The 57,671-nt window shown below is 51.5% G+C and carries 51 protein-coding genes and 4 tRNA genes (2 of these 55 only partly in view); 28 read left to right on the forward strand and 27 right to left on the reverse strand.

The window, feature by feature from the left end; all coding sequences use genetic code 11:
• Positions 1–1,205, reverse strand: partial view of a bifunctional acetate--CoA ligase family protein/GNAT family N-acetyltransferase gene (locus WKR14_RS10215; protein WP_339087699.1) — the 5' portion only. It extends 1,498 nt beyond the left edge of the window; 1,205 of the gene's 2,703 nt are visible here — the first part of the coding sequence; the start codon lies at positions 1,203–1,205; its stop codon lies off the left edge, out of view.
• Positions 1,206–1,273: 68 nt separating this feature from the next.
• Here WKR14_RS10215 and WKR14_RS10220 point away from each other — a divergent pair, with 68 nt between their 5' ends.
• The gene (locus WKR14_RS10220) at positions 1,274–1,420 is read left to right on the forward strand and encodes a hypothetical protein (RefSeq protein WP_335908547.1); all 147 of its coding nucleotides are present in this window, start codon (positions 1,274–1,276) and stop codon (positions 1,418–1,420) included.
• 11 nt (positions 1,421–1,431) lie between these two features.
• On the opposite strand, the gene WKR14_RS10225 is transcribed toward WKR14_RS10220, so the two are convergent.
• The 3 genes from WKR14_RS10225 to WKR14_RS10235 all read right to left on the reverse strand — a co-directional run bounded on the left by WKR14_RS10225 (position 1,432) and on the right by WKR14_RS10235 (position 3,138).
• Positions 1,432–1,508, reverse strand: a tRNA-Val gene (locus WKR14_RS10225).
• A 38-nt stretch (positions 1,509–1,546) separates the two neighbouring features.
• Positions 1,547–1,623: transfer RNA gene (locus tag WKR14_RS10230), tRNA-Val, on the reverse strand.
• 138 nt (positions 1,624–1,761) lie between these two features.
• Positions 1,762–3,138, reverse strand: a complete 1,377-nt coding sequence (locus WKR14_RS10235; RefSeq protein ID WP_101096438.1) for an MATE family efflux transporter — start codon at positions 3,136–3,138, stop codon at positions 1,762–1,764.
• Positions 3,139–3,171: 33 nt separating this feature from the next.
• Between WKR14_RS10235 and WKR14_RS10240 the strand changes: the two genes are divergently transcribed.
• Positions 3,172–3,789, forward strand: coding sequence for a riboflavin synthase subunit alpha (locus tag WKR14_RS10240; protein ID WP_224866292.1), 618 nt, complete (start codon positions 3,172–3,174; stop codon positions 3,787–3,789).
• Positions 3,790–3,868: 79 nt separating this feature from the next.
• Here WKR14_RS10240 and efp read toward each other — a convergent pair whose 3' ends face one another.
• From efp to WKR14_RS10270, 6 genes are all read right to left on the reverse strand, one after another.
• On the reverse strand, positions 3,869–4,432 hold the full coding sequence (gene efp / locus WKR14_RS10245) for an elongation factor P (RefSeq protein ID WP_025010405.1): 564 nt from the start codon (positions 4,430–4,432) through the stop codon (positions 3,869–3,871).
• A gap of 45 nt (positions 4,433–4,477) precedes the next feature.
• Positions 4,478–5,674, reverse strand: coding sequence for an elongation factor P maturation arginine rhamnosyltransferase EarP (gene earP / locus WKR14_RS10250; protein WP_339087700.1), 1,197 nt, complete (start codon positions 5,672–5,674; stop codon positions 4,478–4,480).
• A gap of 77 nt (positions 5,675–5,751) precedes the next feature.
• Positions 5,752–6,279, reverse strand: coding sequence for a flavodoxin FldA (gene fldA / locus WKR14_RS10255; protein ID WP_039033015.1), 528 nt, complete (start codon positions 6,277–6,279; stop codon positions 5,752–5,754).
• Positions 6,280–6,333: 54 nt separating this feature from the next.
• Positions 6,334–6,603: a LexA regulated protein gene (ybfE, locus tag WKR14_RS10260; RefSeq protein WP_025010403.1), complete on the reverse strand. Its 270-nt coding sequence runs from the start codon at positions 6,601–6,603 to the stop codon at positions 6,334–6,336.
• A 14-nt stretch (positions 6,604–6,617) separates the two neighbouring features.
• On the reverse strand, positions 6,618–6,839 hold the full coding sequence (locus tag WKR14_RS10265) for a DUF2788 domain-containing protein (RefSeq protein ID WP_039033014.1): 222 nt from the start codon (positions 6,837–6,839) through the stop codon (positions 6,618–6,620).
• A 99-nt stretch (positions 6,840–6,938) separates the two neighbouring features.
• The gene (locus WKR14_RS10270; protein ID WP_234556793.1) at positions 6,939–7,715 is read right to left on the reverse strand and encodes an alpha/beta fold hydrolase; all 777 of its coding nucleotides are present in this window, start codon (positions 7,713–7,715) and stop codon (positions 6,939–6,941) included.
• Between the two features lie 300 nt (positions 7,716–8,015).
• On the opposite strand from WKR14_RS10270, the gene seqA reads away from it, so the two are divergent.
• Positions 8,016–8,570: a replication initiation negative regulator SeqA gene (gene seqA / locus WKR14_RS10275; protein ID WP_224866290.1), complete on the forward strand. Its 555-nt coding sequence runs from the start codon at positions 8,016–8,018 to the stop codon at positions 8,568–8,570.
• A 37-nt stretch (positions 8,571–8,607) separates the two neighbouring features.
• On the forward strand, positions 8,608–10,257 hold the full coding sequence (gene pgm, locus WKR14_RS10280; protein ID WP_286995833.1) for a phosphoglucomutase (alpha-D-glucose-1,6-bisphosphate-dependent): 1,650 nt from the start codon (positions 8,608–8,610) through the stop codon (positions 10,255–10,257).
• Between the two features lie 70 nt (positions 10,258–10,327).
• On the opposite strand, the gene msrA is transcribed toward pgm, so the two are convergent.
• Positions 10,328–10,807 (reverse strand): peptide-methionine (S)-S-oxide reductase MsrA, encoded by a 480-nt coding sequence (gene msrA / locus WKR14_RS10285; RefSeq protein ID WP_224866288.1) that lies wholly within the window; start codon positions 10,805–10,807, stop codon positions 10,328–10,330.
• 296 nt (positions 10,808–11,103) lie between these two features.
• Here msrA and astE point away from each other — a divergent pair, with 296 nt between their 5' ends.
• From astE to WKR14_RS10325, 8 genes are all read left to right on the forward strand, one after another.
• Positions 11,104–12,141: a succinylglutamate desuccinylase gene (gene astE, locus WKR14_RS10290; protein ID WP_101056656.1), complete on the forward strand. Its 1,038-nt coding sequence runs from the start codon at positions 11,104–11,106 to the stop codon at positions 12,139–12,141.
• Positions 12,142–12,304: 163 nt separating this feature from the next.
• Entirely contained in the window at positions 12,305–13,483 is a 1,179-nt protein-coding gene (locus tag WKR14_RS10295; RefSeq protein ID WP_101056655.1) for a thiamine pyrophosphate-dependent dehydrogenase E1 component subunit alpha, read from the forward strand.
• A 2-nt stretch (positions 13,484–13,485) separates the two neighbouring features.
• Positions 13,486–14,463, forward strand: coding sequence for an alpha-ketoacid dehydrogenase subunit beta (locus tag WKR14_RS10300; RefSeq protein ID WP_071476039.1), 978 nt, complete (start codon positions 13,486–13,488; stop codon positions 14,461–14,463).
• 10 nt (positions 14,464–14,473) lie between these two features.
• Entirely contained in the window at positions 14,474–16,078 is a 1,605-nt protein-coding gene (locus tag WKR14_RS10305; protein WP_165565106.1) for a dihydrolipoyllysine-residue acetyltransferase, read from the forward strand.
• 167 nt (positions 16,079–16,245) lie between these two features.
• Positions 16,246–17,313, forward strand: coding sequence for a quinolinate synthase NadA (gene nadA / locus WKR14_RS10310; RefSeq protein WP_101056653.1), 1,068 nt, complete (start codon positions 16,246–16,248; stop codon positions 17,311–17,313).
• A gap of 162 nt (positions 17,314–17,475) precedes the next feature.
• On the forward strand, positions 17,476–19,476 hold the full coding sequence (locus tag WKR14_RS10315; RefSeq protein WP_339087701.1) for a methyl-accepting chemotaxis protein: 2,001 nt from the start codon (positions 17,476–17,478) through the stop codon (positions 19,474–19,476).
• A 166-nt stretch (positions 19,477–19,642) separates the two neighbouring features.
• Positions 19,643–19,730: transfer RNA gene (locus WKR14_RS10320), tRNA-Ser, on the forward strand.
• A 220-nt stretch (positions 19,731–19,950) separates the two neighbouring features.
• Positions 19,951–20,041, forward strand: a tRNA-Ser gene (locus WKR14_RS10325).
• A gap of 444 nt (positions 20,042–20,485) precedes the next feature.
• On the opposite strand, the gene WKR14_RS10330 is transcribed toward WKR14_RS10325, so the two are convergent.
• The 3 genes from WKR14_RS10330 to WKR14_RS10340 form a co-directional block, all read right to left on the reverse strand.
• Entirely contained in the window at positions 20,486–20,989 is a 504-nt protein-coding gene (locus tag WKR14_RS10330; protein ID WP_226563902.1) for an ankyrin repeat domain-containing protein, read from the reverse strand.
• 222 nt (positions 20,990–21,211) lie between these two features.
• Positions 21,212–21,634 carry a hypothetical protein gene (locus tag WKR14_RS10335; protein ID WP_287590262.1) on the reverse strand — a complete coding sequence of 141 codons (423 nt, stop codon included), beginning with the start codon at positions 21,632–21,634 and terminating at the stop codon, positions 21,212–21,214.
• 278 nt (positions 21,635–21,912) lie between these two features.
• The gene (locus tag WKR14_RS10340; RefSeq protein WP_025010407.1) at positions 21,913–22,545 is read right to left on the reverse strand and encodes a YchE family NAAT transporter; all 633 of its coding nucleotides are present in this window, start codon (positions 22,543–22,545) and stop codon (positions 21,913–21,915) included.
• A 342-nt stretch (positions 22,546–22,887) separates the two neighbouring features.
• Between WKR14_RS10340 and adhE the strand changes: the two genes are divergently transcribed.
• The 6 genes from adhE to WKR14_RS10370 all read left to right on the forward strand — a co-directional run bounded on the left by adhE (position 22,888) and on the right by WKR14_RS10370 (position 30,489).
• Positions 22,888–25,491: a bifunctional acetaldehyde-CoA/alcohol dehydrogenase gene (gene adhE, locus WKR14_RS10345; RefSeq protein ID WP_224866286.1), complete on the forward strand. Its 2,604-nt coding sequence runs from the start codon at positions 22,888–22,890 to the stop codon at positions 25,489–25,491.
• Between the two features lie 422 nt (positions 25,492–25,913).
• Positions 25,914–27,701: a DUF885 domain-containing protein gene (locus WKR14_RS10350; RefSeq protein ID WP_165565103.1), complete on the forward strand. Its 1,788-nt coding sequence runs from the start codon at positions 25,914–25,916 to the stop codon at positions 27,699–27,701.
• 228 nt (positions 27,702–27,929) lie between these two features.
• Positions 27,930–28,610, forward strand: a complete 681-nt coding sequence (locus WKR14_RS10355) for a response regulator transcription factor (protein ID WP_101057519.1) — start codon at positions 27,930–27,932, stop codon at positions 28,608–28,610.
• Between the two features lie 146 nt (positions 28,611–28,756).
• The gene (locus tag WKR14_RS10360; protein ID WP_165565102.1) at positions 28,757–29,884 is read left to right on the forward strand and encodes a M14 family metallopeptidase; all 1,128 of its coding nucleotides are present in this window, start codon (positions 28,757–28,759) and stop codon (positions 29,882–29,884) included.
• 9 nt (positions 29,885–29,893) lie between these two features.
• A complete protein-coding gene (locus WKR14_RS10365; RefSeq protein ID WP_165565101.1) occupies positions 29,894–30,211 on the forward strand; it encodes a zinc ribbon domain-containing protein in 318 nt (105 codons plus the stop codon).
• Positions 30,208–30,489, forward strand: a complete 282-nt coding sequence (locus tag WKR14_RS10370; protein ID WP_039032997.1) for a YeaC family protein — start codon at positions 30,208–30,210, stop codon at positions 30,487–30,489. The genes WKR14_RS10365 and WKR14_RS10370 overlap by 4 nt, the downstream gene beginning before the upstream one ends.
• A gap of 66 nt (positions 30,490–30,555) precedes the next feature.
• On the opposite strand, the gene ansA is transcribed toward WKR14_RS10370, so the two are convergent.
• Complete coding sequence (gene ansA, locus WKR14_RS10375) at positions 30,556–31,572, reverse strand: asparaginase (RefSeq protein ID WP_101057512.1); 1,017 nt, start codon at positions 31,570–31,572, stop codon at positions 30,556–30,558.
• Positions 31,573–31,679: 107 nt separating this feature from the next.
• Positions 31,680–33,533 (reverse strand): signal peptide peptidase SppA, encoded by a 1,854-nt coding sequence (sppA, locus tag WKR14_RS10380; protein ID WP_339087702.1) that lies wholly within the window; start codon positions 33,531–33,533, stop codon positions 31,680–31,682.
• A 196-nt stretch (positions 33,534–33,729) separates the two neighbouring features.
• Here sppA and WKR14_RS10385 point away from each other — a divergent pair, with 196 nt between their 5' ends.
• Positions 33,730–35,751 carry an NADPH-dependent 2,4-dienoyl-CoA reductase gene (locus WKR14_RS10385; RefSeq protein ID WP_339087703.1) on the forward strand — a complete coding sequence of 674 codons (2,022 nt, stop codon included), beginning with the start codon at positions 33,730–33,732 and terminating at the stop codon, positions 35,749–35,751.
• A gap of 107 nt (positions 35,752–35,858) precedes the next feature.
• Entirely contained in the window at positions 35,859–36,350 is a 492-nt protein-coding gene (locus WKR14_RS10390) for a YciI family protein (protein ID WP_229839774.1), read from the forward strand.
• Between the two features lie 41 nt (positions 36,351–36,391).
• On the opposite strand, the gene WKR14_RS10395 is transcribed toward WKR14_RS10390, so the two are convergent.
• From WKR14_RS10395 to ubiG, 10 genes are all read right to left on the reverse strand, one after another.
• Positions 36,392–37,357, reverse strand: a complete 966-nt coding sequence (locus tag WKR14_RS10395; RefSeq protein WP_101056492.1) for a hypothetical protein — start codon at positions 37,355–37,357, stop codon at positions 36,392–36,394.
• Entirely contained in the window at positions 37,357–38,577 is a 1,221-nt protein-coding gene (locus tag WKR14_RS10400) for a glycosyltransferase family 4 protein (protein WP_339087704.1), read from the reverse strand. Before WKR14_RS10400 ends, WKR14_RS10395 begins: the two co-directional genes overlap by 1 nt.
• The gene (locus tag WKR14_RS10405; RefSeq protein ID WP_339087705.1) at positions 38,567–38,986 is read right to left on the reverse strand and encodes a hypothetical protein; all 420 of its coding nucleotides are present in this window, start codon (positions 38,984–38,986) and stop codon (positions 38,567–38,569) included. The genes WKR14_RS10400 and WKR14_RS10405 overlap by 11 nt, the downstream gene beginning before the upstream one ends.
• A 1-nt stretch (position 38,987) precedes the next feature.
• A complete protein-coding gene (locus WKR14_RS10410; RefSeq protein ID WP_224866279.1) occupies positions 38,988–39,845 on the reverse strand; it encodes a hypothetical protein in 858 nt (285 codons plus the stop codon).
• 44 nt (positions 39,846–39,889) lie between these two features.
• The gene (locus tag WKR14_RS10415) at positions 39,890–41,131 is read right to left on the reverse strand and encodes a glycosyltransferase family 4 protein (RefSeq protein ID WP_339087706.1); all 1,242 of its coding nucleotides are present in this window, start codon (positions 41,129–41,131) and stop codon (positions 39,890–39,892) included.
• Between the two features lie 98 nt (positions 41,132–41,229).
• Positions 41,230–41,565 (reverse strand): class I ribonucleotide reductase maintenance protein YfaE, encoded by a 336-nt coding sequence (gene yfaE, locus WKR14_RS10420; protein ID WP_165565095.1) that lies wholly within the window; start codon positions 41,563–41,565, stop codon positions 41,230–41,232.
• On the reverse strand, positions 41,534–42,664 hold the full coding sequence (nrdB, locus tag WKR14_RS10425) for a class Ia ribonucleoside-diphosphate reductase subunit beta (protein ID WP_025010421.1): 1,131 nt from the start codon (positions 42,662–42,664) through the stop codon (positions 41,534–41,536). Before nrdB ends, yfaE begins: the two co-directional genes overlap by 32 nt.
• Before the next feature lie 59 nt (positions 42,665–42,723).
• The gene (nrdA, locus tag WKR14_RS10430) at positions 42,724–45,012 is read right to left on the reverse strand and encodes a class 1a ribonucleoside-diphosphate reductase subunit alpha (protein ID WP_286995848.1); all 2,289 of its coding nucleotides are present in this window, start codon (positions 45,010–45,012) and stop codon (positions 42,724–42,726) included.
• A gap of 479 nt (positions 45,013–45,491) precedes the next feature.
• Positions 45,492–46,166 carry an HAD family hydrolase gene (locus WKR14_RS10435; protein ID WP_286995805.1) on the reverse strand — a complete coding sequence of 225 codons (675 nt, stop codon included), beginning with the start codon at positions 46,164–46,166 and terminating at the stop codon, positions 45,492–45,494.
• 4 nt (positions 46,167–46,170) lie between these two features.
• Entirely contained in the window at positions 46,171–46,881 is a 711-nt protein-coding gene (gene ubiG, locus WKR14_RS10440) for a bifunctional 2-polyprenyl-6-hydroxyphenol methylase/3-demethylubiquinol 3-O-methyltransferase UbiG (RefSeq protein WP_101056522.1), read from the reverse strand.
• 357 nt (positions 46,882–47,238) lie between these two features.
• On the opposite strand from ubiG, the gene gyrA reads away from it, so the two are divergent.
• Positions 47,239–49,878: a DNA topoisomerase (ATP-hydrolyzing) subunit A gene (gene gyrA, locus WKR14_RS10445; RefSeq protein ID WP_261752514.1), complete on the forward strand. Its 2,640-nt coding sequence runs from the start codon at positions 47,239–47,241 to the stop codon at positions 49,876–49,878.
• A gap of 60 nt (positions 49,879–49,938) precedes the next feature.
• On the forward strand, positions 49,939–51,033 hold the full coding sequence (serC, locus tag WKR14_RS10450) for a 3-phosphoserine/phosphohydroxythreonine transaminase (protein WP_339087707.1): 1,095 nt from the start codon (positions 49,939–49,941) through the stop codon (positions 51,031–51,033).
• 86 nt (positions 51,034–51,119) lie between these two features.
• Here serC and WKR14_RS10455 read toward each other — a convergent pair whose 3' ends face one another.
• On the reverse strand, positions 51,120–52,316 hold the full coding sequence (locus tag WKR14_RS10455; protein WP_286995802.1) for an amino acid aminotransferase: 1,197 nt from the start codon (positions 52,314–52,316) through the stop codon (positions 51,120–51,122).
• Between the two features lie 462 nt (positions 52,317–52,778).
• On the opposite strand from WKR14_RS10455, the gene aroA reads away from it, so the two are divergent.
• The 6 genes from aroA to lapB form a co-directional block, all read left to right on the forward strand.
• Entirely contained in the window at positions 52,779–54,059 is a 1,281-nt protein-coding gene (gene aroA, locus WKR14_RS10460) for a 3-phosphoshikimate 1-carboxyvinyltransferase (RefSeq protein ID WP_286995800.1), read from the forward strand.
• A gap of 155 nt (positions 54,060–54,214) precedes the next feature.
• Complete coding sequence (cmk, locus tag WKR14_RS10465) at positions 54,215–54,910, forward strand: (d)CMP kinase (RefSeq protein WP_101056523.1); 696 nt, start codon at positions 54,215–54,217, stop codon at positions 54,908–54,910.
• A 99-nt stretch (positions 54,911–55,009) separates the two neighbouring features.
• Positions 55,010–56,677 (forward strand): 30S ribosomal protein S1, encoded by a 1,668-nt coding sequence (gene rpsA / locus WKR14_RS10470; protein WP_025010414.1) that lies wholly within the window; start codon positions 55,010–55,012, stop codon positions 56,675–56,677.
• Positions 56,678–56,747: 70 nt separating this feature from the next.
• Complete coding sequence (gene ihfB / locus WKR14_RS10475) at positions 56,748–57,035, forward strand: integration host factor subunit beta (RefSeq protein ID WP_025887377.1); 288 nt, start codon at positions 56,748–56,750, stop codon at positions 57,033–57,035.
• Positions 57,036–57,157: 122 nt separating this feature from the next.
• Positions 57,158–57,427: a LapA family protein gene (locus tag WKR14_RS10480; RefSeq protein WP_039032984.1), complete on the forward strand. Its 270-nt coding sequence runs from the start codon at positions 57,158–57,160 to the stop codon at positions 57,425–57,427.
• A 1-nt stretch (position 57,428) separates the two neighbouring features.
• On the forward strand, positions 57,429–57,671 hold the beginning of the coding sequence (lapB, locus tag WKR14_RS10485; protein ID WP_101056504.1) for a lipopolysaccharide assembly protein LapB. It continues 918 nt past the right edge of the window; 243 of the gene's 1,161 nt are visible here — the first part of the coding sequence; its start codon is at positions 57,429–57,431; its stop codon lies beyond the right edge, outside the window.

Genomic DNA, 57,671 nt, shown 5'->3' on the forward strand with positions numbered 1-57,671 from the left:
GTGTCAATCAAGGCATCGGCTATGGTGACGCTTTCGCCAAGGGCCGAAGGGGAGTGCAATACCAAGATGGCGTCCAGCTCATCACTGTCCATCAACACAGACAGCGCCTGGCTGTAACGCTCGGCACCGGCATCGCCTATGATGTCCACCGGGTTTTGTCCGGACCAGGTAGAGGGCAACAGCTGAGAGAGTTTCTCCACAGTGGTATCGGACAACTGCGCCAACTTGCCACCTTTGAGTACCAGTTCATCCACCGCCAGCACGGCGGGGCCGCCACCGTTGGAAAGAATACACAGACGCTCGCCATTGAGTGGGTTGAGGTGAGCCAGGCTCTCGAGTGCGGCAAACAGTTCAACCAAGTCGGTGACTCGTAGCATACCGGCGCGGCGAAAGGCGGCCTCGTAGACTGCGTCATTACCGGCTATACCTCCGGTGTGCAGTTTGGCAGCGTTACCGCCCTCGGCGCTACGACCCGATTTGATCACCAGAATAGGTTTATGCCGGGCTGCAGCTCTGGCTGCCGACAGGAAGTGACGTTTCTCATTGACCGAATCTATATAGAGCATGATGGCGCTGGTACGGGAATCACGGCCGAGAAAATCCAGCAATTCATCGAAGTCTATGTCAGTGGCATCGCCAAGCGAAATAAAGGAAGAGAAGCCAATCCCTTTGTTGTTGGCCCAGTCGAGCACTGTGGTGCAGATGGCTGCAGACTGAGACACAAAGGCTATCTTGCCGGGCAGCGCGCCTGCGTGGGCCAAACTGGCATTGAGGCCCAGAGGTGGCAACATCATTCCCAAACTGTTGGGACCGAGGAGTCGCATGCCGTAACGTCTGGCGTTACCTTGGGTCAGTTCAAGCAGGTTTTCGCCTTGTTCGTTTAATTCATCCGCCATGCCGGAGGCCATGATGATCGCCACTTTGCAGCCAAATTGGGCTAGGGTTTCCACTATTGCAGGTACGCTGGAGGCGCGGGTGCAGATGATGGCCAAGTCTGGTTTGATTGGCAAAGATTCAATATTGGGGTAGGCCAGCACGCCCATGACAGCGTGATACTTGGGGGTGACCGGCATAATCGGCCCGGCAAAGCCTCCCGAGAGCAGGTTTTTCATTACTACATTGCCTGCTCGTTTGTCGCGATTGGATGCACCTATGACGGCGATGGAACCGGGTTTGAACAGCGTGTGCAGAGTACGTTGGCTCATGGATTTCCCTGTCGACAAAGGACTTTGGTCTATACCCCATGATTCCATGGCCTGAGCAAGTAAGCAATATGCAAAAAGTAGGGCTTGATTTACAAAAAATACCATTCAGTAGAGGTGCTTACTCTTTTTGCGTGAATGAAAAGACAAGAGCAAGAGGAAATGCAAATTTGAATGGCGGGAAAGGGGAATTTCAGGCACAAAAAAACCTGCTTTAAGCAGGTTGATTTGGTACACCCGAGTGGACTCGAACCACCGACCCCTACCATGTCAAGGTAGTGCTCTAACCAGCTGAGCTACGGGTGTATCGCATGATTTTCATTTTTTTGAAAATCTGAAGATAGTGGTACACCCGAGTGGACTCGAACCACCGACCCCTACCATGTCAAGGTAGTGCTCTAACCAGCTGAGCTACGGGTGTACTGTGTTTTTTAGGCTGTCGCCCTCGAACGAGCGCTATATTAAGGGCGAGCAGCCGCTAGTTGCAAGTAAAAAAACAGATTTTTTTATCGAGTGGCGAATTGCTGCGCAACTTGCCGGGGCTTTGATCGTATTTGGTTTAATTCGTCGCCTCATCTGAGATGACGTCAAACTGCTTGCCGCTTTTCTGTATATATCTCAAGCGAATGGCAAAGAGTATAGCCGCTACGGTTAAACCGGCGATAAGCCCAATCCAAAATCCGTGTGCCCCCATAGCGGGTACCAGAAAATCGGTATACGCCAATACATAACCCAGGGTCATACCTACTGCCCAATAGGCAAACAAGGTGATGAAAAAGGCGCTGCGGGTATCCTTGTAGCCGCGCAGGGCTCCGGCGGCAACCACCTGAACTGAATCGGATAGTTGATACAGGGCAGCCATCAGCATCAGGCTGCCTGCCAGAGTAACCACTTCGGGGTTGTCGTTATAGAGCAGGGCTATCTCATACCTGAATACCACAGTTGCCACTGCGGTGAGCATGGCCAGAGAGAAGGCGATGGACAATCCCACCTTGGTCACCAGTGCCGACACATCGCTCTGGCCACGCCCAAGGTAATAACCGACCCGAATTGAAACGGCAATCCCAATGGAGAGTGGCAACATAAACACAATTGAGGAGAAATTCAGCGCAATTTGGTGCCCGGCCACGACAGTAGCACCAAGAGGTGCCAGTAAGAGGGCTATCACCGCAAACAGACTGACTTCAAAGAACAGCGCCATGGCAATAGGCATGCCCAGTTTGGTCATCTCAACAATGGTGTGTAAATGAGGCTTATGAAATGCTTTGAAAGGTGCCAGTTCGGCAAAGCGTTTATGCCACTGCATATAGATGGCCATGGCAAACAACATGGCCCAAAATACCAAAGCGGTAGCGACACCACAGCCGGCGCCGCCCATTGCGGGCATGCCGAAGTGACCATTGATAAAGATATAGTTGGCCGGGATATTCACCGCCAGACCGACAAAGCCGATGACCATGGTCGGCAGTGTATAGGAAATCCCTTCGCTGCAGCCCCTAAGCACTTGATAGAGCACAAAGGCCGGTGCACCCCAGAGAATGCCATCAAGATAACCTATGGTCAGGCGCTTGAGTTCGGGCTCCAGTTCCATCCAATCCAAAATATGTGGCGCAGATGCCAGAAACAGCATCACACCCAAGGCACCTGTTATGGCAATATAGGCAGCCTGAAAGGCAAGTGGCTGAATCGCCTTTTGGTTGTTTGCGCCATGATGATGGGCGAACATGGGAGTAAATGCCAGTAACAGGCCTTGAACGAATAAAATGGCAGGTAGCCAGAGACTGGTTCCGACAGCGACGGCTGCCATGTCGACAGCACTGACTCTGCCGGCCATCAGGGTATCGATAAACCCCATCATTGTCTGGGTAAGCTGTGCTATAAGCACAGGCAAAGCCAGTTGAACTAAGCGTTTGGCCTGAAAGCCGGTGTGATTCATGAAAGCAGCCCTAACAACTAAGCGAGTGAGAAAATGTTTACAGGTATTGTTCAAGCCAAGTGTGAAATCCTGGCGATCGAGAAAAAGCCGGGGTTAAATACCCTCGAAGTCGCTCTGCCTCCTGCCTTGCGCGAGGGATTGGAAATAGGAGCGAGTGTCGCCAATAACGGCGTTTGTCTGACGGTAACCCAGCTTGCTGATGATAGGGCGTTTTTCGACGTAATGGAAGAGACTCTGGCAGTGACTAATCTGGTCGGCCTTAAGGTGGGTGACAAGGTTAATATAGAGAGGTCACTCAAATTTGGCGCCGAGCTGGGAGGCCATATTCTCTCTGGCCACGTGCATACCCAAGCGCAGTTGGTGCAACTGGACGTCAGTGACAGCCATTACAATATGCAATTGGAAGTGGCTGAAGCCTGGTTGAAATACATTTTCTATAAAGGTTTTATCGGTATCAATGGTTGCAGTCTGACTATCGGCGAGGTCCAAGGCAATCGCTTTATGTTGCATCTAATTCCTGAGACTCTCAGGCTGACCAATCTGCAGGATTATCGGGAAGGGGATTGGCTGAATATTGAAATCGACAGTCAGACTCAAACCATAGTCGATACGGTTGAGCGCGTACTGGCTCAGCGTAGCCTGGATAATTGACTTACTCTAGATGAAGTGAGAAATAACTCAAATACAAAAAGCCAGCTTTAATGCTGGCTTTTTTAAAGAAAGTCTTTAATTAGACGCGTTTCTTGAATTCACCGGTGCGGGTATCGATTTCGATCTTGTCGCCTTCTTTAACGAAGTCGGCAACCATCACCTTCAGATCTGTACCTACGATAGAAGCAGGCTTCATTACCTTACCAGAGGTATCACCACGGGCGGCAGGTTCAGTGTAACCTACTTCGCGAATGATAGTAGTAGGCAGTTCTACAGAGATAGCTTTGCCTTCGTAGAAAGTGACCTGACAGATCTCTTCCATTCCATCAACTATGTAGTTGATGGCATCACCCATGTTTTCGGCTTCAACGTCATACTGGTTGAAGTCTGAGTCCATAAAGACATACATAGGATCAGCAAAGTAAGAGTAGGTGCACTCCAGGCGCTCGAGCTGAATATCTTCCAGCTTGTCGTCAGCCTTGAATACAGTTTCAGTGCCGGAACCTTGCAGCAGGTTCTTCAGCTTCATCTTTACCACAGCAGCGTTACGGCCGGATTTGTTGAACTCGGTCTTGAGTACAACCATAGGGTTGCCGTCAACCATGATAACGTTACCTGCGCGGACTTCCTGAGCAGTCTTCATTACGTATGTTCCTATATAAGCGGTTTTTCAATTCAGCGCAGAATCTTAGCCGGTTTTGGCCATTAGCACTAGCCTGTTTGCCAGATCTGCTTCATTTATTGCTTCAGCCGGCCATTTTTTTGCGTGTTGCATCAATGTCGGCATGGCAGAATTCAGTGCCAGCCAGCTTTGGCTGGCTTGGGCTCCCTGGCCGCAGTTGAACGCGGTATTCAGCGTTTGCCAGATTTGGGCGGCAAGGGGAGGCAGATTATCGCAGTATCGTGCCATAAAAGCATCCAATTTTAGCAGATGTGCTTGTTCTTCCTGCTGATAGATATGCCAGATAAAAGGTTTGGCGGCCCACTGAGCTCTTAAAAAAGAGTCTTCCCCGCGAACTATGTTGAAATCGCAACTCCACAACAGCCGATCATAGCCGTTTTGATCTGTCATCGGCAGGACTTGCACCTTGAGTGCACCGCGGCTGAAACTCTGGCCCGCTTGCCAACTGGCAGGATCTTGCCAGTCGACCTTGGGTCCTGAATCTTGGTTAAATTGCTCAAGTAAAGGCGCGATACAACTCAGGCTGCGCCCTTTGGGGACTAACAATTGAACCCGTCGCTCACTCTGTTGCCAAAGCTCAAGCAGCGCAGGTAAGGCTTGGGTCTCGTAGCTGAACAGGCTGATGAGGTAATCATCAGTGCCAATATCACTAAGCCCCATCTTTGCCAAGTGTGCCATGGCATGTTCAGGCGTTGCTTGCCAGGCATCACGCTCGCTAAACAGGGACTGCTCGCAGATGAGTCCGCCTGACTTTGGGGTAAAGCCCGGGAAGAAAAAGGTCTTCTTGACCCCTTTGAGCGCCGGCGAACTGAGCCCGTGGCAATCATCTATCCAGCTCTCGGCGCTGAGATAGTCCAGATTTATCCATTTCGGCGCCTTGGCGAGCTCTGGCAAGCTTGTCAGCACTTCCGAGGGTAAGTCGCAGGCAAAGGCTTCTATCAATACTTCGCCAGGTTGCCAGATTTGGGGGAGGGGAGCGCGCCAGTGGATGACTTCAACACCACCAAAGTGTTGACTGACAAGTGCCGGGTTTAATTCGGGTAAAATGTGCGCGAAGCTATTGAGGTCATCGACCCACAAACGTACTTCAATGCCATATTCGCCGGCCAGCTGTCGCGCCAGGCGCCAGGTCACGCCTATGTCGCCATAGTTGTCCACCACAGTACAGAAGATATCCCAATGACGCAGATTATCGGCTTGCATCTTGTTTCTGTTTCCTGAGTAATAGCCAATAAAAAGGCGGCCATATAGGCCGCCGGAGAGTTACCGGGGAGCGAATATCAGTCTTCCAGCTCGGCCAGGCACATCTCTTCGTAAATCTGCTTAACCCAGGCGTCGACACGCTCTTCGGTCAATTCAGGCTGGCGGTCTTCATCTATACCCAGACCAACAAAATGCTTGTCGTCAACCAGCCCTTTAGAAGCTTCGAAATTATAGCTGTCAGTCGGCCAGTGGCCAATGACTATCGCGCCGCGCTCTTCAACGATATCGCGGATCATGCCCATGGCATCAAGGAAGTACTCGGCGTAGTCTTCCTGATCGCCGCAACCGAAAATGGCTACCAGCTTATCGGTAAAATCAATCTGCTCCAGCTCAGGGAAGAAGTCATCCCAGTCACATTGAGCTTCACCATAGTACCAGGTTGGGATCCCGAAGATCAGCAGGTCGTATTCGGCGATCTGCTCTTTGGTGCTCTTGGCGATATCTTTCACCTCAACCATCTTCTTGCCCAGTTTCTTCTGGATCATCTTGGCTACAGCTTCGGTGTTACCTGTATCGCTACCGAAAAAAAGACCTACAGTTGCCATTGTCTTTCCTTTAATGTCTAGTTCGCTATTTACTTCGATCTTTCCTGACAGGGGCTAACCTAGCTGCTCCTGAAGGATCAATTCTATTAACTGGCTGCGGCTGATGTTACTGGCCAAAGCCTTCTCATTCAAGGCGTCATATAAATCTTGTGACACTTTTAACTCTATTCGTTTCAGACCCTTCGCCCGATCCCGCATGATCTGGTTACGTTTATTCACCTTGAGCTGCTGCTCGCGGGGCAGAGGATTGCTTCTGGGCCGTCCGCGGCGCTTTTCAGTGGCAAAAAGGTCTATGGTTGTTCTATCTGTTGCTTCTTTTGCCATTTGAAATCTGATGTTTAACCTATACCTGAGCCTTCCCAGGTCATTTGAATTATCCCCTTGACGACAAAGCCTGCACAGCCAAGGAAGAGTACCAACCAAACAATAAAGCGACCAAACTTAGGCACGTTACCCTGATTGAGTACATCCCTGATGGCCATACCGATAAAAAAGAAAATTGCTGCGAAAAACAGATCCAGTCCAACGGCTTCTATCTGTTGCATATACTGGTTCAACACGCTGCAGCCTCCCGGTGTCCCCTAGCCAAAAAGAGGCGCGAATATAGCATATTGGTTCAGGGGCTGCTACCGCATTTACCCTCAGCAAGGGCTTGGATATTAATCGTTACTGTCAATGAATTCAGACACAATACGGTTGAATATCGCCGGTTTTTGGGCGTGCAACCAGTGTCCGCACCCTTCCAAGGTTTTGGCTTTGACCTTAGGAAACTGAGCCACAATCTCTTCTTTGTAGGCGGCGGTCACATAGTTTGATTCACTGCCCCGGATCATCAAGGTGGGCCCTTGATAGCTAAGTTGGCCGCCGCAGCGTTCAGAACCATTATGCCAACCTATGATAGCCGGATAACTGGCAATCAGCCCCGGCAGATTCATCTTCCACTCAAAGCCGGATTCGCTGCGGCGTAAGCTCTTGAGCAGAAACTGCGCCGTCGCCTCGTCGATCTCATGATTTAAAAGATGTGCCAGCGCCTGACGTCTGTCTTTTATATCCAGCGGCATACTGCTCAGGCCGGCAAACACTGTTTCATGTCTCGGCGAGTAGGCCACAGGCGCAATATCGGCGGCGGTCAGGGATTGTACCCGCTGCGGATAAGCCAGCGCCGTTGCCATGGCAATCTTGCCGCCCATGGAATGGCCGACCAGATGCACCTTGTCTATTGCCAGTTCATCAAGCAGGGACACAAGCGCGTTTGCAAGCCCGGGATAATCCATTTGCGGCCAATGCTCGCTCTGACCATGATTGGGGCAATCGACTCTTATCACTTGGTGATTTTGCTCAAGCAGGGCCCCGAGCGATTTGAGATTATCCAAATCACCGAATAAGCCGTGGATCAGCAATACCGGACTACCGCTTCCGGTCGAGATAAAGTGCATACAGCCCCCTTCACAGTGAGTTTGTTGCCAGTATTTCAGCAGGGGGCAAATTCTGCGACAAAGGCCGGTATTTGACAAGGATGGATGCGGATTAAACATCGCTTTGGTTGCTTTTTCAACAAATTGCAGTGCAAGTCTTAGGTTTGTAAGCCAATTATCTCATTTTGGCGCGATTCAGCCTTCCCCCGCAGGCGAGTTATGGCATACTTTGAGCCAAATCTCGTAGTCATGCCCACGACTGCTGTGACGGCAATGTCATAATGGCTACATAGAACAAGTTGAAACTAAAGGAATCGGGCCATGAAATATATTGAGGTGGATGAGGAACTGTATCGCTTTATTGCCGGGAAAACCGAAAGGATAGGTGAAAGTGCATCGGACATTCTTCGTCGACTGCTGGGCTTGGATGCGACTGCTGTTGAACCCAAGGCTCCGGCTGACATTAGCCAGCCAAGCATGGAGCAGGGTTATCGTCCCAATACATTACCCGAGGCCGAGTCAACCCTGGACTTTGACAATCTATTCACCAGTGCGGCTATCGAAGCCCAAAAGGGTGCTGTTGGCCGTTTTCTGTTTGCCCTTGAATGCCTGTATAACCAGGATCAACATGGGTTTGAGCAGGTACTTCAGGTTCAAGGGCGCGACCGTCTTTACTTTGCCACCTCGAAGGAAGCGCTGCTCAAGGCCAGTAAATCAGCCAACCCCAAAGAAGTCGGCAGCAGTGGTTTTTGGGTAACTACCAATAACAACACTGCCAAGAAGCACACTATTTTGACCGAAGTACTGGAAAAGATGGGCTGCGATGGCGACAAGGCCAAAACGATAGCCGATCTGGCGCTGCCGCTTAAAGCGTAAATCTGTTTATCAACATCTGTCATCAAGGAGCACTATTTTGGCTATTCATGAGCGGGCCGGTAAAAGGGCCATGCAGAAGGATCTGGTTAATATTCCGCGGCTGATGAGCCATTATTATAGGATTGTCCCCAACTGTGATGATCCTGCCCAAAGGGTGTGTTTTGGCACCTCAGGACACAGGGGCTGCTCCTTCAATGGCAGCTTCAATCAAAACCATATCTGGGCCATTACCCAGGCAGTGGTAGATTATCGCCAATCTCAGGGGATTGAAGGTTCGCTCTATCTGGGCATGGACACTCACGCTTTGTCCGAGGCTGCTTATATATCAGCCATCGAAGTCTTGCTGGCCAACAATGTTAAAGTGGTGGTGCAAGAGAGCCAAGGCTTTACGCCTACGCCTGTCATCTCCCATGCCATAGTTAGCGCAAACCGAAAAGCCGCTGAGCTCAGTGATGGCATTATTATTACTCCGTCCCACAATCCGCCTCAGGATGGCGGAATTAAGTACAACCCGCCCCATGGTGGGCCGGCAGAAGGTGAGATTACTGCCTGGATTGAGCAGCGAGCCAATGATTATCTCAAGGCGCAGCTGGAAGGGGTCAGGAAACTCAACTACGGCGTAGCCGCCAGTATCGGACTCATCAAAGAAACCGATCTTATTGAACCCTATGTTGGCGATCTCGCTTCTGTGGTGAATATGCAAGCCATCAAAGATGCCGGCATTCGTATAGGTGTCGACCCTCTGGGCGGCTCAGGCATCCATTACTGGCCACATATTGCGCACCGTTATGGCGTGAATATCACAGTGGTCAACGACCGGGTCGATCCCAGCTTCGGCTTTATGCCATTGGATAAAGACGGCAAAATCCGCATGGACTGCTCATCGCCTTTTGCGATGGCAGGCCTGCTTAAGCACATGGATGAGTTCGATATCTGCCTTGGCAATGATCCCGACTACGACAGACACGGGATAGTCTGCCCAGAGACAGGGCTGATGGATCCCAATCACTTTTTGGCGGTGGCGATAGATTACCTGCTGGAGCACAGACCCGATTGGCCGCAGACGCTGCAAATCGGCAAGACCTTGGTTTCCAGTGGCATGATAGACAAGATAGTTGCCTCACATGGTCGCAAGCTTTGTGAAGTGCCGGTTGGTTTCAAGTGGTTTGTCAGTGGCTTGAGTGACGCCAGTCTGGCCTTTGGTGGCGAGGAGAGCGCAGGTGCCGCCTTCCTTCGGCGTGACGGCACAACCTGGTGCACGGACAAGGACGGTTTTATTCTCGGGCTGCTGGCCGCTGAAATCCTCGCCGTAACCGGCAAAAACCCAGCCGAGCGTTATGCAGAACTGGCTGCGATACACGGTCATTGCTTCTACAAACGGATAGACAGCCCCATCAATGCCAAGCAAAAGGCGCGTTTTGCCACCCTCAATGCAGAGACCTTGGGGGCAGAGACTTTGGCCGGAGACAAGATTGAGGCGGTACTGACCAAGGCCCCCGGCAATGATGGTGCCATTGGCGGTATCAAGGTGCTAACCGACAACGGCTGGTTTGCCGCAAGACCATCAGGCACTGAGGCACTCTATAAAATCTACGCCGAAAGCTTTGTCAGTGAGCAGCATCTGCAGCAGATACTGGAACAGGCGAGAGCTCTGATAACCAGCGCCCTAAAAGGCAAGCCGAACTGAGCTTAAGAGATTGCCTGCTGAGTAAAAAAGCGCAGCCGTGAACACAGCTGCGCTTTTTTATTCCCAGGGATCAATATTCAAGATGGCAACTGGGCAGGTTATTCTTCTGGATATAATCCTGATGATATTCTTCTGCGCGATGAAACTGTTTCACTGGAACAATTTCCGTCACTATGTGCCGACTTCCCCACTTACCACTACGAGCTAACGCCAGCTTTGAGGCCTCAGCCTGCTCTTTCTGCTCTTTGCTATGAAAAAAAATCACGCTCCGATACTGAGTGCCGATATCGCCTCCTTGGCGATTGAGACTGGTGGGGTTGTGATTACGCCAGAAAACTTGCAGCAGCTCGGTAAATGAAACCTGGGCTTCATCGAACTCCACCTGAACCACTTCGGCATGGCCGCTGTTTCCCTGTTTTACCTCTTCATAGCGGTTGATTCTATCATCACCGCCCATATAACCACTGCTGGCGTTTAATACCCCGGGCACTTGGCGAAAGAAATACTCTACCCCCCAAAAACAACCGCCACCGAATGTTGCTATCGCCATTGAATTTACCTCTAGATGTCCAGATGGCCAAAATTATGCGTGATAAGTTTTTCCGGCGCAAGTGGTGTATTTGTCGGAGTGGCTTTTTTGCTCCTTAGTTAGATAAGAACTATCTGAAACCAGTTCGCAAGCCTGGCATTGGATAGCTTTAGTCACATCACCAATTTAATAAGCTGTGGTACTATGAAATCTTGCTCTCTGGCGCTGGTCTCAACAAGCAAACGCATTGCAACAAGTTCCCAGGAGACAGCGTTAATGGAAACAACAGCCAAATCGGCAATAAGAAGGAGTATTTCGTGTTACAAGCCCTGAAGGATAATCCTGACTTCCTGTCATTGACTCTGAATAACCCCAATTCATTGGAGAGTATCAGTGGCACGCTTGGCGACCACACCCGGATAGCGATTTGGGACACAGGAGTCTTGCTGTTTGAACCTCTGAACAACCAGAGTGATAAAGATATCGTGTTGTCATCCGGGGTACACGGCAATGAAACCGCACCTATCGAACTGTGTAATGGCATTATCAAGTCGCTGTTAAAGCAAGAGATACGGGTAGGGCAGCGAGTACTTTTCATGTTCGGTAACCCGGCGGCAATTAACCGTGGCACTCGTATTGTCGATGAAAACCTCAACCGGCTGTTCAGTGGCGAACATTCCAATCCGCCCGGGCTGGTGAACCCGGAGCGGATCCGCGCCAAGAAACTGGAAACTTATGTCACACGTTTCTTCGAAGACGCACCACAAGGGGCAAGACAGAGGATCCATTACGATCTGCACACCGCCATTCGCGGCTCCAAGCATGAAAAGTTTGCCATCTATCCCTATCGACCAGGTAGGGCTTACAGCCGTGAACAATTGATGTTCCTGGAGGCGGCCGGAGTCGATACCCTGTTGCTGCATCACGAACCCACAACCACTTTCAGCTATTTCTCGTCAAATCAGTTTGACGCCGACGCCTTTACCATTGAACTTGGCAAGGTTTACCCCATGGGACAAAACGATATGACACGTTTTATCGCCACCCGGGAGATGCTGAGCCGTTTGATCTGCAAGCAACCGCTCGAACTCGAGGAGCAGGCGCTTGAGCGGGTCAATATCTATCAGGTCTGTAGGGTCATCAATAAGCAGGCCGACGACTTTGAATTTACCTTTGCCAGCGATGTGGAAAACTTCACCGCTTTCCCCAAGGGATATGTGCTGGCGCGGGAAGCGGGCCGGGATATTCGAGTAGAGCAGGACTCGGAAGCCGTGGTGTTTCCCAACGCCAAGGTGCCCATTGGCCAACGAACGGTGATCTGCCTGGTTCAGGCCACAGAGGTGCCATTGGCCTGAATTGTAAACCAATATATACGCGTCGCTCCCATGCTAGTTGGCAAAGCACCCAAGGTGGGAGTTGCTTGCTAGTTTACGTTAACGTAATGTTCGGAGCGCGTACTGAAAAAATCGGTAGGGCCGGTTTCGAGCCGGACAAACCCAGAGATAACAAGAGCACACTATGAGCAACGCAACAAAGATGAATGAGACGGTGCACCGGGTGAGTTTTTTGAACAAGGACTCGCTGCATATCCCTGTACTCAAAATACTTCAGGCCGACGGCACCACCTATGAAGAGGCAGTATTGCCCGTCATAGATGAAGCCCTGTCACGCAAGATATTCGATACCTGTGTCTTTACCCGTGTCCTGGACGAACGTATGTTGGGCGCCCAGCGTCAGGGAAGGATCAGTTTTTACATGACCTGTATCGGTGAAGAAGCCGCCGTTATCGGCAGTGCCGCCGCGCTGGATGACAAGGATGTGATCCTTGCCCAGTACCGCGAACATGCCGCACTGCGTTATCGCGGCTTTACCACTGAGCAGTTTATGAACCAGATGTTCAGCAATGAGAAAGATCTGGGCAAAGGCCGGCAGATGCCTATTCACTATGGCAGCCGTGAACTCAACTACCAAACCATCTCTTCACCGCTGGCGACTCAGATCCCGCAGGCATCCGGTGTAGGTTACTCGCTGAAGATGCAGGGCAAGCGTAATGTCGCTATCTGTTACTTCGGTGAAGGTGCCGCCTCTGAAGGTGATTTCCATGCCGGTCTTAATATGGCCGCAGTTCACAAAGCGCCGGTCATCTTCTTCTGCCGCAACAACGGCTACGCCATCTCAACCCCTACGGAAGAGCAGTACGCCGGTAACGGCATAGCCAGCCGCGGCGTTGGTTATGGCATGCACACCATCAGAGTCGACGGTAACGATATGCTGGCGGTTCTGGCCGCAACGCAGCAAGCCAGAGCCTTCGCGCTTGAAAACAACGCGCCTGTGCTGATTGAAGCCATGACCTACCGCCTGGGCGCCCACTCATCTTCCGACGATCCATCCGGTTATCGCTCTAAAGAAGAAGAAGCCAAGTGGCAACAGCACGACCCTGTGAAACGCTTCAAGTTGTGGCTGATCAACAAAGGCTGGCTCAAGGAAAGCGACGAGACCGAGCTGTATGAGAAGTATCGCGAGGAAGTGCTGGCCGCGGTAAAAGTGGCCGAAAAGGTTCCGGCACCAACTATAGAAGCCATCATAGAAGATGTTTTTGATCAGCCGACAGCGGCGCTCAAGCAGCAATTAACCGAGCTTAAGGCCCACGTTGCCAAGTATCCGAAAGCCTATCCTAAAACAGCAGGGAGATCATAAGCGTGGCACAGATGAATATGTTACAGGCCATCAATAATGCCCTGACCATAGCGATGGAAGCCGACGACAAGATGCTGGTTTTCGGTGAAGACGTAGGCCATTTCGGCGGTGTGTTCCGGGCAACTTCCGGTTTGCAGGAAAAGTTTGGCCGTGAGCGCTGTTTCAATACTCCACTTACCGAGCAGGGGATTGCCGGCTTTGCCAACGGCCTGGCTTCCAACGGCATGACGCCGGTAGCGGAAATCCAGTTTGCCGACTACATCTTCCCGGCGTTCGATCAAATCGTCAACGAAGCGGCCAAGTTCAGATACCGTAGCGGCAACGAGTTTGATGTCGGCGGCCTGACTTTCAGAACCCCCTATGGCGGCGGCATTGCCGGTGGTCATTATCACTCCCAGTCACCGGAAGCCTACTTTACCCAAACACCCGGTCTTAAGGTGGTGGTTCCCCGTAACCCCTACCAAGCCAAGGGTTTGCTGCTGGCCGCCATTCGCGATAACAACCCAGTGGTCTTTTTCGAGCCCAAGCGCCTGTACCGCGCCTCTGTCGGCGATGTGCCGGAAGGCGATTATCAATTGGAGCTGGGTAAAGCCGAAGTGGTTCGTGAAGGTAAAGATATTACTCTGCTCGCCTGGGGCGCGCAGATGGAAATCATTGAGAAGGCGGCCGATATGGCCAAGGAGGAAGGCATCGACTGTGAAGTCATCGACCTTCGTACTCTCGCGCCTTGGGATGTGGAAACCGTGGCCGAGTCGGTGAAAAAGACCGGCAGATTGCTTATCAACCACGAAGCGCCGCTGACCGGTGGTTTTGCCGGTGAAATTGCCGCTACCATCCAACAGGAATGTTTCCTGTACCTGGAGTCGCCCATCAGCCGGGTTTGTGGTCTGGATACGCCATATCCCCTGATCCACGAAAAAGAATATATGCCGGATGCGCTTAAAACCTTTGAAGCCATCAAGGCCTCGGTGAATTTTTAGGAGAGCCAGGATGATTAAAGATTTTATTTTGCCCGACATAGGCGAAGGTGTTGTTGAGTGTGAACTGGTGGAATGGTTGGTGGCTGAGGGCGATACCGTCGCCGAAGATCAACCTGTTTGTGATGTGATGACAGACAAGGCACTGGTGCAAATTCCTGCGCCTTTCCCCGGTGTTATCAGTAAGCTTTATTACGCCAAGGGTGAAATTGCCAAGGTGCATGAGCCTTTGTATGCCGTGGAAGTGGACGCTGCAGACAGCGAAGCGCCTGTACCTGCAGCCAGCGCCGATACTGCCGCATCGTCTAGCACTAACACTACGGCTAGCGCCGGCAGCCAGGTGGAAGACTTTATGCTGCCGGATATCGGCGAGGGCATAGTCGAGTGCGAACTGGTGGAGTGGCTGGTCGCAGAAGGCGACACTGTGGTTGAAGATCAACCCATCTGCGATGTAATGACAGACAAGGCACTGGTGCAAATCCCGGCGATGAAGGCCGGTAAAATCGTCAAGCTGCACTACCGTAAGGGGCAGTTGGCCCAAGTGCATCAGCCACTGTTTGCCATTGAAGTTGCCGCAGAATCAGGCAGTGCACCTGTGGCTCAAACCGCTGCAGCAAGTGCATCATCTGGCTCAACCTCTGCCGCCTCTCAAGACCAGACTCAAGCCCAGAGCGGCTCGCAAACGGCTGGCTGCAGTATGGTGCCCCAAGGCAAGGCACTGGCGAGCCCAGCGGTAAGACGTATGGCTCGCAGCCTGGATGTCGATATCGCCAAAGTGCCTGGCAGCGGCAAAAATGGCCGGGTCTACAAAGAGGATATCGAGCGTTTCCTTAAGGGGGCGACTCCTCAGGCACAAGCCCAACCCCAAACTTTGCCTCAGGGCCAAGTGCAAACCGGCACAGCGGCAACTGCAAACGACAGGGTAGAGCCTATCAAGGGCGTTCGCGCTGTGATGGCGCGGATGATGACAGAATCAGTTTCCAGCATTCCGCACTTTACTTACTGCGAAGAGCTGGACTTGACCGAGCTTATCGCCCTTCGTGAAGCGATGAAGGCCAAGTACTCCAATGACGAGCTTAAGCTGACCATGATGCCTTTCTTTATGAAGGCCATGTCGCTGGCGCTGACCGAGTTTCCGGTGATCAACAGCCGAGTGAACGCCGATTGCACCGAGCTCACCTATCTTGGCCGTCATAACATAGGTATGGCCGTTGACTCCAAGGTTGGCTTGTTGGTGCCCAACGTTAAGGATGTGCAGGATAAGTCGATTCTGGATGTTGCCGCCGAAGTCACTCGTCTGACCCAGGCCGCGCGCTCAGGTAGAGTCGCACCTGCCGATCTTAAAGATGGCAGCATCTCTATCTCCAATATAGGCGCGCTGGGCGGCACTGTGGCAACACCTATTATCAATAAACCCGAAGTGGCGATTGTGGCTTTGGGTAAGGTGCAAACCCTGCCGCGTTTCAATGCCAAGGGTAAGGTAGAAGCCCGTAAACTGATGCAGGTCAGTTGGTCCGGTGACCACAGAGTGATAGATGGCGGCACCATTGCCCGCTTCTGTAATCTGTGGAAACAGTATCTCGAGCAGCCGCAGGAAATGCTGCTGGCGATGAGATAATCATAAAGGCCCTGCAATGCGGGGCCTTGTTTTAGGTGTGTTTCGGGAGCTGCACTCTTCTTGCCTTCTTAAGGCAATGGCTTTATTTGATCCCGAGCACAAAGTGGTTACGATTTGATGGCAGATTTCGTATAATTGCCAACAGTATTAGTCGCATTGGGTCTGTTATGAGTCAGGTAGCACCAAGCATAGAAAATATTCAATATCCGTTCCCGCCAAAACCGGTTCCCTTGTCTGAACAGGAAAAAAGCGAATACAAAGCCAGGATCAAGCAACTGCTCAAAGAGCAGAATGCCGTGCTGGTTGCCCACTACTATACGGACCCTGAAATTCAGGCTCTGGCCGAGGAAACCGGTGGCTGCGTTTCCGACTCGCTGGAAATGGCGCGTTTTGGGCGTGATCATCCCGCCAAAACGCTCATCGTTGCCGGGGTTAAGTTTATGGGGGAAACCGCCAAGATCCTGAGCCCGGAAAAAACCATTCTGATGCCGACTCTGGAAGCCACCTGTTCTTTGGATGTTGGTTGTCCTATTGAGCAGTTCAGTGCCTTTTGCGACGCGCATCCGGATCACACGGTAGTGGTCTATGCCAATACTTCGGCTGCGGTCAAAGCCCGGGCCGATTGGGTAGTGACTTCCAGCATAGCGTTGGAAATCGTGGAACACCTGGACGGCGAAGGCAAGAAGATCATCTGGGGGCCAGACCGTCACTTGGGCAGTTATATTGCCAAGCAAACCGGTGCCGAGATGTTGATGTGGCAGGGCGAGTGTATCGTTCACGATGAATTCAAGGCCAGGGCATTGCGTCAATTAAAGGCGCAGCACCCGAACGCCGCTATTCTGGTTCACCCTGAATCTCCGGCGAGTGTTGTGGAAATGGCCGATGCCGTAGGTTCAACCAGTCAGTTGATCAAAGCTGCCCAGACCATGGACAATGATACCTTTATCGTGGCCACCGATAGAGGCATCTTCTACAAGATGCAACAGGCCGCGCCGGGCAAGACCCTGATTGAAGCCCCAACCGGCGGTGAAGGTGCCACTTGCCGCAGCTGTGCTCACTGCCCCTGGATGGCAATGAATGGTCTCAAGGCGATTGCCAGCGCGCTGGAAAACCAGGACAGCAGCCAACATGAGATCTTCGTCGATGAAGCGCTGCGTCAAGGCGCTCTGGTGCCTCTGACCCGGATGCTGGATTTTGCCAAAACCCTCAATATGCAGGTCAAAGGCAACGCCTGAATAGCTCAAAATGTTTTTTATTCGACAAGCCAATAAAGAGCCTACATTTGTAGGCTCTTTTTCCATTGACATCCATTAGCATCGACTATACTTGCCAACGTATGCTGAAAATTGAATTTCATAGTAATAAATGAGTAAGTTAGCTGCTTAAAGGATGCATCAATGAAATGGCAATGGATTGAAAATCTCCCTCTGAAACACAAATTTCTCTTGGTTATCCTGCCGCCTTTTATCGCGGCAACTCTATTTGGTATTTTATTGTTCAGCGATCGATTGTCGCTCGCCAATGGCCTGGAAGAAGTGCTGGATCTCAGTGAGCTTGCAGTGGTCAACTCGGCGCTGGTACATGAACTGCAAAAAGAGCGCGGCATGAGCGCAGGTTATCTTGGTTCCAAGGGCAAAAGTTTTGCCGACAAGTTGCCTGGCCAGCGGCAACTGACCGACAAACAGTTACAACAATTTAATGAATTTCTGAATAGTCATCAGCTTCCCGCCGATTTTGCTACGGATTTAGCACAGGCCAGAAGCAGCATTGCCCGCTTGAGAGAAATTCGCAGCCAGGTTGATAGACAAGGGATAAGCGTTGCTGAAGAAGTGGCATTTTACACTGAGCTGAATAGATTACTGCTTTCGATAGTCGATCTCAGTGTGCAGAAGGGCGGCGATCAACAAATTGCCATGCAAGCTGCAGCATTCTCGGCGTTTTTGCAGATGAAGGAACGTGCCGGTATCGAGCGGGCAGTTCTCAGCTCTACCTTCGGTCAAAATGAGTTCAAACCCGGTGTCTACCGTAAATTTATCACTCTGGTCTCCGAGCAAAATGCTTACCAGGAAAGGTTTGTGGCCTTGGCTGATGAAACCGCACTCAAGGATTTACAGGCATTGCAAGCGCAAGCTGCTGTTGCCGAAGTCGCTCGTTTGAGGGACTTGGCTTATGGCCAGAAAGCCGAGGATCTCAAGTCCCAGTCTCCGGAAACTTGGTTTAATCAGTCGACAGCACGCATCAATCTGTTACATGAATTTGAGCGGAAACTGTCGAATAAACTCCTGGCCGAGACCTTGAGCAAACAGCAAAATGCTACTAACCAGACCTGGATAGTACTTGGGATTATGGTGTTTGGTTTAATCATTGTCAGTCTTGTTTCCAGCATTATTCTTAAGTATCTACACGGCAGTTTGCGGGAATTGCACCAGGGGGTGACCCGAGCTCGGGCAGATTATGATTTGAGTGTGCGCTTGCCCCATACGGGCAAAGATGAGTTTGGCGAGCTGGCCGAGTCCTTCAACAGTATGATGACCGACTTTGAGCAGGTGATACTGCGGGTTCGCTCCAGCAGCAAGACCTTGCTGGGAGTGGTACAACAGATGGAACAGCACTCGACCCAGATGCAGGCTGATGTAGCGGTTGGCTACAGCGAGACAGAGCAAGTGGCATCGGCGATGACAGAGATGAGTTCCACAGTACAGGAAATTGCCTCCAATGCAGTACGGGCCTCTGAAGCCTCCAATCAAGCCAGCACTGAGGCCAGGGAAGGGAGCCTGGAAGTGGGGCGCACGGCATCGGCTATCAATGAACTGGCTGAAGAAATCAGTTATGCCGCAGAGACCATCTCCAAACTGGATAAAGATATTCACGGCATTGTCAGTGTGTTGGAGGTCATCAGTGGCATAGCTGAGCAGACCAATCTCCTGGCTTTGAATGCCACCATCGAAGCCGCCAGGGCCGGCGAAATGGGCCGCGGTTTTGCCGTGGTGGCCGATGAGGTGCGCAATCTGGCGCAGCGGGCGCAATCTTCCACCGAAGATATCCGGAATATGACAGAAAGGCTCAAACAGGGCGCCGAAGTGGCGGTAGCCGCTATTGCCAAAGGCAAGGCTCAGGCTGGTATCAGTGTTGATGAGGCAAACCGCGCCGGTGAGGAGCTCAGGCGCATAGTTGAGCACGTGGAAGTTATCGATAGCATGAATGAACAGATAGCTGCTGCGACCCACGAGCAGTCTGCCGTATCAGAAGAGGTGAATCGCAATGCGATGCAGATCAGCGATATCTACCGCAATACCCAGGATATTGCCAATGAGCTTGGCAAACTCAATGAGCTGTTGATTAAAGACGCCAACAAGATGAGCGATGAAGTGAGTAAATTCAGGCTCAATGAACATTGATTGAACCATTTATGAACCGTGCTGCTCAGCAAACGCGCAAACGGAGATTAAGGAGGATTTTTGCTTGACCGGCATTCGCCTTTTGCGTAAAGTACCGCTCCATCAAGGGGATAGAGATATGTCTCTTGGTGAATGTGTTGATACACACAGTAAATAGTATCGATGCGGTGAGGTGTCCGAGTGGCTGAAGGAGCACGCCTGGAAAGTGTGTATACGGCAACGTATCGAGGGTTCGAATCCCTCCTTCACCGCCAGATTAAAAAAACCCGACCTTATGGTCGGGTTTTTGCTTTTTTAAGCATATTCATTAGAGCGGCAAAACTGGGAACTCTATATCGTCAGCACATTTTCAAGGGCTTACAAAGCTGGATTGTTCAACTAAAAACCGCTTTGCCTAACGAATAAGCAGTTGGAACGAAATGATTTATTAAAGGTTTACACGCCTTTATGTTGGATATATTATTCGCCTCGTTCGGAGGGGTGGCAGAGTGGTTGAATGCACCGGTCTTGAAAACCGGCATGGGTTTATAGCCCATCCAGGGTTCAAATCCCTGCTCCTCCGCCATATTCAGAGAAGCCCGCTTGTGCAATAGGCGGGCTTTTTCGTATCATCAGTTTTGATGATACGGATTGGCTTGGCACTGCTTTGAGGATTGCTGGCTTTCTCGCGTCGTCATGCAGGGTTCAAATCCCTGCTCCTTTGCCATATTCAGAGAAGCCGGCTTGTGTAAACAGGCGGGCTTTTTCGCATCTCAGTTTTGATGATTGCTATTAGCCTGGTATAGGCGGTTAGCGGATTGCTGGCTTTCTCGCGTCGTCATGTAGGGTTCAAATCCCTGCTCCTTTGCCATATTCAGAGAAGCCCGCTTTGTAAACGGGCGTTTTATTTGGATGATTCCCTTTGACTGTGGCCTTGTTGAATTAACGCTCTGGTGGTGCCTGTAAAATATGGTTGTCACTAATCTGTAGAGCTTACTGTCAATAAAAATAAAATAGTGGCGGAGGTAAGTTAGCTAACGGATTGGATATAATCAGCAATGTCAGTACGCCCCCATTCAAGGGCAAACTCAAGGGCTCCCATGTCCTTCATCGTCTGGCCGGTATAACGGATTTGAGTATCTATACCCGCCTCAACTAACCGCTTTACAATATGGAAGTGGCCATAATGAATCGCAGTAAAAAGGGGATTACGGTCTGGCTCAGAAATATCGAGTCTTGCTCCAAGGCCGATGAAGTAGTTCAAAATATCTTGGTTGCCATTCGACGCAGCCCTATGGATTGGACTGCTGCCACTGATACTGTCTCCGCTATCTATATCGGCTCCCAGCTTGACCAAAGCCTGGCACAATTCCAAGTTGTCATGATCTGCAGCAATATGAAGCAAGCTGCCCAATGGCGTTTGTAATTGAACCAGCTCGGAATTCATCTGCAGTAAGTCGATAGCATCTGTAGTTCTCTTCTCCCTGATGTATGTCATGAGAGTCCTTAATTTCAGTATTACTGCTTCGTTCACTTATTTATCCATCCTGACTTAATAATCCCTGTGGGTATCAAGCATAGTGTTTTCTAGAGTGTTGGATTAATCAACAGCCTAATGCGCTATCCGATAAAATATGGGCAAAGAATCACAAGGCCAGTATATCAAAGGATGATTCAAACAAATCTTCTAGCATTCATTTTGTAGAGAGTGATTTGCTTTGAAATTAGCGGTTCGACAGCAGATTACTGTTACTCATCAACAACAGAAGTTCTCACTTTTAGGATCATCTGGGTTCAGTACTTGTATCCTAAAGTCCGGTGCCAGATTAAACCGTTTTATAACGCTCGATATTCGGTCAGATGTTAATGCAGAACCGAAATCAAAGAAGAATGGGATAGGATCATTATTGGTAGCCCACTTTTCATTCATTCTCTTGGCTAATTCTCTGGCTTGGTCCCAATCACCTGCAAATATCTTGGAGTAATCAAAATGGGGCCATGCCGCGATATCATCTTCAGCTGCCGAATCTTCGCTGAAGAGAAAGGATACGCTAATCTCGGAGTGCCAAGGAAACACTCCTACATCAATGATTTTTAGCTCTTTTTCACCAAAATCACTTAAAGCTTGTTGCAATTTCCCTTCTAGCAGTTGCTCAATGTTTTCTCTATTGTATTCCATATCCATTCTTAATTAGGCTGTATTGGTTTATATGAACTGTCAGACTTCGTGCCGGCTTGTTAGGGCGCTGCTGTAAGAAAGCCTTGTAGGCATATATGAAAAACCTCCGACTATGTCGGAGGGTATCTTTCTAAGCATAATCCTTTGAATAATATCGGGTACGCAGTCAAGATTCCAAACTTTTTTACAGTGAATTAGCTTGTACGATTGAGCCTGACGTATAGCGGCACAATTTGTGAGAGGGGTATCCATAATATCAATATATTACGCGATTTATTTTAACCCAGTAAGTTGGGAAACAGCCCCTTAAAACCTGCGGCTATTACCTCGATACCAATGGATAGCATCAAGAGTCCCATCAGACGGGTGATCACGTTGATCCCTGTTTTACCGAGCAGCTTATTGATAACCGAAGCCATTCTGAACAATGCGAAGCTGAGCAGACCGAACAGTGCTACAGTCACCGACATGGCCAGCAGATTAGCCAGGCCTTTATGCTCGGCGGCAAAGACGATAACTGAGCTGATAGCCCCGGGGCCAGCCATTAGAGGCAAAGCCAGCGGTACTACGGCAACCGACTCCATCGCAGAGGCTTCTCTGTCTTCTTCCTGGTTGCGTTTCACCTCGCCCAGCTTTCCTTGCAACATGGACATGGCGATGATGGCAATCAGTGTACCGCCGGCAATTCGGAATGCCGACAACGAAATACTGAACATATTCAATATATACTGACCCGCCACTGTGGTAACCAGGAGGATTACTACCACGGCAAAGTTGGATATTTTAGCGGTATGGTTACGCTCAGCCTCAGTCTGGTGACTGGTCAGGCTGACAAATACCGGCAACAGGCCCACCGGGTTGATGATAGCCACCAGTCCGAGGAAAAATTTAACGTACAGGGTCAAATCCAATTTCGTATCCTTCCAGTGTAGGGAACTCACCGGGAAACAGTAACTTGAGACGGTGCATACTCTACCCTAAGTTAACAAACCCCAGAAATGAGATTTTCTATACTTGGTCACAACTTCGAATAAATTTTCGTAATATCAGTGCAGTCAAAGCTGCAGTATAGTCGATTCTAATACAAAGATTTTTTCTATGCTTGAATCTGATGTAACGTTGTTGAATTACATAAAACGCCATGCCTGTGGCCAAGATCACAGATGTCCACCCGGTTTGGATGTAATTTTATTTCATGTGAGAGAGTTTAACCAAGATGAGCCTTTGTTAAATTTTTTTACGGGAAACTGATTATGAAAGTCACCAATACTCAGGAACTGGATCTGCTACTGGAAAGAGTCAGCCAGGCTCAGGCGAAATTCGCAGGTTTCAGTCAGCAGCAAGTCGACAAGATATTTCGCGCCGCGGCGCTGGCTGCCGCCGATGCCAGAATCGCGCTGGCGAAACAGGCCGCCGCCGAAACCTCTATGGGAGTGCTGGAGGATAAAGTGATTAAAAACCACTTTGCTTCCGAGTACATCTACAACAAGTATAAAGATGAAAAGACCTGCGGCATTCTGGAAGAAGACGACACCTTCGGCACTATCACAATTGCCGAACCCGTGGGGATCATCTGCGGCATAGTACCGACAACCAACCCAACCTCCACTGCTATCTTCAAGGCGCTGATCAGCCTGAAAACCCGTAATGCCATAGTGTTCTCTCCACACCCCAGGGCCAAAGCATCCACAGTCGCGGCCGCCCGAATAGTGCTTGATGCAGCCATTAAAGCCGGAGCCCCCGAGGACATAATAGGTTGGATAGATGAACCCAGCGTCGCACTTTCCAATCATCTGATGACCCATGAAAAGATAAATCTCATTCTGGCAACCGGTGGCCCGGGTATGGTGAAAGCCGCTTACTCTTCCGGAAAACCTGCCATAGGTGTCGGCGCAGGTAACACACCCGTGGTTATTGATGAAACCGCAGATATCAAACGCGCGGTGGCTTCCATTTTGATGTCAAAAACCTTTGATAATGGTGTGGTATGTGCCTCTGAACAAGCTGTTGTGGTGCTCGACAGCGTCTATCAAGCAGTACGAGAGCGTTTTGCTCATCATGGTGGTTACCTGCTCAATGACCAAGAATGCTTTGCCGTGAAACAGGTTATCCTCAAAGATGGCGCTCTCAATGCCGACATTGTTGGCCAGAGTGCGGCGCGTATTGCCGAAATGGCAGGCTTCAGCGTACCGAGCTGGACCAAGGTGCTGATCGGTGAGGTGGATGCAATAACCGAAGCCGAAGCTTTCGCTCATGAAAAGCTTTCGCCGCTGCTTGGGATGTACCGCGCCAAAGACTTTGATGAGGCTCTGAATAAGGCTGATGCCTTGGTGAAACTCGGTGGTATCGGCCATACCTCTGGGCTCTATACAGATCAAGATACCCAGGTGCAAAGGGTCAAGCGTTTTGGTGAGCGGATGAAAACCGCTCGAATTCTGATAAACACCCCGGCATCTCAAGGCGGGATTGGCGATCTCTATAATTTCAAGCTGGCACCTTCTCTCACTTTGGGCTGTGGCTCCTGGGGAGGGAACTCGATTTCGGAGAACGTGGGCCCGAGTCATCTTATCAACAAGAAAACCGTCGCCAAGAGGGCCGAGAATATGTTGTGGCACAAGCTTCCATCCTCCATCTATTTCCGCCGTGGCAGCCTACCTATTGCCCTGGAAGAGTTGGCCGACAAACGCCGCGCCTTAATAGTGACAGACAAGTTCTTGTTCAATAACGGCTACTGTGATGAAACCGTCAAGATCCTCAAAGGATTAGGGCTGGATACTGAAGTGTTTTATGAAGTGGAGGCCGATCCTACCTTAGCGGTAGTTCGCGCCGGCACTAAAGTAGCCGAGAGCTTCCAGCCGGATGTGATCATCGCACTGGGCGGCGGCTCCCCCATGGACGCCGCCAAGATCATCTGGGTGATGTATGAACATCCGCAGGTGGACTTTGCCGATTTGGCGCTGCGTTTCATGGATATTCGCAAACGTATTTACAAGTTCCCCAAACTTGGGCGCAAGGCCAAGATGGTAGCTATCCCTACCACATCGGGCACAGGCTCTGAAGTTACACCGTTTGCCGTGGTGACTGATGAGCAGACAGGTGCCAAGTATCCCATCGCCGATTATGAACTGACTCCCAATATGGCGATTGTGGATCCCAACCTGGTGATGAACATGCCTAAGTCCTTGACCGCCTTTGGCGGGATAGATGCCATCACCCATGCCTTGGAAGCCTATGTCAGCGTGATGGCCAATGAGTATAGTGATGGCCAGGCATTGCAGGCCTTGGATCTTCTGGTTGCGCACCTGCCCAAGGCTTACGAAGAAGGCGCAGCGGCGCCGATTGCCCGCGAAAAAGTGCACAACGGCGCCACCATTGCCGGTATTGCCTTTGCCAACGCTTTCTTGGGCATATGTCACTCTATGGCCCACAAACTGGGCGCCGAATTCCATCTGCCCCACGGTTTGGCCAATGCACTGCTCATAAGCAATGTCATCCGTTTCAACGCCACCGACCTGCCAACCAAGCAAGCTGCTTTTAGCCAGTATGACAGACCCAAGGCGCTCTGCCGCTATGCCGCTATTGCCGATCACCTCAAACTGACAGACGCTGGGCTGAGTGACGCCGAAAAAGTCGAGCGTTTGATAGCTAAAATCGAACAGTTGAAACAGGCTTTGGGGATCCCGGTTTCAATTCAGGAAGCCGGCGTCAAGGAGGCCGATTTCCTGGATAAATTGGATGAGCTGGCTGAAGATGCTTTTGATGATCAGTGTACAGGTGCTAACCCCAGGTATCCTCTGATCAGTGAGTTAAAAGCCTTGTTGCTGGCGAGCTTCTACGGCGAGATTTACCGCGACTAAAAATAGCCTTGTACTAAAACCAGGATGCCGTTCAGTTGCAATGAGCGGCATTTTTAATTGCTCGGTATATATGGAATCACCGCGGCCCAGCACACAAGCATCCTTTATATGCCGGTTAAAATTAAAGAATATAAAAACTCGTTTAAAAAGCTTCTCTATGTCAGATATTCTTTGCTTTCAGCGTATGAAATGCTTCTTCTGTATCAGTTGGTTTTCTATAGAAGCTTGAAATCGCTTCACTCCTCTGGGCTTCACTATGGTCATATGCAATTCATGCCAGCTCGCAAACTGTAACAAAGCATGTCTCTTTATTAATCAATTGCTGAAAAGTTCCTGCTTCCATGATTTACTAGCAAACTATGCACCCGAAAAACCGATAAGAATTCAAATTTCCAACATACGGGTGCCGGGAAGGAAATCATATGAAAAAACTCACTCTGTGCCTGGCGGTGTCACTGGCGCTGACAGGTCTGTCCGCATGTCAAACCCAAAGCTCGCCCGAAGCGATGGCATCTAACGTTTCTGCTGCCGTTAAACAAGATCAGAACCAAGCCTTTAGTTCATTCAGTCAAAGCTTTATCGATTCTCTGTGGCAAGTTGCACCGACATGGGCGCTCTATAATGGCTTTCATCAATATGATGCCAAACTCCTGGTACCGGATGCGACCAGCCGTACTACAACGCTGAATTTTATTCAGCAGCAGCGAGCCAAGATGGCGAGCTTTGATTTTGCGGCGCTTACCGCTGCCAACCTGATTGACTATCGCTTGATTGAAAACGTCCTCGGTAGCATGGAGTGGGAAATCAAGCGCTTCAAGTCCTGGCAGTGGGACCCGTCCAGTTACAACGTGGCTGGGGGCTTTGCGCAAATCATCAATGAGGACTTTGCACCTCTGGAGCAAAGGTTGCGCTCTGTATTGGGCCGATTGGAAAATGTGCCGGCCTATTACCGGGCGGCGCAGCAAAACATAGATAATCCCACTCTTGAGCACACAGAGTTGGCCATCATGCAAAATCAGGGCGCCTTTTCGGTATTGTCCGATGAACTGCTCGCCAAGGTGAACGCCTCTGGCCTGAACGCTGATGAAAAGGCGTTATTCAAGCAAAGAATGGATAAAGCCGTGGCGGCCATCGAAGGGCATATCCAGTTTCTCAAACAGCTGGAACAGCAACTTAAGCAGGAAGGCAGCCGTAGTTTCCGGATAGGTGAAGTGCTTTATGAGGAGAAGTTCGCCTTCGATATTCAGGCTGGTATGAGCGCCAAGGTCCTCTATGAAAAGGCGTTGGCCGATAAGGCCAGGGTTCAGGGCGAAATGGCAAAAATTACCGACAAGCTCTGGGGTAAGTATTTCCAAGAGCCCAAGCCGCAAGACGAGAAAAAGGCTATCAGACAGTTGATCGACAAGCTTTCGGCCCGGCATGTCAAGCGGGAAGATTTTGTCGACGAGGTGAGGGCACAGATCCCCGAGCTGGTGAAGTTTGTCAATCAACACGAGCTGGTGACTCTGGATCCGAAAAAACCTTTGGTGGTCAGGGAAACACCTGAATACATGCGGGGGTTTGCCGGTGCTTCCATCAGTGCTCCCGGCCCCTATGAGAAGGGCGGCAACACCTATTATAACGTGACTCCCCTCGATGGCATGACTGACGAGCAGGCCGAAAGTTACTTGCGCGAGTATAACCACTGGATATTGCAGGTACTGAACATACATGAGGCGATCCCCGGCCATTACACCCAACTGGTGTACTCCAATGAGTCACCGAGCCTAGTCAAGAGTCTGTTTGGTAACGGCGCCATGGTCGAAGGTTGGGCCGTTTATGCCGAGCGTATGATGCTGGAACAGGGCTATGGTAACTTTGAGCCGGAAATGTGGCTGATGTACTACAAGTGGAACCTCAGGGTAATTTGCAACACCATTCTTGACTACAGCATTCAGGTCAAGGGGATGACTGAAGAGCAGGCCATTAAATTGATGACTGACGAAGCTTTCCAGCAGCAAGCCGAGGCGGAAGGTAAGTGGCGCCGGGCAACGCTGAGCCAGGTACAGTTAACCAGCTATTACGCTGGTTATCGTGAAATTTACGACTTAAGGGAAGAACTTAAACAGCAGCAAGGCAAGGCATTTGATCTCAAGACGTTCCACGAAAACTTCCTCAGTTATGGTAGTGCTCCGGTCAAATACATCAGCCAGCTTATGCAAGACAAGTAAGGTGGACAATAAAAGGCAGGGATAAAGTTTGCAGCCTCAGTGGCGGTAATCTTAACTTGTCCTGTTGACTACAGGGACAGTTTGACCAGCTGTCCCTTTTTCATAACTCCTTATATGTGACTCTGTGCACCTTACATCATTATAACCCGTGAATTTTTCTGGCTCGACCAGGATAATTATGTTAACGTTAATGGTAATGGTTCTTATTTGAGAATTTTATTAACGAAAATGACGAAAATTTTATTGGTGGACGATGACCTGGAGTTCAGGGACTTGCTCAAGGAAGCACTGGAGGGCGAGGGGCACGATGTTATTTGTGCCGCTGATGGTTTGGATGCACTGATGAGACTCGACACTTTTACCCCAGATGTTATCTTGCTCGACTTAATGATGCCCAAACTCAATGGTTTTGAGATGTTGCTTGCCCGTAAGGACAGCACACCTGTGATAGTGATTTCGGCTGTCGATAGCGAAGAGGAAAGGATTAAAGGCTATGAGCTGGGGGCAGATGATTTTTTGAGTAAGCCATTCAGCGTCAAAGAGTTATTGGTCCGTATTCAGGCGCTCATAAGAAGGATAAATATCAGCAAGGGGCAGGAACCTGCTGATCTGGCGCTCAATAAACAGATCCAATTTGATGAGACGGATTACACTGTGGCTATTGCCGATCAGCAGTTGGCATTGACTCAGACAGAGTTTCGTTTGTTTAAATATCTGTTTGAGCGTAAGGGCCAAGTAGTTACCAAGCAAGAGCTGCAGCGACGGGTGTTAAAAAAAGAGCTAGGGCGGTTTGATCGAAATCTGGATATGCATATCTCCAATACCCGGCGAAAACTGGAGCAGACCCGTTTGCCAAGAAGCCTTATCAATACGGTGCGCGGCCAGGGATACAGTTTCAGCCTTTGGTGAGTAGCTGTAAACCATCACTGATTAATCTTCGCATATCAAGCCAGAGTCGGCCGCGTTTTCAAGCGCGGCCGATTTGGTTTATCCTATAGCCCACTTGCGCGAGCCTTCGGGCTCCATACCCTATAAAAGCAATGAAGGAAAACATCATGCGGATCAGCGCGAATTTTGATGGTGGCAATATTCAGGTCATCAGTTTGGATGACAAGGACGACATCAGACTGGCGATCCGCCCGGATCAGGGCGGAGAGTTCTACCAGTGGTTCAATTTCCGTTTTGAAGGCCAGGTAGGAAATAGCTACACCCTCAATATCATCAACGCCGGCAGCGCTTCTTATCCCAAAGGCTGGGAAAACTACCAGGCGGTTGCCAGTTATGATCGCCAGCACTGGTTCCGTCTGCCGACCAAATATGAAGACGGTAAACTAAGCATCAATGTTGAATTGGACGCCGATGCGATTCAGATAGCCTATTTTGCACCTTACAGTTATGAACGCCACCTGGATCTGCTCAGTGCAGTGCAAGTGCATCCTGAAGTGAGCCTGGAGCACCTGGGGCTGACCCTGGATGGTCGCGATCTGACCCTGGTCAAGGTGGGAGATGGCGATAGCAGCAAGCGCAATATCTGGATCACAGCCCGTCAGCACCCAGGGGAAACCATGGCCGAATGGCTGGTGGAAGGTTTACTGTATCGTTTGCTGGACTCGGATGATCCTGTCTCCAAACAGTTGTTGGATAAGGCCAATTTCTATGTGGTGCCCAACATGAATCCAGACGGCAGCGCCCGCGGCCATCTGCGTACCAATGCCGCCGGTGTTAACCTAAATCGTGAGTGGCAAACGCCAAGCTTGGAGAAGAGCCCCGAGGTGTACCATGTGGTACAAAAGATGAAAGAAACCGGTGTGGACCTCTTCTATGACGTCCACGGTGATGAAGGTCTACCTTATGTATTCCTGGCAGGCTGTGAAGGCATTCCTTGTTGGGATGAGCGCTTGACTCAGCTGCAACAGGAATTTGCCTCGGCGCTCTTGCTGGTTAGCCCGGATTTCCAGACCGAACACGGCTATGAAAAGGACGAGCCTGGCAAGGCCAACCTGACCATAGGTTCCAACTGGGTCGGCGAAACCTTCAACTGCCTGTCCAACACCTTGGAAATGCCATTTAAGGACAACGATAATTTGGCTGATCCGCTGGTGGGTTGGTCTCCCGAGCGTTGCCTGTACTTGGGGGAAGCCTCATTGACCGCCATGCTGGCCGTCGTGGATAAACTTAGGTAAGGAGCAGCTATGGCACTGGTTGAATGCCCTTTATGCCGCAAGCGGATCTCCAGTAAGGCACCTAGTTGCCCACACTGCAGTTCCAAACTGGGGCCCAACACCGAGTCGCTGTCGAGGATCAGCCATATTCAGCAGTCGACCAAACTGATGAACCAGAGCTTTCTGGCCTTGACCCTGTTTATCGCCGGGGTGGTTATCTGGTTCTGGGGTGGAGAAGTCGCCGAAGGCAATCGAGCTATCGCCGGTGCCATCTGCTTTACGCTCGGTTTCGTGGGTTACCTGATAACCCGGATACGTATTATTTTGCACAAGCGGAAAAGTGTATGACAGATATCAACAAAGTGATTGAAGAGATGCCGGTTGAGGTCTATGAGAGACTGCGCAGCGCCGCCGAGATAGGTAAGTGGGAAGATGGCACTGTGCTGACCGAGGAGCAGCGGGAAAACACACTGCAACTGGTGATGCTCTATCAGGCCAGGCGTTTGGAGCAAACCGAGCACTTTACCATAGGCGCCGGTGGCCAGCTCAACGAGCTGTCCAAGGCGCAGCTGAAAAAGCAGTTTCGCGGTGAGAGCATTGCTGAGTTCAAAGAATCTGATCTTTAATTAGTTTTCTGGATTCGAATTATAAAAAAGCCCTGTATATACAGGGCTTTTTGCTATCAATTAAATTCAGTCTGCTGTGAGCTCGCCACAGAGGTTTTGTTGCATCCGCCTTCTTATCTCTTCTGTGCTCAGCCCTTGAGAGAGCAAGTAATGCAACTTGGTCAAGGCGGCTTCCGTGGTCATATCGGCGCCGCTGATAACGCCGGCCTTCGCCAGGGCGTTGCCTGTGGCATAACCACCCATATTGACTTTTCCCTGCAGACACTGGGTCAGATTAATAAGCACAGTACCCTTGTCGTTGGCCCGCTTGAGAGTTTCTAGCAACGCGGGGTCCTGCGGTGCATTGCCGACACCATAGGTCAGTAATATCAGAGCTTTTACCGGCTGCTGCAGTATGTTGTTGAATACTTCGGTGGAGATCCCTGGATACAGAGTGACTACTCCTATGGGGTGAGGAGTAATAGGCGCTACTTTCAAGGGTTTATCGCAGGGCGGCGCAATTTTTCCGGCGCGCAGGCGAATCTTGATCCCGGCTTCCAGCAATAAAGGAAAGTTCGGCGAAGCAAAGGCATCGAAGCCATCGGCATGAGCCTTGGTGGTACGGTTGCCGCGAAATAACTTATTGTTGAAGAACAGGCAAACCTCGGCAACCGGATAGTTGGCGGCAATATACAAGGCATTGAGTAGATTGGTTTGACCGTCTGAGCGCAGCTGCGCCAATGGAATTTGCGAGCCGGTGACGATAACTGGCTTACCGAGATCCTGCAGCATAAAAGACAGTGCCGAGGCGGTAAACGCCATGGTGTCTGTGCCGTGAAGAATGACAAAGCCATCATACTTGTCATAGTTGGCCTGAATATCGTCGGCTATCATCTGCCAGTGGCTGGGAGCCATGTTGGAGGAGTCTATCAGCGGACTATATTCCTGGATCACGAACGTCGGCATCTCTTCATGGAAAAACTCCGGCATGGAGTTGACGCATTCTGTCAGGAAACCGGCGACCGGGGCAAAGCCATTACTGGTTTTTTGCATCCCTATGGTGCCGCCCGTGTATGCGACATAGATGGACTTTTTTTTGTTCATAATCTGGCTTTATTTATCATTGGAGCAAAACAGAGGCCGGATTATAGCAAATCAACCCCGGCAGCATAAGGCACAAAAAAGCCCGGCGAACCGGGCTTTCAGGATTATCAGTAACTGCAGTTATCACAGTAGAGATAGACGCCGTTAGGGTCGTCAAAGGCGGCAAACTCTTCCAGTACCTTGCTCCATTGAGTCAGCAGTTTTTCCAGTACGCTGGACTGCTTAACACTGGGGGGGAGATAAGCGGAGACACTGGCAAACATCTCCTGAATGAAGAGTTGCTCAGGTGTCAGCTCCTGCTCTATCACTCGGCTGTCAAACTTATCCAGCCCGGCCAGTTCGGCGGCTTTGGCAATGGCGTTATCGAGATCGCCAAGTTCATCCACCAGACCTAGCTCCAGGGCTTTCTTGCCGGACCAAACTCGGCCCTGGGCAATCTTATCCACCTGCTCGAGCGCCATATTGCGCTCGTTGGCGACCAGCGAGATAAAGTCTTTGTAACCACGTTCAATATGGCGCTGGATCACCGCCTTGACGCCATCGGAAAGTGGCCGGGTAACAGAAAGACCGGCCCAGTCTGAGGTGGCCACACCATCGGTATTGACGCCGATTGAAGACAGGGAATCCTCGAAGGTGGTTATCATGCCGAAGATACCGATGGATCCGGTCAGGGTTGTGGGGTTGGCATAGATATAGTCAGCGCTGGCCGAAATCCAGTATCCACCGGAGGCTGCCATGCTGCTCATACTGACGACCACAGGCTTACCGGCTTTCTTCAATGCCAGCACTTCCTGACGAATTTGCTCGGAAGCAAAGGCGCTGCCGCCGGGGCTGTCGACCCTAAGTACTACGGCCTTAATAGTGTCATCGAAGCGGGCCTTACGCAGCAGGGCGGAGGTACTTTCACCGCCGATATCACCGGCCGGCTGGCTACCGTTGAGAATATTGCCCTTGGCCACTATGATGCCAATCTCTTCTGAAGGGACTAACTCGGGCAGCGGTGCCATCAATTTGGCATAGTCATAGTAGCTTATCTGCTTAAAGCTATCGCCTTCCTTGCTTTTGCCCACTAAGTCCAACATCGCCAGACGGAAGTCCTCGGCGCTGGCCAGTTTATCGACCCACTTCAGGTTAACCGCCATGGCGCCTGAATCGCCATCGGCTTGTTCTAGCTCTGCCAAATAAGCTGTGGCATTAAGACCCAGGCTGGACTTGTCTATGCCGCGATTGGCTGCCACTGTTTCTGTATAGCTGCCCCAGATGTCGTTGAGCAGAACAGAGTTCGCTTCCTTGGCCGCTTCTGACATGTCATCACGGATAAAAGGCTCAACCGCTGACTTGAAAGTGCCGACACGGAAAATGTGCGCTTTAATTTTTAACTTATCCAGCGCCGACTTATAGTATTGGCGGTAGCGGCTTAATCCATCTACCGCCACCATGCCCTCAGGGTTGAGGTAGACAGTATCGGCAAAACTCGCCAGGAAATACTGGTTCTGATCGTAATAGTTACCTATGGCGACTACAGGCTTGCCGCTACTTTTGAACTCGTTGAGTGCCTGGCCTATGGCGCTGAGCTTACTCAGGCCGCCGTATTGCAACTCGGATAGATCCAACACCAGGGCCTTGATCCGCTTGTCATTGGTGGCGCTGTTAATGGTATAGAGCACATCACTCAATAAGACTTCGCCGTTTGCATCAGGCCCCTTACCTTGGTTTAGCATCGCCTCGAACGGGTCAATCTGGCGCTTCTGATCCACTATGCCACCGGCCAGGTTCAACACCAGCGCCGAACCATCCTCAACTTGGATTTTATCGCTGCTGACCATGGCGATGACCACGGCTATCAAAGCGATGAAAAACAGTGGGAAGAACACTAGGTTCAATACCAGCTTGCGAATGAAGTTGATCACATTCCAGATCAACATCAGGGTATTCTTGGTTGTCAGGGGTTTTGCGGACATAGCCACTCCATTTTTCCATGCATTCTGCTAATGCTAACTGAAAATAGCAGCAACGGGAAAATACATTTGTAAGTGATTTTATTCCCGAGCTTCACCGGCTTAGTCGAAGGGAGATTGGCAATGCATGCTTTATGTTGAGCTTGATGGCGGCTCAGGTTATGCTGATTTAAATCACTTGTTTAAAAAGGATGTTTTAATGTCGGGCTTTCCTCATTTATTAGAACCCTTGGATCTGGGATTTACCCAGCTGAGAAACCGGGTACTCATGGGTTCCATGCATACCGGGTTGGAAGAAGAAAAGGGCGGTTTTGAGAAACTGGCACACTTCTACAAGGAGCGGGCGCTGGGTGGTGTGGGTTTGATTGTCACCGGCGGCATAGCGCCCAACTTTCGCGGCCGTTTGGCCCCCAATGCCTGTCAGCTGAGCTTTCCCTGGCAAGTGGGCAAACACAAAATCGTTACCCGAGCTGTACATGAGGGCGGCGCCAAAATCTGTATGCAGATCCTTCATGCCGGTCGTTACGGCTATCATCCTTTTTCGCTGGCACCGAGCAAGGTCAAATCGCCCATTACCCCATTTACGCCGAGCGCCATGTCTTTGCGGCAAATCCGCGGCACCATAAAGGATTATGCCACCTCTGCCGAACTGGCCAAACGGGCCGGTTATGATGGCGTGGAGGTGATGGGCTCTGAAGGCTATCTCATCAATCAGTTCATCTGTGAGCGGGTCAATCAGCGCAGCGATGATTACGGCGGCAGTTTTGCCAACCGTATTCGCCTGCCACTGGAAATTGTTCGCGCTATCCGCGCCAAGGTCGGGCCCGAGTTCATCATTATCTTTCGTTTGTCTATGCTGGATTTGGTCGACAAGGGCTCAAGCCTCGAGGAGGTCATTGAGCTCGGCAAAGCGCTGGAACAAGCCGGTGTCACTATCATCAATACCGGCATAGGATGGCATGAGGCAAGGATCCCGACCATAGCCACCAGCGTACCCAGAGGCGCCTTTGCCTGGGTTACCGAACGTTTGAAAAAAGAACTCAGTGTTCCTTTGGTGGCCACCAACAGGATCAATACGCCTGAGATAGCCGAGCAGATCCTTGCCTCGGGGCAGGCGGATATGGTTTCCATGGCAAGGCCCTTCCTGGCTGATCCTGAGTTTGTTAACAAAGCCGCGGCCAATCAAAGCGAAGCCATCAATACCTGCATCGGCTGTAATCAGGCTTGTCTCGATCATACCTTCTCGCTCAAGCGTGCTACTTGCCTGGTTAATCCAAGAGCCTGCTATGAGACAGAGATTAATTTCCCCAAGACTGAGTCACCCAAACGCCTGGCTGTGATGGGCGCGGGCCCGGCTGGGATGGCGTTTGCCGTCTACGCCGCTGAACGGGGGCACAAGGTGACCTTGTTTGAAGCCCGAGATGAAGTCGGTGGCCAGTTTAACCTGGCGCGCAAGATCCCAGGTAAAGAGGAATTCAACGAAACCATACGCTATTTCAAGAATCGCCTCGCACATTTTAAGGTGGACCTGCGTTTGAATACGCCGCTCAACGCCTCTGTGCTCAGGGATGAGGCTTTTGATGAGTTGGTGGTCGCCAGTGGTGTTGTACCAAGAGAGCTCAACTTGCCCGGGTTTGATTCTCCCAAGGTGGTCAGTTATCAACAGGTGCTGCGGGGCGAGGTGGAAGTCGGCCGGCGGGTGGCACTTATCGGCGCCGGTGGCATAGGTTTTGACTTGGCGCATTTCCTCGGCGAGCAGGAGTCCAGCACGCTGGAGCCGGAGCGCTGGTATCGTCAGTGGGGGATAGACACAAGTTACGCCGAGCGTGGCGGACTGGCCAAACAAGCCCAGGCGCATGCCCCGGCCAGAGAGCTGTATTTGCTGCAACGCAAGAAGAGCAAGCTGGGTAAAGGCTTAGGTAAGACCACGGGCTGGATCCATCGCATGGTGCTTAAGCAGCACAAGGTGACAGAGCTCAGTGGGGTCAGCTATGAGCGCTTTGATGACCAGGGATTGCACATACTGATTGATGACAAACCGCAGCTGCTGCCTGTGGATACTGTGGTGATCTGCGCAGGTCAGGAATCCAACCGCGCGCTGTTGCCGGAACTGGAAGAGTGCGGCTTGCCAATGCACCTCATTGGCGGCGTTGATGTCGCTGCCGAGTTGGATGCCAAACGCGCCATTCGTCAGGGTGCCGAATTGGCGATGCGGATTTAGTCTCTAACCGGGCTTAACTCCCCGCCACGGCGGGGATTTTTTTGCTTTACTTATAACCTTATTGTCGAAAAGCGGACATACAAGGGCATCGGATTGGGGAGATATCAATGATGAAAACTACCATGGCGAGTTGCTGCGCGCTGGCGCTGTTGACCGGCTTGAGTTTAGTGGCAACCGCCGCTGATTCAGATAATCCGGTTTCCGTTGAAACGCCTGCCTATGATAAGGCTCTGGCCCATGCACTCGGTGCCGATCAATATGGTATGAAACCTTATGTAATGGCGTTTTTAAAGGCGGGTCCCAATCGAAGTGGCAGCAAAGAACAGCGCGCCGAGCTTCAAAGAGCGCACATGAGCCATATTCAGCGTTTGGCGCATGAGGGCAAACTCGTGTTGGCCGGGCCCTTTATCGATGGCGGCGAGTGGCGGGGGATTTATATCTTTGATGTTGCCAGTTTGGCTGAGGCTGAAGCCTTGACGGCCAGTGATCCTGCTGTTCAGGCCGGTAGCCTTATCATGGAACTTAAAGCCTGGTACGGCAGTGCGGCTTTGCTGGAGGTCAACCGTATTCACACTCGTATAGCCGAGTCACAGCCTTGAGTGACAAGCTCCGCTAGCACCACTATATGAGTATGAGCGTTTCAAAGTCGCTTGAGAATATCGTTCGGCACTGAGCTCAACCCGGGCGGCGGTAAAAAACCGCCCAAGCCGCGTTCGATACGCAAATGCTGCAAATCCAGCGCTCGGGTCAGGGGCACGAAGAGGGCGCCGGGATGCAGGATATATTCGCTCACCAGGTTGAAGCCGCCGCCACAGATAACCTTTTGATACTGCCAGCCAATATCTGAGGCCGGGTACAGCTGCAGCCGGGTTAATCCGGGTTCGTGCTCTTTGTTGGTGCAGTTGTTGAAGTCGCTCAGAGCACTCTTATCAAGGGATTTGCTATCAAGGGGGTTGCTATTAAAGCCTGCGTCGGCGCTTGGGTGCGGTGGCGCAATAATATCTATCTCTTCCCCCGCCTTTGTGGCGTGTTCAAGCAGCAAAGCCTGTTCGGCAAGGCTTCCCGAGTGGATCACCAGAGTCTGTTTAGGCTTTTCAAAACCATTTGGGGTTGCGCCTTTGGACTTGTCTTCGCCGAGTAATGGCAGCCAGAAGCGTTGGCCTGTTTGATTGGAGAGCGCCTGTTCCTGCTCCGGGGTTGGCCATTCACAAAACCAGATTTGCTGAAAACGGGGAATATGGGCAACGCGCTGGCGATAGACATTCCAATTGAGCAATCTGGCGATATAGACAAGTTTGCCAGGCAAGAGAATATCCCCAAGTTCGCCCCAAATGCCCCCGGGGAAGGCATCTATCAGCATGAGCCGACACTCTTGTTGCTTATTGAGCGATGCCAGTAACTGCGTGAGCCAAGCGCTGAGTTCGGCTCGGCTCTGAAGCCTGGGCGGCAGACTGATGTGTTGAATGCCCTTTGGTAGCAGCGCATCGACCGCTAATGGCAGCGGACTTGTGATCACCAACGCTTGCTGCGCCTTGATAAAGCCGAGCACTTTCAGTGCCCGGCTCAAGTGCCCGAGCCCGCCGCCGGGGGCGTAATAGATAAGCATCAGTGACTCGCCGTTTGAGCGACCAGTGTCTTGATGGCAGCCAAATAACGCTCGGCTTCAGCCTCGGCGCTGCACTGACTCAGTACCGTTTGGTACAAAGCCTGGCTCTTGGCGGCGCGAATCGAAGCCGTATCGGTTTGCCAACGCACCAACGCATCCAAAAGCGACTCCGCAGAAGTTGGATGAAACAGATAACCTGAGTCCGTTTGGCCGAGGAGATTATGGGCCGCGTCACTGTCAGTCAAACGGTCATCGAAGACATGCTTTTCGCGCTCATGCAGGCTGTCGAAGATAAGATCGGCCATACCGCCGCAGCAGGCGCCGAGCACAGGGATGTTGAGCGCCGCCGCCTCCAGCAGCACATTGGGGGTTCCCTCATAGAAAGAGGGAATGGCGATAAGGTCGCATACCAGATAACGGCTTATCAGCTGATACCTGTCAAGAAACGGCTCCAGGGTGTAACTGCCCTCGGGCAGGGTCTGCAACAGCTCGGCGGCGCTTTCATCCAGCTCGCCAATCAACAACAGATGGCAGTTGTTTACCAAGGGGCTGCGTTTGAAGGTCTCGATAAAAAAGGCCAAACCTTTTTTCTCTTTCAAATGACCGAAAAGGCCAATCACAGGTTGACTGGGATTTTTCAGATTATTGGAACGCCAGGCTTTGACTTGCTCTTTATCCAGCGGCAATGGCTGCCAACGTTCGCTATCCAGGCCATTACTCATGTTGTGAACTCTGACTTGCGGCCACAGGGCTTTGACCCGTTTTGCCTTGTCGGCGCTGACGGTCAATACCAGCGCGCTGGCTTGCAGCGTATCCTGCAGCACTTGATAGCGACGATGATCGAGAATACTCAAGTCAAAGTCATTGCCGCGCAGCAATGTGATGAGCGGTAACCCAAGCCAGGCGGCAAAGATGCGCCCGGCATGCATGGAGAAGGGATAGCCATAGGCAACGACAGCATCATATTCACCCTCCAGCTTATGCCATAGAAGATTGAGCGAGTGCGCCGGGTTGCTACCCATGGGAAAGCTGTGATCGCAACCCTGCTCGGCAAAATAGCCGGTTTCCTTTTCCAGGCCGCCGGAGCGTAAATGATAAAGGGTGATATGTACCCCGAGCCGCCGCAAATGGCGCACCAGTCTATCGCAGGACAATGCCATGCCGCCTTTGGCCGGCGGGTAGTGTTGAGTCAGCCACAGTAGCCTGGGGTTAGCTGTCATAGATATCCCGATACTCGTAATCCGGCAACTGCTCATCATCTTCGTCGACCGGGAGCTCAAAAGCGGCCAAGTCTTCGGCATCAAACTCCTTGTTGTAACTGCCGTGTTTGGTGTGCAGTTGATACCAGGCACTGCCGAGATATAGTTGCTTGAGGGCGAAACCGGCAAGCGGATCCTCTGGTTTAACGCCTTGTAGGCTCAATTGCTCATATTTGGTGCCTGAGCGCGGATCTTCATAGACTTCCTTGCCAACCTTCAAGGGTTTGGCGGCGCACTGAAAACACAGACAGGTTTTGGGATCCAGATGATGTTCGCAGACACTGGCTTGGCACTCACTGCAACTGCCAACGGCAGGTTGGCCGCAAGGGCTGAGGGTGAAAAAACCGATTTTTAGCTGACACTGATTCATATTATCCCCTGGCTCGAATACTGGTCTGTTGATAGGACTTGGCGATGGTTCTGAGAATATTCTCGGCATCCATCAAACGTGACTCACCGATAAATTTAAAGGTGGAGTTGGATTTCACCTTGGTGATGCCGTTTTGAGTCTGTGCCTTGCTAGTTGGTGCCAGTTTACCCTGGCGTAGATGATAAAATTCAGCATTCAGCGTCAGGCAGCTGCGAATGCTGCGCCGTCCCTTGTACTTGATCTTGGTTTTGACCTTGCCTCGGGCGTTGCGACGGGTGCGTTTACGACGACAGATAACATCATCCACCCGCAGTTGCAGCTCATTGCCGTCTTTGAGTTTGGCCCTGAATTGCAACAGTGGCACTTCAAAGTAGGCCAGTTGGGTGCTCTTCTCGGGCTTTTCGGTTCGGGCTGGCTTACGCTTGTGTATGGAGTCGAGATCCAGTTTCAGCTGTACGCTGTTAGTCTCCATAGCCAATACCTGCATTAACTTGATAAGACCGGTGCGCACATTGTCGTTGACGTCCATACGGTTGCAGCTGTGAAGCAGTAATATCGAGGCCAGGGTCAAACCCACCAAGGCATACACCACCAGGTGAGGTACGGGCAGGAATATGCTGACAATAGTGAAACCTATTAACCAATTGCGGCTGCGGCGAAACTGGCGTCTCAATGGGCTGCCCATACGATCCAATCGGGTCAGGCGCTTGAGAAACAGTAACCAGTGCTGGGTCGAATGGGTTGCATCCAACTTTTTGGTGCGGATAAATTCCTGCTCCGCCGGGGTTAACTGCTTGAACACTTTGCGCATTCGCCAGTAGTGAAGCGGGGCGTTAAAAGGGTTTACGGCTGTTTCCATATCGTTTCCTTGACATTAAACAGGTGCTATTAAACGAGTAGCTATTAAGCGCTAGCTTGCATTGGGCCTTGGCTCAGCTGGTGATACAAGTCGCTGAGCTGAGCGCAGATCTGTTGCCATTGGAACTGCTCTGCCACCCTTTGTTGGCCCTTGAGTCCCAAATCTTTGGCCTTGGCCGGTTGACTGAGCAGCTCAATGCAGGCTCTGGCGAGCTCGGAAGGCCTGGAGGGGGGAACCAAGAGCCCATGCTCTTCATGGGTTACCAGTTCACGAATGACCGGTAGATCCGAGGCGATAACTGCGGTGCCGCAAGCCATGGATTCGAGCACTTTCAAAGGGCAACATCCCTGAAGCATGTTGCGCCTGCAGGGCGTGAGTGGCGCCAAAGATGCGCTCGCGGCCTGGATTTTTTGCTTGAGACTGGCTTGGTCCAGTCCGAAATGCAGCGAAACACAATCTTCCAGTTCCATGGACTTGAGCCAGGCCTTTACCTGCCGGGCCTGGCGATTTTCGAGTGACAGGCAGAGATCAAGCCGGACCTCCAACTGCTGACGCACCAAGGCAAAAGCTTTGAGCAGATCCCTAAGCCCCTGCCAGCGCTGGGCAGCACCAAAATAGATGAGCCGGGGCAGACTTGCATTCTCTGCTTGCCTCAATGGCTGGGCAGGCGGCAACTCGGCGCCGTTTGGCAGATAGACTACTGGAGTGGTAGTGCGTTTTTCAAGGCCGGCAGCCGTGAGTTTTGATGGGGTCACAATCAGATCGGCACCATCCAGGCAACGCTGCTCCCAGGCGCTGATTTTGGCCAGGGTTTTTCGCGGCAGCGACAAGTGAATAGGCAGCTCTATGCTGGGCAGGGCATTGACCTCATAGACGAGCTTTAGCGCTGGATTGTCCTTGCGATGATCCAGCAAAGGCACCCCCGCCCAGGGGTCGCGAAACTGCGCCAATGTCAGGGTATCGCGATTTTGCCTGAGCAGCGCCCCAAGCTGATTGGCATAGTCCAGCGCCTTGGCAAGCACGTTATTGCCCGAGCTTGGGTTTAGCTGGTGCCTGACGATACTGACCTCGCTGCTTACCTCGTAGGGATTGCTGCCGAGTAACAGGGTTTCCTGCTGCCAGGAAGGCATCTGGGGATCACCTTGCAGATAAAGCATACCAGGGGACTGGAAGGCAAACAGGGTTGACGCCATATAACGTATATGGGTCGAAGCGCCTTTAGGCAGAGGGTAGCGATCAAAAGCGCAATAAAGACTTTTGAATGAATAACTTGAGTCTGATTTCATAAGTCCGGCAGAGTACCGGAGTCAGGCTGGATTTACAACGAAAAAACGCTTGTTTGACTGTAGGATATCTGCCATTGACGGTGTTTTTTGCGCTTGCTTCAGGCCAAGTGTTTAACCCGCAGCAGCGGCATGTCGGCGCCTTCGCTGGAGAGATCCAAGTCCAGATCTTCCGTGGGTACACAGCAGCAGGGCAGGCATTCATCAGCCTTTAACTCGGCCAATGGCGTGGTCAGGTAAGTGACCGCGCCACTGCGCACCCGGGTCTTGCAGGCGCCGCAAAACCCGCTGCGGCACTCGGAAAAAATGCTCACCTTACGGGCTTCGAGCGCTGTCAGGAGAGTCCTGTGCTCTGTGGTATACAGCAGCAGGGGCTCTCCGCGCAGCAGCACGATAGGGGCTTTGTTAAAGGTCAAAGTCGGAGAACTCATCGTCATCGACAGCCGAATCTATCTGGCCGACCAGATAGGATGACACTTCCACTTCCTGAGGCGCAACTTGCACGGCATCGCTCTCCAGCCAGTTTTTCATCCAGGGCAGGGGATCGCTCTGCTCACTGTATGGTGCACCCAGGTTAACCGCCTTCATTCTCTGATTGGTGATGAACTCCACATACTGGCAGAGAATGGTTTCGTTCAGGCCTATCATGGAGCCATCCTTGAATAGGTACTTGGCCCAGGCCTTTTCCTGCTCGGCGGCGCGCAGGAACAGATCGTAAGCTTCCTGCTGGCACTCTTTGGCGATTTCACCCATCTCAGGGTCATCTTTACCACCCTGCATCAGGTTGATAATGTGTTGGGTCGAGTTCAGGTGCAAAGCTTCATCGCGGGCGATAAGGCGAATGATCTTGGCGTTGCCTTCCATCAATTTGCGCTCGGCAAAGGCAAAGGAGCAGGCGAAGCTGACGTAAAAACGTATTGCTTCAAGCGCATTGACCGACATCATGCACAGATAGAGGGCTTTTTTGATGGTGCGGGTAGTGACTTCAAGCGTGCGACCGTTGACGTCGAACTTGCCTTCACCATGCAGGTGATACAGCTGAGTCAGCTCGATAAGGCGGTCGTAATACTCGGCAATATCGCCGGCGCGCTTGAGGATCTCCTCATTGACCACTATGTCATCGAACACCACGGATGGGTCGTTGACAATATTGCGAATGATATGAGTGTAGGAGCGGCTGTGAATGGTCTCGGAGAAAGACCAGGTTTCAATCCAGGTTTCCAGCTCGGGCAGGGACACCAGTGGCAGGAAAGCCACATTGGGGCTACGGCCCTGAATCGAGTCCAACAGGGTTTGGTACTTGAGGTTGGAGAGGAAGATATGCTTTTCATGATCCGGCAGGGCGCCGAAATCGATTTTGTCGCGGCTGACATCCACTTCTTCCGGGCGCCAGAAGAAAGACAACTGCTTTTCGATCAGTTTCTCGAATACTTCGTACTTCTGTTGATCGTAACGGGCCACGTTAACCGCTTGACCGAGAAACATAGGTTCGCGGGTGGCATCGTTGGGGGTTTGACAAAAAATTGAATAAGCCATGATCTACTCTTTCCAAACAACGGGGCCACCTGGGCCCCGAACTTGTTACTTAATCCTGCTTAAATCTTGCAGGCGCCGCCGGCACAACCGTCGTCTTCCTTCTCGATGCTGGTAATGTCATCGAATTTGTCGGAAGCACCGTCCCGGGTGTTATGGTAGTAAAGGGTCTTGACCCCGAGTTTGTAGGCGGTCAACAGATCCTTGAGCAGCAGCTTCATCGGAACCTTGTTACTTTCAAACTTGGATGGGTCATAGTTGGTATTGGCCGAAATCGCCTGATCGACGAACTTCTGCATAATACCCACCAACTGCAGGTAACCGTCGTTGCCGGGCATCTGCCACAGCAGCTCGTACTTGTCCTTGAGCTCATCAAAATCGGGCACCACTTGCTTGAGCTGGCCATCTTTACTGGCCTTGACGCTGATAAGGCCGCGTGGAGGCTCAATACCATTGGTGGCGTTGGAGATCTGCGAAGAGGTCTCGGATGGCATCAGTGCCGACAGAGTCGAGTTACGCAGGCCATGCTGCTTGATATCGTGACGCAGAGCATCCCAATCCAGGTGCAGCGGCTCATCACAAATCTTGTCCAGATCCCGCTTGTAGGTATCTACCGGCATGATCCCCTGAGAATAAGTGGTCTCATGGAACAGCGGGCAGGCACCGAGCTCTTTGGCCAGATTCATCGAGGCCTTGAGCAGGTAGTACTGTATGGCTTCAAATGTTCTGTGGGTCAGGCCGTTGGCGCTGCCGTCAGAGTATTTCACCCCGTTCTTGGCCAGATAGTTGGCGAAGTTGATGACCCCGATCCCCAGAGTGCGGCGGTTCATTGATGCCGTCTTGGCTGCAGGAATTGGGTAGTCCTGATAATCCAGCAGGTTATCCAGGGCGCGCACGGCCAAATCGGCAAGGCCTTCCAGTTCGCCCAAGTCTTTTATCGCACCCAGGTTCAGCGCTGACAGAGTACAAAGGGCGATTTCACCATTTGGGTCGTCAATATTGTTCAGTGGCTTGGTTGGCAGGGCTATCTCAAGACACAGGTTGGATTGACGCACAGGGGCCACTTCGGCGTTGAACGGACTGTGGGTGTTACAGTGATCCACGTTCTGTACATAGATACGGCCGGTGGAGGCACGCTCTTGCATCATCAAAGAGAAGAGCTCGACCGCTTTTAGAGTCTTCTTGCGAATGCTCGGGTCTTGCTCGTATTTCACATACAAACGCTCAAACTCGTCTTGATCGGCAAAGAAGGCGTCATACAAGCCGGGAACATCTGATGGGCTGAACAGAGTAATATTTTGTCCCTTGATCATCCGCTGATACATCAGTTTGTTGATCTGCACACCGTAGTCCAGGTGACGGATACGGTTGTCTTCAACACCACGGTTATTTTTCAGTACCAGCAGTGATTCAACTTCCAGGTGCCAGATAGGGTAGAACAGAGTTGCAGCACCGCCGCGAACGCCGCCCTGGGAGCAGGATTTCACCGCAGTCTGGAAATACTTGTAGAAAGGTAAACAACCTGTGTGGAAGGCTTCGCCACCACGAATAGGACTTCCCAGAGCGCGAATGCGGCCGGCATTCACACCGATACCGGCTCGCTGGCTGACATACTTGACGATGGAAGAGGCTGTGGCATTGATGGAATCCAGGCTATCGTCACACTCGATCAGCACGCAAGAGCTGAACTGACGGGTCGGCGTACGCACACCGGACATAATAGGCGTCGGCAAAGAGATCTTGAAGGTAGATACCGCATCATAGAAGTCTTTGACATACTGCAGCCGGGTTTCTTTCGGATAACGGGCAAACAGGCAAGCGGCTACCAGAATGTAGAGGAACTGGGCACTTTCGTAGACTTCATGAGTCACACGGTTTTGTACCAGATACTTGCCTTCCAGTTGTTTGACGGCGGCATAGGAGAAGTTCATGTCGCGCCAGTGGTCGATATAGCTGTCGAGTACATCCAGTTCTTCACGGCTGTAGTCTTCCAACAGATGTTTGTCGTACTTGCCCATGGCGACCAACTTGCTGACATGATCAGCCAGTTTTGGCGGCTCAAACTGACCAAAGGCCTTCTTACGCAAATGAAAAATAGCAAGGCGAGCGGCCAGGAACTGATAGTCCGGAGAGTCTGGAGAGATCAGATCGGCTGCGGCCTTGATAATGGTTTCATGGATGGCTTCGGTGGGAATACCATCGTAAAACTGCAGGTGAGAACGTAACTCCACCTCGGAGACCGAGACGTTGTTTAATTCTTTGGCTGCCCAGGTGATAACACGGTGGATCTTATCGAGATCTATCGTCTCGCGTGCGCCACTGCGTTTGGTAACTGTCATAGTGCTATTCATTGAAGATAGGCCTTGGTTGTAATATCTGTGACAATGACGCGTCGGCGTCATTAAACCTTCCCTTGTAAAACAATCAACCGAACAGTTAACGACGGCGGCCCGAGTGGGCTCTGTTAACCGGGAGTTTTCAGTGCAAGACTAGTATGTTTGATTGCGACTGATACACAAGATATGGTGTTTTTCTATATCTTGGATAACAAGATAGTGAGGTGTGGCACTTTTTGCAAGCCTGAGTTTTGGGTATATCTTGTGGATATCTTGAGGATATTGATTGACCGATTCCGCAAAGCTGCATCATTGCTGGCGCACAGTCGTCATGGTCAAAAATCAAGCGATCTCACTCAAGGTGATCGACTGCTAAAATAAGCATCGATCCGCGATCCTGCGCAGATCCGGTCGGTTAAAGCAGCATCCGGACTGCGACTTTGATTAAGGCCTTGTCTTCCCGGGAAAACAGTGCCGATTTAGCGTTTTTCTTATCATTGTTGCCACAATGGCAGCGACATCACTGCCTGTGGATGGTTCAACTGCCAATCTGCGCCCCAGTCTGCCGGTTTATCCTCGGCCGCCAGATATCCCCACATAGCGATGGCAGAGGGCATATTGACCGCCTGCGCCGCGGCTATGTCGCGCTCGGCATCGCCAAGATAGAGAATACGTTCAGGAGCGCAGTTAAGCTGCTGAGCCCCCAGTAACATAGGAGCCGGGTGGGGCTTGCGATAGAGGGTGGTATCGGCACTGATCACCGCATTAAAGCGCTTAAGCAGCCCCATGCGCTCTAACAAGGGGCGGGTAAAACGCGCCGGTTTATTGGTGACAATCCCCAGCGGCATGGCTCTTGATAGGGCACTGTCCAGCAAGGCTTCTATGCCTTCAAACAAACAGGCTTTTTGGCCGTTGACCGCGTCATATTCCCTGAGCATCGCTTGCCGGAGATGCTCCTGCTCCTCTGCTGAGGCTTGGGGCACGGCGGCTTGCACCATGGCGAGCGAGCCGTGAGAGGCCAGAGTGCGAAGAAGTTTGCGCTTATCCTCTATCGAAACGCCACGGGATGCCAGTGCCAAAGCCAGCGCTTCGGTCAGGTCCTCGGCGGTATCCACCAAAGTTCCATCCAAGTCGAACAGAATCCCTTGAAACGGCAGCTTAGGCGTCATGGCATCAGTCCTGGCGCTGACAGGCAATCATATAGTTGACTTCAACGCTCTTGGTATAACTGAATACGCCACTCAAGGGATTGTATTTGATGCCAAGCGCGTCACGGCACAATAGTTCGGTGTGTTCCGCCATGGCGATCAACTCGGACGGGCGGATAAATTTGCTGTGGTCGTGGGTACCGGCCGGTAGCATTTTCAGCACATACTCGGCACCGAGTATGGTTTGCACCCAAGACATGATGTTGCGGTTAATGGTGGAGAAGAACACCCAACCTCCGGGCTTGACCATATCGCAACAAGCCTGGACCACAGATTGCGGATCCGGTACATGCTCGAGCATCTCCATACAGGTAACTGTGTCGTAATGCCCCTGATGATTCTGGGCATGCACTTCGGCGGTTTCCTGTAAGTAGTCTATGCTGACGCCGGCTTCCAGTGCATGCAGCCTGGCGACTTCCAACGGCTCAAAGCCCATATCCAGCCCGGTGACCTTGGCGCCGATGCGAGCCATGCTCTCGGACAGAATGCCACCGCCGCAGCCGACATCCAGTACCAGCTTGTCAAAGATACCGCCGGATTGAGCGTCTATATAATTAAGGCGCAGGGGGTTGAGTTCATGCAGTGGCTTGAATTCACCGGCAGGATCCCACCAACTGGCGGCCATACTTTCAAACTTGGCAATTTCCTGAGGGTCGACATTGGGTTGAGAAGACATATTCAGACCTGAAACAGCAATAATAAAGATGCGCCCATTATAACCATATAAGCCATAGGGAAGGGCAGCATAAATTGGCGCCTCAATGTGATCGATGGCACTAAAGGCTAAAAGCTGCACAAAATATCGGCAAGATTCGGTTTTTGATGATAAAAACAGCAACGGAACTCATGTCTATGACAGTGATATCAGCCCCGCTCGCGACTTGTATCATGCCCTTGGCGTTTTTGGCTGCAAAGGCGGCTTTAAGGACTTCCGACATTAAATAACTGTGTTAGAATGCCAAATCACGTTTGTTGGGCTCGACAATGACACGGATTACAAGTTGTCAGCTAATTTAAGGGGATCGAGCAGTTTATGACTGATCTGGCTTTATCAATTTCGCCAATAAATATTGAAGACGAACTAAAGAACTCCTATCTGGATTACGCCATGAGCGTTATCGTCGGGCGGGCATTGCCAGACGTACGCGATGGCCTCAAGCCGGTACATCGCCGCGTACTCTTTGCGATGAACGAGCTGAAAAACGATTGGAATAAACCCTATAAGAAGTCGGCACGTGTTGTCGGTGACGTGATAGGTAAGTATCACCCTCATGGTGACATCGCCGTGTACGACACCATAGTGCGGATGGCGCAGCCTTTCTCGCTGCGTTACACCCTGGTGGATGGCCAAGGTAACTTCGGCTCCATCGATGGCGATGCCGCGGCGGCCATGCGTTATACCGAAATTCGTATGGAAAAGCTGGCGCATCAACTGCTGGCAGATCTTGAGAAAGAAACCGTCGATTATGTCCCCAACTACGACGGTACCGAAATGATCCCGGCCGTGTTGCCGACCCGGATCCCCAACCTGCTGGTCAACGGCTCCTCCGGTATCGCCGTGGGTATGGCCACCAATATTCCGCCGCACAACCTGACCGAAGTGGTTAAAGGCTGTTTGGCACTTATCGAAGAACCTGAGCTGTCTATCGAACAGCTGATGGATTATATCCCGGGCCCGGACTTCCCGACAGCCGCCATTATCAATGGCAAAAAAGGCATAGAGGAAGCGTACCGTACCGGTCGCGGCAAGGCGATTATGCGCGCCCGTGCCGAGGTGGAAACTGAAGACAATGGCCGCGAGCGGATCATTGTTACCGAGATCCCATACCAGGTGAACAAGGCTCGTCTGATTGAAAAGATTGCCGAGCTGGTAAAAGACAAGAAAATTGAAGGCATCAGCGGCCTGCGCGACGAGTCTGATAAAGACGGTATGCGCATTGTCGTTGAGGTCAAGCGCGGCGAAGTGGCCGAGGTGGTACTCAACAACCTCTATGCCCAGACCCAGATGCAAACCTCTTTTGGTATCAACATGGTGGCCCTGACCAATGGTCAGCCCAAGTTGTTCAACCTTAAGGAGATGCTGGAAGCCTTTATTCTGCACCGCCGTGAAGTGGTGACTCGCAGAACCGTGTTTGAACTGCGTAAGGCCCGTGAACGCGCTCATATCCTGGAAGCCCTGGCTATCGCCCTGGCTAACATCGACCCTGTGATTGCGCTGATCAAGGCCTCGCCAACACCGGCCGAAGCCAAGGTAAAACTGGTGGAAACCGGTTGGCAGCTCGGCAACGTGCAGGGCATGTTGGAAAAAGCCGGTGATGACGCCGCCCGTCCCGAGTGGCTGGAGCCGGAGTTTGGTATTCGCGATGGCCTCTACTATCTGACTGAGCAGCAAGCCCAGGCTATCCTCGAGCTACGTCTGCACCGTCTGACCGGTCTTGAGCACGAGAAGATCCTCCAGGAATATGAAGAGTTGCTGGAGCTAATCGCCGGATTGCTGCATATCCTCAGAAGCCCGGAGCGTCTGATGGAAGTGATCAAAGAAGAGCTGGAAGAAGTGCTCGAGCAGTATGGCGATGAGCGCCGCACCGAGATCAACGCTTCTGCCGTGGATATCAGCCTCGAAGATCTGATCTGCGAAGAAGATGTGGTAGTGACCCTGTCGCATTTGGGCTATGCCAAGTATCAGCCGCTGAGTGATTACCAGGCGCAGCGCCGCGGTGGTAAGGGCAAGGCCGCCACCAAGGTCAAAGACGAAGACTTCGTTGAGAAGCTATTGGTTGCCAATACCCACGACACTATTTTGTGTTTCTCTGACTTTGGCAAACTCTACTGGCTCAAGGTCTATCAGTTGCCGCTGGCCAGTCGTCAGTCGCGCGGTAAGCCTATCGTTAACCTGCTGCCATTGTCCGAAGGGGAGCACATTACAGCGATTCTGCCGGTTCGTGAATACGAAGCCGACAAGTATGTCATCATGGCCACTTCCCACGGTACCGTGAAGAAGACATCGCTTATCGAATACAGTCGCCCCAGAGCCAACGGCATTATCGCCGTTAACCTGAAAGACGGTGATCAGTTGATTGGCGTTGACCTGACCGACGGCAGCAATGAAATCATGCTGTTCTCCAACGAAGGTAAGGTTGTTCGCTTTAGCGAAGATCAGGTGCGCGCCATGGGCCGTACCGCTACCGGTGTTCGCGGTATCAAACTCGAAGACGGTCAGGAAGTGGTTTCACTGATAGTGCCAAAAGAAGATGGCGCCATTCTGACAGTGACAGAGAACGGTTTTGGTAAGCGTACCGAGTTGAGTGAATACCCAACCAAGAGCCGTGCTACCAAGGGCGTGGTTTCCATCAAGGTCAGCGAACGTAACGGCGCCGTAGTCGGTGCGGTTCAGGTCGGCGACAATGATGAGATCATGCTGATCAGCGACAAGGGCACACTGGTGAGAACCCCAGCGGCCGGTGTTTCCATCATAGGCCGTAATACCCAGGGCGTGACCATTATCCGCACTGCCGGTGACGAGGCCGTGGTGGGTTTACAACGTATCGATGAAATCCAGTCTGATGAAGACGAAGTGGAATTCGATGAAAACGGCGAACCCATAGTGGCCGAAGCTGCAGCCGAGGATACTGAAGGCCAAGCGCCCGAAGCACCTGAAGCCGAGCAGGAATAACAGCATCAAGCATATCTGAGCGTCCATCTGGACGCTCTTTTTTTCAAGGAGAACAATGAAGTGAGCACGATTTATAATTTCTGTGCCGGACCAGCCATGTTGCCGGCCGCGGTAATGCAAAAAGCCCAGCAGGAATTACTGGACTGGCAGGGGCACGGTGTCTCCGTCATGGAGATCAGTCACCGCAGTCAGGCCTTTATCGATCTCACCAAAGCTGCCGAATCCAGATTACGCTCGTTGATGAATATTCCCGAAGATTATCATGTCCTGTTTATGCATGGCGGTGGTCGCGGTCAGTTCTCGGCTGTCGTGAATAATTTTTTGGGCAATAACGGCAGAGCCCTGTATTTGGAGAGCGGTCAGTGGTCAAGATCGGCCACTGCAGAGGCCAGAAAGTTGGCCGGAGATGACAGAATTGATAGCCTGAGCATTGTTGAAAAGGTCAATGGACTCAATAAAGTAACCTTGCCTAAGCTGGAAGGTGATAGTGGTAAGTATCGTTATGTGCACTATTGCCCCAACGAGACGGTAGATGGTATCGAAATTTTTGAAGAGTTGGAGTCTCCCTGGCCAATAGTCGCGGATATGTCATCCACCATCATGTCCCGTGAAATCGATGTCAGTCGTTACGGGCTCATTTATGCCGGGGCGCAGAAAAATATCGGCCCTTCAGGTTTGGCCATAGTGATAGTGCGTAAAGAGATGCTGGCTTTGCCGGCCATGCCACAGTCGTCCATCATGGATTATCGCTTGGCGGCCGAAAACGATTCCATGTTTAACACTCCCCCTACTTTTGCCTGGTATCTGGCGGCCGAAGTGTTTGAGTGGCTGCACCGAATAGGCGGTATCGAGGCGATGGCAGAGCTCAACAAGGCCAAGGCCGAACTGCTTTACGCCTGTATCGATGAACTGGACTTTTACCGCAATGGTGTGGCGGCGCAAAACCGCTCGCGGATGAATGTAACTTTCCAATTGGCCGATGAGTCGCTCAATGGTGAGTTCCTGAAAGAGGCGGAGGCCGCAGGTTTGGTGGCTCTTAAGGGGCACAGAATTGTCGGCGGGATGCGTGCCAGTATCTATAACGCCATGCCTTTGGCCGGCGTTGAGGCCCTGGTTGCCTTTATGCAGACGTTTGCGGCCAAGCACAGCAGCTGAACCCCGGCGAAAAGCGCGTTATTGCAACAAGTTCCATAAAAAAGCGAATGCCGAGGCATTCGCTTTTTTCATCTAACTCTCCAATTTTAACCTTGCAACACCTTGGCGATAGACTTGGCAAGGTAATCGACATTGCTATTGCTTATCCCGGCGATACTGATCCGGCTTGAATCCACCATATAGATACCGAACTCCTGCTTAAGTTGTTCAACCTGCTCTGGCAACACCCCAAGGAAGGAGAACATCCCTTTTTGGCGGGCGATAAAGCTGAAGTCCCGCTCGACGCCTATCGCCTTTAAACGCTCAACCAGGATGGCACGGTTACCGTTTATCCTGTCACGCATCACCTTGAGTTCATCCAGCCACTGCTGTTTGAGCTGATTGTCGCCGAGAATGGTTTCCACCAACGCCGCGCCATGTGCCGGCGGCATGGAGTAGAGGCAACGTACCACGTAAAGCAGTACCGACAAGGCTACATCGGCGGCAGCACTGCTGTTGGCTATGATGCTGCAGGCGCCGATACGTTCGCGATAAAGGCCAAAGTTCTTTGAGCAGGAGGAGCAGAGCAACATGTCTTCCACGGCGGCCGCCATCTTGCGAACGCCGTAGGCATCTTCCTCGACACCGTCACCAAAGCCCTGGTAAGCCATATCGATTAGCGGGGTAAAACCGCGTTTGACGGCGACTTGTACCACTTGGTCCCACTGCTCGGTGCTGAGGTCCTGGCCCGATGGGTTGTGACAACAGGCATGCAGCAGCACCACATCGTTTTCCCCAAGAGTGTTGAGTTTGGCGAGCATTTCATCAAATTTCAGCGCCTTGGTGGCGTAGTCATAGTAAGGATAACGCTCAACCTTGAGACCGGCCGCCTCAAAAAGTCCGCTGTGATTGGCCCAGGTAGGATCGCTGACCCAAACGGTTGCGCCTGGGCGACAACGTTTAATAAAGTCGGCGGCGACCCGCAGCGCGCCGGTGCCGCCGGGAGTGGATACGCTGCGAATGCGTCCGGCGTTCAGGGTAGGGTGCTGCTCACCGAATGCCAGCTCGGCAATGAGCCGATTGAAATCACTGCTACCGGCAGGGCCGATATACACCTTGGTGGTTTCTGTGGCGGTGCGGCGCTGCTCGGCAGTTTTAACGCAGTCGAGGATGGGGGTATTTCCCAAGATGTCTTTATAGACACCAACGCCCAAATCAATTTTTTCACCGCGAGGGTCGTCGCGATATTGGCTGAGCAGCCCAAGAATGGGATCGGCTGGCATCGCCTTGAGTGTGCTGAACATAGGGCTCCCTGGATTGAATACTGGTTGAAGAGGATTAGCATAACGGCATTTAGGCTATTTGTTAACGGCTGGCGAGGCTGCAGCAAGCGATAGCCTGAGTGGTGCAACTGGCAAGCTGGGCTTCCAGGGTGTAAAGCTCAGTTGCAGGAAAGCAGAGTCGCATCTGTGAGTCACGTCTTCGAAAGTCAATCGGACAGCAAAGAGCTTATTTAGCGCTGCTTGAATAATTTTCCGCTGAAATCGGCTTTTTTCAGCAAAAAACGGTTGAATCCCTGTGGCGCTCAGGTAACTTTAATGCCACGAACACTTAATTCAGGCCTATCAGCACTCGCTGTATCTAATCTTTTGTCTTGATTTGCCGGTTTTATCCCATAATCGGTGACAAGGTCTTTTAACCCGCTTTGGCGGTATGTGGCATGACGCTGCAGCTCCGTCAAACACAGATGCAAGAATCCGAAAAAGATGAAGCAATTGCGACTGGATCCCATAAGTAGAATGCATGGGGAGGTCAACATCCCCGGCTCCAAGAGTATTTCCAACCGGGCGTTGCTATTGGCTACCCTGGCCAACGGCACCACAGAACTGACCAATCTGCTCGACTCAGATGATATTCGCCACATGTTGGCAGCGCTGAAACAGCTCGGTGTGCAATTTGAGCTTTCCGAAGACAAGAGCCGCTGCAGCGTGCAGGGCCTTGGCGGCGCAATCAACAGCAACAAGCTGCAAGAGCTGTTTCTCGGTAATGCCGGCACCGCGATGCGGCCCTTGTGCGCCGCGCTGACCCTGGGGAACGGTGAGTTTGTTCTCACGGGTGAACCCAGAATGGAGGAGAGGCCGATAGGAGATTTGGTCGACAGTCTCAAGGCCTTGGGCGCGGATATTCAATATCTGAAGGATCCCGGCTTCCCGCCTTTAAAAATCAAGGCAACGGGTCTCAGTGGCGGGGATGTGGAAATTGCCGGTAATCTCTCCAGCCAGTTTCTTACCGCGCTCCTGATGGTTGCGCCGCTGGCCGGTGCCGCTGTCAATATCAAGGTCAAGGGTGAACTGGTTTCCAAGCCCTATATCGATATTACTTTGGCCTTGATGGCGCAATTTGGTGTCAAGGTTATCAACCACGATTATCAGCGTTTTGAGATCCCATCCGGTCAAAGCTATCTGTCACCGGGCAAGGTATTGGTGGAAGGCGATGCCTCATCGGCGTCTTATTTCTTGGCCGCAGGCGCCATCGCCGGCGGCGAGGTGAAAGTCACCGGGGTTGGCCGTCTCAGCATTCAGGGCGATGTCAAGTTTGCCGATGCGCTGGCCGCCATGGGCGCTGAGATTGAATGGGGAGATGACTTTATTATTGCCAGGGGCAGCCAGCTCAAGGGGATAGATATGGACATGAACCATATTCCCGACGCGGCAATGACCATAGCCACAGCTGCGGTATTTGCCAAAGGGCCGACCCGCCTCAGCAATATCTACAACTGGCGTATCAAGGAGACTGATCGTCTCAGCGCCATGGCGACAGAACTGCGTAAAATTGGTGCCGAGGTGGAAGAAGGTGAGGATTATATTCTGGTTAATCCACCACTTACGCCCAAGCATGCCGCTATCGATACCTATAACGACCACCGCATGGCCATGTGTTTTTCGCTGCTGGCATTTGCCGAATGCGGTGTCACCATCAATGACCCGGATTGCACCTCAAAAACCTTCCCGGATTACTTCCAACGCTTTGCGGCCTTGGCCGGTTAAGCGGCTGAATTTCGGGCTGTTGATTACTGCAGCCCGAAATTGACCTTGAATTCAGCATACGGAAAGCATGCAGTTGATATATAATATTGGCCGCTCATTTTCGGTGAACTCATACTGTGTCCTCATGGAAGATGATAATTACTGCGGAGGAATTTATGTCTGAACGGGCGCCTGTTGTCACAATTGACGGCCCAAGCGGTGCGGGAAAAGGCACTATAAGTCAGTTGCTTGCCAACAAACTTGGATGGAAACTGCTCGACAGTGGTGCCATATATCGAGTGCTGGCACTTGCCGCTATTCACCACGACGTGGAACTGGATAACGAAGAAGCCATCACCCTGTTGGCCGCACACCTGGATGTACAGTTTCTGGCGGGAGCCGGAAATGAAGCCATAAAAGTAGTGCTGGAAGGCGAAGATGTCAGCCATGCCATTCGCACTCAAGAATGTTCTGACGCAGCCTCAAGAGTGGCGGCGTTTCCCCGGGTGAGAGAAGCCTTACTCAGAAGGCAGCGCGCTTTCAGAGTTGCCCCCGGGCTTATAGCCGATGGCCGGGATATGGGAACCGTTGTTTTCCCGCATGCACCGGTTAAATTGTTTTTGACAGCCTCGGCTGAAGAAAGGGCCCAGCGGCGCTATAATCAGTTGCAGGACAAGGGCTTCGATGTTAATATCGAGCGTCTTTTAACCGAGATCCAGGAAAGAGATCACCGGGATATGAATCGCGCCGTTGCGCCTTTGGTGCCCGCAGAAGATGCCCTGGTGATAGACACTACTGGACTCGGAATTGATACTGTGCTGGAGCTGGCGCTCAGGCACATAGTCGACAAGTTATCTGACGTCAGTCTCTGAGATTGGCGGGGTAGGCATTCGTCACAGGGAAGAGGCGAGTTATTTTACTGACTCCACGTTCAGGATAGATACGTGGTTTATTACTTAAAGTTAATTAACATGACTGAATCTTTTGCTGATCTGTTTGAACAATCCCTTCAACAACTGGAATTCCGCCCAGGTTCTATCGTTCGTGGTACTGTAGTTGCCATCGAAAACGGTATGGTACTGGTTGACGCCGGTCTGAAATCTGAGAGCCCAATCCCAGCTGAGCAATTCAAAAACGCTCAAGGTGAACTGGAAATCGCCGTTGGCGACCAAGTTGACGTTGCGCTGGATAGCGTTGAAGACGGTTTCGGTGAGACTCAACTGTCTCGCGAGAAGGCCAAGCGCCACGAAGCCTGGATCGTTCTGGAAAAAGCTTACGAAGATGCTGAAACTGTAATCGGTGTCATCAACGGCAAGGTTAAAGGCGGTTTCACCGTTGAGCTGAACGGTATCCGTGCGTTCCTGCCTGGTTCTCTGGTTGACGTTCGCCCAGTACGCGATACTGCTCACCTGGAAAACAAAGAACTGGAATTCAAAGTTATCAAGCTGGACCAGAAGCGCAACAACGTTGTTGTTTCTCGTCGTGCTGTTATCGAATCTGAAAGCAGCGCTGAGCGTGATGCTCTGCTGGAAAACCTGCAAGAAGGTCAAGCAGTTAAAGGTATCGTTAAGAACCTGACTGACTACGGTGCATTCGTAGATCTGGGCGGTGTTGACGGCCTGCTGCACATCACCGACATGGCTTGGAAGCGTGTTAAGCACCCATCTGAGATCGTGAATGTTGGTGACGAAATCAACGTCAAAGTACTGAAGTACGATCGCGAGCGCACTCGTGTATCTCTGGGTCTGAAGCAACTGGGTGAAGACCCATGGCTGGAAATCAGCAAGCGCTACCCAGAAAACACTCGTCTGACTGGTCGCGTAACCAACCTGACTGACTACGGCTGCTTCGTTGAAATCGAAGAAGGCGTTGAAGGTCTGGTACACGTTTCTGAAATGGATTGGACCAACAAGAACATCCACCCATCCAAGGTTGTTAACCTGGGTGATGAAGTTGAAGTTCTGGTTCTGGACATCGATGAAGAGCGTCGTCGTATTTCTCTGGGTCTCAAGCAGTGCAAGACCAACCCATGGGAAGACTTCGCTAACCGTTATGCCAAGGGCGACAAAGTTACCGGTAAGATCAAGTCTATCACTGACTTCGGTATCTTCATCGGTCTGGACGGCGGTATCGACGGTCTGGTTCACCTGTCTGACATCTCTTGGAACGGTAGCGGCGAAGACGCTGTTGGCGAGTACAAGAAAGGCGACGAAATCACTGCAGTGGTTCTGTCTGTTGATCCAGAGCGTGAGCGTATCAGCCTGGGTGTTAAGCAGACTGAAGACGATCCATTCAACGCTTACCTGGCCGACAAGAAGAAAGGTACTATCGTAGTTGGTACTGTTACTGCTGTTGACGCCAAAGGTGTGACTGTTGAGTTGGCTGACACTGTTGAAGGTTACATCCGTGTATCTGACATCAGCCGTGACCGTGTTGAAGATGCATCAAGCGTCTACAATGTAGGTGACAGCGTTGAAGCCAAGTTCATGGGCGTAGATCGCAAGAACCGTGCAATCAGCCTGTCTGTACGTGCTAAAGACGAAGCTGAAGAAAAAGAAGTGATGGCTAACCTGAACAAGCAGGACGACGCTATCATGACTAATGCAATGGCTGAAGCGTTTAAAGCAGCTCGTAAGTAAGTGCCTGTAGTACAGGGGGCTAGCCCCCTGTTAGGTGACTGTGTTTGGCTTGATAATAGGGGTAGCTAGGATGACTAAATCCGAACTGATCGAAAAACTCGCCAGTGGGCAGTCGCAACTGTCGGCGAAAGAAGTAGAAGGCGCCATCAAAGAGATGTTGGAGCAAATGGCTAAAACATTGGAAAGCGGTGACCGCATAGAGATCCGTGGCTTTGGCAGCTTTTCACTTCACTATCGTGCACCTCGCACTGGTCGTAATCCCAAGACGGGAACATCAGTCGAGTTGGATGGCAAGTACGTCCCGCACTTTAAGCCAGGCAAAGAACTGCGCGAACGCGTTGACGCTTATAACCGTTAATCGCTGTTGTATTAAAAGCCTCCGAAAGGGGGCTTTTTTATGCCCGGAGCTTGGCTAAAGCTGGTCAGCTCAGTCAATTTACTGGATAATCAGAACATTGAAACGCGTTTATGGAGTGCAACGTGAAGTCATTTGTCGCAACCGTACTGGTGGCAATGTTGTTTGTAGTGGCACTGGTATTTGGCTCTCGCAATGAACAGCTGGTCACCATCAGTTATTTTGTGGCTCAGGGAGAGTTCCGCTTGCCTGTGGTGTTGGCCGTCGTATTTCTGGCGGGATTTATCCTCAGTTGGGTCATTGCTTTCTACTACATTATGAAGTTGAAATTGTCATTGCGTAATGCCCGTAAAAAGATCCAGACATTAACGCAGCAGCAGGGGCAAGACGCCTAGTATGCTCGAACTTCTCTTTCTGTTGCTGCCTATTGCTGCGGCTTACGGTTGGTACATGGGCCGCCGCAGTTTGAAGCAGAAACAGAATTCAGCGCAAAAGAAACTGAGCCGAGACTACTTCACCGGACTCAACTTTCTGCTCTCCAATGAGTCGGACAAGGCTGTTGATCTCTTTATCAGCATGTTGGATGTCGATGATGAAACCATAGACACTCACCTGTCGCTGGGTTCCTTGTTTCGCAAA

Origin of the sequence: Shewanella chilikensis (assembly GCF_037953065.1) — a bacterium.
Classification (GTDB): domain Bacteria; phylum Pseudomonadota; class Gammaproteobacteria; order Enterobacterales; family Shewanellaceae; genus Shewanella; species Shewanella chilikensis.

Excerpts from the sequence above, each read along its gene's own strand:
- WKR14_RS10220 (WP_335908547.1), top strand. The coding sequence starts at position 1,274 with ATGCAAAAAGTAGGGCTTGATTTACAAAAAATACCATTCAGTAGAGGT.
- WKR14_RS10235 (WP_101096438.1), bottom strand. The coding sequence starts at position 3,138 with ATGAATCACACCGGCTTTCAGGCCAAACGCTTAGTTCAACTGGCTTTG.
- WKR14_RS10240 (WP_224866292.1), top strand. The coding sequence starts at position 3,172 with ATGTTTACAGGTATTGTTCAAGCCAAGTGTGAAATCCTGGCGATCGAG.
- efp (WP_025010405.1), bottom strand. The coding sequence starts at position 4,432 with ATGAAGACTGCTCAGGAAGTCCGCGCAGGTAACGTTATCATGGTTGAC.
- earP (WP_339087700.1), bottom strand. The coding sequence starts at position 5,674 with ATGCAAGCCGATAATCTGCGTCATTGGGATATCTTCTGTACTGTGGTG.
- fldA (WP_039033015.1), bottom strand. The coding sequence starts at position 6,279 with ATGGCAACTGTAGGTCTTTTTTTCGGTAGCGATACAGGTAACACCGAA.
- ybfE (WP_025010403.1), bottom strand. The coding sequence starts at position 6,603 with ATGGCAAAAGAAGCAACAGATAGAACAACCATAGACCTTTTTGCCACT.
- WKR14_RS10270 (WP_234556793.1), bottom strand. The coding sequence starts at position 7,715 with ATGCACTTTATCTCGACCGGAAGCGGTAGTCCGGTATTGCTGATCCAC.
- seqA (WP_224866290.1), top strand. The coding sequence starts at position 8,016 with ATGAAATATATTGAGGTGGATGAGGAACTGTATCGCTTTATTGCCGGG.
- msrA (WP_224866288.1), bottom strand. The coding sequence starts at position 10,807 with ATGGCGATAGCAACATTCGGTGGCGGTTGTTTTTGGGGGGTAGAGTAT.
- WKR14_RS10295 (WP_101056655.1), top strand. The coding sequence starts at position 12,305 with ATGAGCAACGCAACAAAGATGAATGAGACGGTGCACCGGGTGAGTTTT.
- WKR14_RS10305 (WP_165565106.1), top strand. The coding sequence starts at position 14,474 with ATGATTAAAGATTTTATTTTGCCCGACATAGGCGAAGGTGTTGTTGAG.
- nadA (WP_101056653.1), top strand. The coding sequence starts at position 16,246 with ATGAGTCAGGTAGCACCAAGCATAGAAAATATTCAATATCCGTTCCCG.
- WKR14_RS10315 (WP_339087701.1), top strand. The coding sequence starts at position 17,476 with ATGAAATGGCAATGGATTGAAAATCTCCCTCTGAAACACAAATTTCTC.
- WKR14_RS10335 (WP_287590262.1), bottom strand. The coding sequence starts at position 21,634 with ATGGAATACAATAGAGAAAACATTGAGCAACTGCTAGAAGGGAAATTG.
- adhE (WP_224866286.1), top strand. The coding sequence starts at position 22,888 with ATGAAAGTCACCAATACTCAGGAACTGGATCTGCTACTGGAAAGAGTC.
- WKR14_RS10350 (WP_165565103.1), top strand. The coding sequence starts at position 25,914 with ATGAAAAAACTCACTCTGTGCCTGGCGGTGTCACTGGCGCTGACAGGT.
- WKR14_RS10355 (WP_101057519.1), top strand. The coding sequence starts at position 27,930 with ATGACGAAAATTTTATTGGTGGACGATGACCTGGAGTTCAGGGACTTG.
- WKR14_RS10360 (WP_165565102.1), top strand. The coding sequence starts at position 28,757 with ATGCGGATCAGCGCGAATTTTGATGGTGGCAATATTCAGGTCATCAGT.
- WKR14_RS10365 (WP_165565101.1), top strand. The coding sequence starts at position 29,894 with ATGGCACTGGTTGAATGCCCTTTATGCCGCAAGCGGATCTCCAGTAAG.
- WKR14_RS10370 (WP_039032997.1), top strand. The coding sequence starts at position 30,208 with ATGACAGATATCAACAAAGTGATTGAAGAGATGCCGGTTGAGGTCTAT.
- ansA (WP_101057512.1), bottom strand. The coding sequence starts at position 31,572 with ATGAACAAAAAAAAGTCCATCTATGTCGCATACACGGGCGGCACCATA.
- sppA (WP_339087702.1), bottom strand. The coding sequence starts at position 33,533 with ATGTCCGCAAAACCCCTGACAACCAAGAATACCCTGATGTTGATCTGG.
- WKR14_RS10385 (WP_339087703.1), top strand. The coding sequence starts at position 33,730 with ATGTCGGGCTTTCCTCATTTATTAGAACCCTTGGATCTGGGATTTACC.
- WKR14_RS10390 (WP_229839774.1), top strand. The coding sequence starts at position 35,859 with ATGATGAAAACTACCATGGCGAGTTGCTGCGCGCTGGCGCTGTTGACC.
- WKR14_RS10395 (WP_101056492.1), bottom strand. The coding sequence starts at position 37,357 with ATGCTTATCTATTACGCCCCCGGCGGCGGGCTCGGGCACTTGAGCCGG.
- WKR14_RS10400 (WP_339087704.1), bottom strand. The coding sequence starts at position 38,577 with ATGACAGCTAACCCCAGGCTACTGTGGCTGACTCAACACTACCCGCCG.
- WKR14_RS10405 (WP_339087705.1), bottom strand. The coding sequence starts at position 38,986 with ATGAATCAGTGTCAGCTAAAAATCGGTTTTTTCACCCTCAGCCCTTGC.
- WKR14_RS10410 (WP_224866279.1), bottom strand. The coding sequence starts at position 39,845 with ATGGAAACAGCCGTAAACCCTTTTAACGCCCCGCTTCACTACTGGCGA.
- WKR14_RS10415 (WP_339087706.1), bottom strand. The coding sequence starts at position 41,131 with ATGAAATCAGACTCAAGTTATTCATTCAAAAGTCTTTATTGCGCTTTT.
- yfaE (WP_165565095.1), bottom strand. The coding sequence starts at position 41,565 with ATGACGATGAGTTCTCCGACTTTGACCTTTAACAAAGCCCCTATCGTG.
- nrdB (WP_025010421.1), bottom strand. The coding sequence starts at position 42,664 with ATGGCTTATTCAATTTTTTGTCAAACCCCCAACGATGCCACCCGCGAA.
- nrdA (WP_286995848.1), bottom strand. The coding sequence starts at position 45,012 with ATGAATAGCACTATGACAGTTACCAAACGCAGTGGCGCACGCGAGACG.
- WKR14_RS10435 (WP_286995805.1), bottom strand. The coding sequence starts at position 46,166 with ATGACGCCTAAGCTGCCGTTTCAAGGGATTCTGTTCGACTTGGATGGA.
- ubiG (WP_101056522.1), bottom strand. The coding sequence starts at position 46,881 with ATGTCTTCTCAACCCAATGTCGACCCTCAGGAAATTGCCAAGTTTGAA.
- gyrA (WP_261752514.1), top strand. The coding sequence starts at position 47,239 with ATGACTGATCTGGCTTTATCAATTTCGCCAATAAATATTGAAGACGAA.
- WKR14_RS10455 (WP_286995802.1), bottom strand. The coding sequence starts at position 52,316 with ATGTTCAGCACACTCAAGGCGATGCCAGCCGATCCCATTCTTGGGCTG.
- aroA (WP_286995800.1), top strand. The coding sequence starts at position 52,779 with ATGAAGCAATTGCGACTGGATCCCATAAGTAGAATGCATGGGGAGGTC.
- cmk (WP_101056523.1), top strand. The coding sequence starts at position 54,215 with ATGTCTGAACGGGCGCCTGTTGTCACAATTGACGGCCCAAGCGGTGCG.
- rpsA (WP_025010414.1), top strand. The coding sequence starts at position 55,010 with ATGACTGAATCTTTTGCTGATCTGTTTGAACAATCCCTTCAACAACTG.
- ihfB (WP_025887377.1), top strand. The coding sequence starts at position 56,748 with ATGACTAAATCCGAACTGATCGAAAAACTCGCCAGTGGGCAGTCGCAA.